This is a genomic window from Aestuariimicrobium soli (assembly GCF_051192575.1).
GTDB lineage: Bacteria > Actinomycetota > Actinomycetes > Propionibacteriales > Propionibacteriaceae > Aestuariimicrobium > Aestuariimicrobium soli.
In genome coordinates, this window is the sequence record NZ_JBPJSQ010000009.1 from 57335 (window position 1) to 115005 (window position 57671).

The 57671-nt window shown below is 68.9% G+C and carries 50 protein-coding genes and 1 tRNA gene (2 of these 51 running past the window's edge); 38 read left to right on the plus strand and 13 right to left on the minus strand.

The annotated features are described in order from the left end of the window. From ACSDQ9_RS11080 to ACSDQ9_RS11165, 18 genes are all read left to right on the plus strand, one after another. A protein-coding gene (locus ACSDQ9_RS11080; RefSeq protein ID WP_435146976.1) for a UDP-N-acetylmuramoyl-tripeptide--D-alanyl-D-alanine ligase crosses the window boundary here: on the plus strand, window positions 1-177 show its 3' end. The gene continues 1302 nt to the left of window position 1, outside the view; only the last 177 of its 1479 coding nucleotides appear in the window; its start codon lies beyond the left edge, outside the window; its stop codon occupies window positions 175-177. Next, the gene (mraY, locus tag ACSDQ9_RS11085) at window positions 174-1271 is read left to right on the plus strand and encodes a phospho-N-acetylmuramoyl-pentapeptide-transferase (RefSeq protein WP_435146978.1); all 1098 of its coding nucleotides are present in this window, start codon (window positions 174-176) and stop codon (window positions 1269-1271) included. The genes ACSDQ9_RS11080 and mraY overlap by 4 nt, the downstream gene beginning before the upstream one ends. Further along, a complete protein-coding gene (gene murD / locus ACSDQ9_RS11090) occupies window positions 1271-2737 on the plus strand; it encodes a UDP-N-acetylmuramoyl-L-alanine--D-glutamate ligase (protein ID WP_435146980.1) in 1467 nt (488 codons plus the stop codon). Before mraY ends, murD begins: the two co-directional genes overlap by 1 nt. Before the next feature lie 97 nt (window positions 2738-2834). Beyond that, window positions 2835-4088, plus strand: coding sequence for a peptidoglycan glycosyltransferase FtsW (locus tag ACSDQ9_RS11095; RefSeq protein WP_435146982.1), 1254 nt, complete (start codon window positions 2835-2837; stop codon window positions 4086-4088). Window positions 4089-4210: 122 nt separating this feature from the next. Further along, entirely contained in the window at window positions 4211-5329 is a 1119-nt protein-coding gene (gene murG / locus ACSDQ9_RS11100; RefSeq protein WP_435146983.1) for an undecaprenyldiphospho-muramoylpentapeptide beta-N-acetylglucosaminyltransferase, read from the plus strand. Continuing rightward, window positions 5316-6728 (plus strand): UDP-N-acetylmuramate--L-alanine ligase, encoded by a 1413-nt coding sequence (murC, locus tag ACSDQ9_RS11105; RefSeq protein WP_435146985.1) that lies wholly within the window; start codon window positions 5316-5318, stop codon window positions 6726-6728. Before murG ends, murC begins: the two co-directional genes overlap by 14 nt. Further along, the gene (locus tag ACSDQ9_RS11110; RefSeq protein ID WP_435146987.1) at window positions 6728-7495 is read left to right on the plus strand and encodes a cell division protein FtsQ/DivIB; all 768 of its coding nucleotides are present in this window, start codon (window positions 6728-6730) and stop codon (window positions 7493-7495) included. Before murC ends, ACSDQ9_RS11110 begins: the two co-directional genes overlap by 1 nt. A 164-nt stretch (window positions 7496-7659) precedes the next feature. Further along, window positions 7660-8943, plus strand: a complete 1284-nt coding sequence (gene ftsZ / locus ACSDQ9_RS11115; RefSeq protein ID WP_435146988.1) for a cell division protein FtsZ — start codon at window positions 7660-7662, stop codon at window positions 8941-8943. Window positions 8944-8968: 25 nt separating this feature from the next. Further along, the gene (gene pgeF / locus ACSDQ9_RS11120; RefSeq protein WP_435146990.1) at window positions 8969-9757 is read left to right on the plus strand and encodes a peptidoglycan editing factor PgeF; all 789 of its coding nucleotides are present in this window, start codon (window positions 8969-8971) and stop codon (window positions 9755-9757) included. Window positions 9758-9818: 61 nt separating this feature from the next. Beyond that, window positions 9819-10313, plus strand: coding sequence for a cell division protein SepF (locus ACSDQ9_RS11125; RefSeq protein WP_435146992.1), 495 nt, complete (start codon window positions 9819-9821; stop codon window positions 10311-10313). Between the two features lie 71 nt (window positions 10314-10384). Continuing rightward, window positions 10385-10675: a YggT family protein gene (locus ACSDQ9_RS11130; protein ID WP_435146994.1), complete on the plus strand. Its 291-nt coding sequence runs from the start codon at window positions 10385-10387 to the stop codon at window positions 10673-10675. Window positions 10676-10804: 129 nt separating this feature from the next. Beyond that, the gene (locus tag ACSDQ9_RS11135; RefSeq protein ID WP_435146996.1) at window positions 10805-11890 is read left to right on the plus strand and encodes a DivIVA domain-containing protein; all 1086 of its coding nucleotides are present in this window, start codon (window positions 10805-10807) and stop codon (window positions 11888-11890) included. A 181-nt stretch (window positions 11891-12071) separates the two neighbouring features. After that, window positions 12072-12491: a TraR/DksA family transcriptional regulator gene (locus ACSDQ9_RS11140; protein WP_435146997.1), complete on the plus strand. Its 420-nt coding sequence runs from the start codon at window positions 12072-12074 to the stop codon at window positions 12489-12491. 32 nt (window positions 12492-12523) lie between these two features. Then, window positions 12524-13036 (plus strand): signal peptidase II, encoded by a 513-nt coding sequence (gene lspA, locus ACSDQ9_RS11145; RefSeq protein WP_435146999.1) that lies wholly within the window; start codon window positions 12524-12526, stop codon window positions 13034-13036. A gap of 12 nt (window positions 13037-13048) precedes the next feature. After that, entirely contained in the window at window positions 13049-13969 is a 921-nt protein-coding gene (locus tag ACSDQ9_RS11150; RefSeq protein WP_435147001.1) for an RluA family pseudouridine synthase, read from the plus strand. Between the two features lie 84 nt (window positions 13970-14053). Then, window positions 14054-15481 carry a pyruvate kinase gene (gene pyk / locus ACSDQ9_RS11155; RefSeq protein WP_435147004.1) on the plus strand — a complete coding sequence of 476 codons (1428 nt, stop codon included), beginning with the start codon at window positions 14054-14056 and terminating at the stop codon, window positions 15479-15481. A gap of 97 nt (window positions 15482-15578) precedes the next feature. Continuing rightward, a tRNA-Leu gene (locus tag ACSDQ9_RS11160) sits at window positions 15579-15661 on the plus strand. Between the two features lie 99 nt (window positions 15662-15760). Beyond that, a complete protein-coding gene (locus tag ACSDQ9_RS11165; RefSeq protein WP_435147005.1) occupies window positions 15761-16399 on the plus strand; it encodes an ANTAR domain-containing response regulator in 639 nt (212 codons plus the stop codon). Between the two features lie 33 nt (window positions 16400-16432). Here ACSDQ9_RS11165 and ACSDQ9_RS11170 read toward each other — a convergent pair whose 3' ends face one another. Continuing rightward, complete coding sequence (locus ACSDQ9_RS11170) at window positions 16433-16843, minus strand: hotdog fold thioesterase (protein ID WP_435147007.1); 411 nt, start codon at window positions 16841-16843, stop codon at window positions 16433-16435. Window positions 16844-16907: 64 nt separating this feature from the next. Here ACSDQ9_RS11170 and polA point away from each other — a divergent pair, with 64 nt between their 5' ends. Both polA and ACSDQ9_RS11180 read left to right on the plus strand, forming a co-directional pair. Beyond that, window positions 16908-19646 carry a DNA polymerase I gene (gene polA, locus ACSDQ9_RS11175; RefSeq protein WP_435147009.1) on the plus strand — a complete coding sequence of 913 codons (2739 nt, stop codon included), beginning with the start codon at window positions 16908-16910 and terminating at the stop codon, window positions 19644-19646. A 22-nt stretch (window positions 19647-19668) separates the two neighbouring features. Further along, window positions 19669-19986 carry a hypothetical protein gene (locus tag ACSDQ9_RS11180; protein WP_435147010.1) on the plus strand — a complete coding sequence of 106 codons (318 nt, stop codon included), beginning with the start codon at window positions 19669-19671 and terminating at the stop codon, window positions 19984-19986. 384 nt (window positions 19987-20370) lie between these two features. Here the strand turns inward: ACSDQ9_RS11180 and ACSDQ9_RS11185 are convergent, their stop codons facing one another. Both ACSDQ9_RS11185 and ACSDQ9_RS11190 read right to left on the minus strand, forming a co-directional pair. Next, entirely contained in the window at window positions 20371-23139 is a 2769-nt protein-coding gene (locus tag ACSDQ9_RS11185; protein WP_435147012.1) for an FAD-binding and (Fe-S)-binding domain-containing protein, read from the minus strand. A 24-nt stretch (window positions 23140-23163) separates the two neighbouring features. Continuing rightward, on the minus strand, window positions 23164-23937 hold the full coding sequence (locus tag ACSDQ9_RS11190; RefSeq protein ID WP_435147014.1) for a class F sortase: 774 nt from the start codon (window positions 23935-23937) through the stop codon (window positions 23164-23166). A 307-nt stretch (window positions 23938-24244) separates the two neighbouring features. Here ACSDQ9_RS11190 and rpsA point away from each other — a divergent pair, with 307 nt between their 5' ends. Continuing rightward, window positions 24245-25696, plus strand: coding sequence for a 30S ribosomal protein S1 (gene rpsA / locus ACSDQ9_RS11195; RefSeq protein ID WP_435147016.1), 1452 nt, complete (start codon window positions 24245-24247; stop codon window positions 25694-25696). Window positions 25697-25799: 103 nt separating this feature from the next. Here rpsA and ACSDQ9_RS11200 read toward each other — a convergent pair whose 3' ends face one another. Then, window positions 25800-26945, minus strand: coding sequence for an ROK family transcriptional regulator (locus ACSDQ9_RS11200; protein WP_435147018.1), 1146 nt, complete (start codon window positions 26943-26945; stop codon window positions 25800-25802). A 196-nt stretch (window positions 26946-27141) separates the two neighbouring features. On the opposite strand from ACSDQ9_RS11200, the gene ACSDQ9_RS11205 reads away from it, so the two are divergent. The 6 genes from ACSDQ9_RS11205 to ACSDQ9_RS11230 all read left to right on the plus strand — a co-directional run bounded on the left by ACSDQ9_RS11205 (window position 27142) and on the right by ACSDQ9_RS11230 (window position 34810). After that, on the plus strand, window positions 27142-28257 hold the full coding sequence (locus ACSDQ9_RS11205; RefSeq protein WP_435147020.1) for an ABC transporter permease: 1116 nt from the start codon (window positions 27142-27144) through the stop codon (window positions 28255-28257). Beyond that, the gene (locus ACSDQ9_RS11210) at window positions 28257-29201 is read left to right on the plus strand and encodes an ABC transporter permease (RefSeq protein ID WP_435147022.1); all 945 of its coding nucleotides are present in this window, start codon (window positions 28257-28259) and stop codon (window positions 29199-29201) included. Before ACSDQ9_RS11205 ends, ACSDQ9_RS11210 begins: the two co-directional genes overlap by 1 nt. Continuing rightward, complete coding sequence (locus ACSDQ9_RS11215; protein WP_435147024.1) at window positions 29198-30328, plus strand: ABC transporter ATP-binding protein; 1131 nt, start codon at window positions 29198-29200, stop codon at window positions 30326-30328. Before ACSDQ9_RS11210 ends, ACSDQ9_RS11215 begins: the two co-directional genes overlap by 4 nt. Beyond that, window positions 30325-31371, plus strand: a complete 1047-nt coding sequence (locus ACSDQ9_RS11220) for an ABC transporter ATP-binding protein (protein WP_435147025.1) — start codon at window positions 30325-30327, stop codon at window positions 31369-31371. The genes ACSDQ9_RS11215 and ACSDQ9_RS11220 overlap by 4 nt, the downstream gene beginning before the upstream one ends. After that, the gene (locus tag ACSDQ9_RS11225) at window positions 31364-33043 is read left to right on the plus strand and encodes an ABC transporter substrate-binding protein (RefSeq protein WP_435147028.1); all 1680 of its coding nucleotides are present in this window, start codon (window positions 31364-31366) and stop codon (window positions 33041-33043) included. Before ACSDQ9_RS11220 ends, ACSDQ9_RS11225 begins: the two co-directional genes overlap by 8 nt. A 72-nt stretch (window positions 33044-33115) precedes the next feature. Next, window positions 33116-34810: an ABC transporter substrate-binding protein gene (locus ACSDQ9_RS11230; protein WP_435147030.1), complete on the plus strand. Its 1695-nt coding sequence runs from the start codon at window positions 33116-33118 to the stop codon at window positions 34808-34810. A gap of 127 nt (window positions 34811-34937) precedes the next feature. On the opposite strand, the gene ACSDQ9_RS11235 is transcribed toward ACSDQ9_RS11230, so the two are convergent. Beyond that, entirely contained in the window at window positions 34938-36017 is a 1080-nt protein-coding gene (locus tag ACSDQ9_RS11235) for a fatty acid desaturase family protein (RefSeq protein WP_435147032.1), read from the minus strand. Window positions 36018-36193: 176 nt separating this feature from the next. Here ACSDQ9_RS11235 and coaE point away from each other — a divergent pair, with 176 nt between their 5' ends. The 5 genes from coaE to ACSDQ9_RS11260 all read left to right on the plus strand — a co-directional run bounded on the left by coaE (window position 36194) and on the right by ACSDQ9_RS11260 (window position 42689). Continuing rightward, window positions 36194-36817 carry a dephospho-CoA kinase gene (gene coaE, locus ACSDQ9_RS11240; RefSeq protein WP_435147034.1) on the plus strand — a complete coding sequence of 208 codons (624 nt, stop codon included), beginning with the start codon at window positions 36194-36196 and terminating at the stop codon, window positions 36815-36817. 94 nt (window positions 36818-36911) lie between these two features. Then, window positions 36912-38144, plus strand: coding sequence for a PrsW family intramembrane metalloprotease (locus ACSDQ9_RS11245; RefSeq protein WP_435147036.1), 1233 nt, complete (start codon window positions 36912-36914; stop codon window positions 38142-38144). After that, a complete protein-coding gene (locus tag ACSDQ9_RS11250; RefSeq protein ID WP_435147037.1) occupies window positions 38141-39241 on the plus strand; it encodes a hypothetical protein in 1101 nt (366 codons plus the stop codon). The genes ACSDQ9_RS11245 and ACSDQ9_RS11250 overlap by 4 nt, the downstream gene beginning before the upstream one ends. A 96-nt stretch (window positions 39242-39337) precedes the next feature. Beyond that, the gene (uvrB, locus tag ACSDQ9_RS11255) at window positions 39338-41431 is read left to right on the plus strand and encodes an excinuclease ABC subunit UvrB (RefSeq protein ID WP_435147039.1); all 2094 of its coding nucleotides are present in this window, start codon (window positions 39338-39340) and stop codon (window positions 41429-41431) included. A 265-nt stretch (window positions 41432-41696) separates the two neighbouring features. Further along, window positions 41697-42689 carry a TerC family protein gene (locus tag ACSDQ9_RS11260; RefSeq protein ID WP_435147041.1) on the plus strand — a complete coding sequence of 331 codons (993 nt, stop codon included), beginning with the start codon at window positions 41697-41699 and terminating at the stop codon, window positions 42687-42689. Between the two features lie 106 nt (window positions 42690-42795). Here ACSDQ9_RS11260 and ACSDQ9_RS11265 read toward each other — a convergent pair whose 3' ends face one another. Then, window positions 42796-43773, minus strand: coding sequence for an aldo/keto reductase (locus ACSDQ9_RS11265; protein ID WP_435147043.1), 978 nt, complete (start codon window positions 43771-43773; stop codon window positions 42796-42798). Between the two features lie 461 nt (window positions 43774-44234). Between ACSDQ9_RS11265 and ACSDQ9_RS11270 the strand changes: the two genes are divergently transcribed. Next, window positions 44235-44828, plus strand: a complete 594-nt coding sequence (locus ACSDQ9_RS11270; RefSeq protein ID WP_435147045.1) for a hypothetical protein — start codon at window positions 44235-44237, stop codon at window positions 44826-44828. 12 nt (window positions 44829-44840) lie between these two features. On the opposite strand, the gene ACSDQ9_RS11275 is transcribed toward ACSDQ9_RS11270, so the two are convergent. Together ACSDQ9_RS11275 and ACSDQ9_RS11280 are read right to left on the minus strand one after the other, a co-directional pair. Beyond that, window positions 44841-45494 (minus strand): MBL fold metallo-hydrolase, encoded by a 654-nt coding sequence (locus ACSDQ9_RS11275; protein ID WP_435147047.1) that lies wholly within the window; start codon window positions 45492-45494, stop codon window positions 44841-44843. Window positions 45495-45503: 9 nt separating this feature from the next. Then, on the minus strand, window positions 45504-46250 hold the full coding sequence (locus ACSDQ9_RS11280; protein ID WP_435147049.1) for a maleylpyruvate isomerase family mycothiol-dependent enzyme: 747 nt from the start codon (window positions 46248-46250) through the stop codon (window positions 45504-45506). Between the two features lie 114 nt (window positions 46251-46364). Here ACSDQ9_RS11280 and uvrA point away from each other — a divergent pair, with 114 nt between their 5' ends. Next, entirely contained in the window at window positions 46365-49406 is a 3042-nt protein-coding gene (gene uvrA, locus ACSDQ9_RS11285; protein ID WP_435147200.1) for an excinuclease ABC subunit UvrA, read from the plus strand. 19 nt (window positions 49407-49425) lie between these two features. On the opposite strand, the gene ACSDQ9_RS11290 is transcribed toward uvrA, so the two are convergent. The 4 genes from ACSDQ9_RS11290 to ACSDQ9_RS11305 all read right to left on the minus strand — a co-directional run bounded on the left by ACSDQ9_RS11290 (window position 49426) and on the right by ACSDQ9_RS11305 (window position 52387). Further along, window positions 49426-49869 carry a Rieske (2Fe-2S) protein gene (locus tag ACSDQ9_RS11290; RefSeq protein WP_435147051.1) on the minus strand — a complete coding sequence of 148 codons (444 nt, stop codon included), beginning with the start codon at window positions 49867-49869 and terminating at the stop codon, window positions 49426-49428. 98 nt (window positions 49870-49967) lie between these two features. Further along, a complete protein-coding gene (locus ACSDQ9_RS11295; protein WP_435147053.1) occupies window positions 49968-50720 on the minus strand; it encodes a histidine phosphatase family protein in 753 nt (250 codons plus the stop codon). 87 nt (window positions 50721-50807) lie between these two features. After that, on the minus strand, window positions 50808-51884 hold the full coding sequence (locus tag ACSDQ9_RS11300) for a YeiH family protein (protein WP_435147055.1): 1077 nt from the start codon (window positions 51882-51884) through the stop codon (window positions 50808-50810). Between the two features lie 167 nt (window positions 51885-52051). Next, on the minus strand, window positions 52052-52387 hold the full coding sequence (locus tag ACSDQ9_RS11305) for a putative quinol monooxygenase (RefSeq protein WP_435147057.1): 336 nt from the start codon (window positions 52385-52387) through the stop codon (window positions 52052-52054). Window positions 52388-52466: 79 nt separating this feature from the next. Between ACSDQ9_RS11305 and uvrC the strand changes: the two genes are divergently transcribed. The 4 genes from uvrC (at window position 52467) to whiA (ending at window position 57439) form a co-directional block, all read left to right on the plus strand. After that, window positions 52467-54440 carry an excinuclease ABC subunit UvrC gene (gene uvrC / locus ACSDQ9_RS11310; RefSeq protein ID WP_435147059.1) on the plus strand — a complete coding sequence of 658 codons (1974 nt, stop codon included), beginning with the start codon at window positions 52467-52469 and terminating at the stop codon, window positions 54438-54440. A 158-nt stretch (window positions 54441-54598) separates the two neighbouring features. Then, window positions 54599-55438, plus strand: a complete 840-nt coding sequence (gene rapZ / locus ACSDQ9_RS11315; protein WP_435147202.1) for an RNase adapter RapZ — start codon at window positions 54599-54601, stop codon at window positions 55436-55438. Further along, complete coding sequence (locus ACSDQ9_RS11320) at window positions 55435-56406, plus strand: gluconeogenesis factor YvcK family protein (RefSeq protein WP_435147061.1); 972 nt, start codon at window positions 55435-55437, stop codon at window positions 56404-56406. Before rapZ ends, ACSDQ9_RS11320 begins: the two co-directional genes overlap by 4 nt. Window positions 56407-56458: 52 nt before the next feature. Beyond that, window positions 56459-57439, plus strand: coding sequence for a DNA-binding protein WhiA (whiA, locus tag ACSDQ9_RS11325; RefSeq protein WP_435147063.1), 981 nt, complete (start codon window positions 56459-56461; stop codon window positions 57437-57439). 30 nt (window positions 57440-57469) lie between these two features. Here whiA and ACSDQ9_RS11330 read toward each other — a convergent pair whose 3' ends face one another. Next, window positions 57470-57671 carry the final stretch of a hypothetical protein gene (locus tag ACSDQ9_RS11330; protein WP_435147064.1) on the minus strand. 560 nt of this gene lie beyond the right edge of the window, so the window shows 202 of its 762 coding nt (coding positions 561-762); the start codon falls outside the window, past its right edge; its stop codon occupies window positions 57470-57472.

Genomic DNA, 57671 nt, shown 5'->3' on the forward strand with positions numbered 1-57671 from the left:
ACCGTCGTCGCCGCGGCCCGGGAAGCGGGGGGCCACGGGCGGGTCGTGAGCGTCGACGAGGCCGGATCGCTAGATTTGGGCCCGCATGACGTCGTCCTGGTGAAGGCGTCCCGCGGGTTGGCCCTCGAACGGGTGGCCGCGGCCGTGCTCGCCCATGTCGCGGAGGAGAAGTCGTGAAGAACATCCTGCTCGCTGGCGGACTGTCGATGGTCGGCACTCTGTTCGGTACCCGAGCGCTGATCATGTTCCTGGTGAAGAAGGGCTACGGGCAGTTCGTCCGTGATGACGGCCCCACCACCCATCACACCAAGCGCGGCACGCCCACCATGGGCGGGTGGGCGATCATCATCTCGGTGGTCGTCTCGTACTTCCTGGCGCACCTGATCACCTGGACGCCGATCACCATCTCGGCCCTGCTGGTGCTTTACCTGTTCGTCGGGCTCGGCTTCATCGGCTTCCTGGACGACTGGACGAAGATTCGCCAGCAGCGCTCGCTGGGGCTGACGGCCCGCGCCAAGTTGTTCGGGCAGGTGTTCGTGGCCGCCTCGTTCGCGATCATGGCCCTGCTCCCCTCGGAGGCCGGGTGGGCCCCGTTCTCGTTCGCGGACGACCGCGGGGTCGAGCCCGCCAGCCAGGCGATCTCGTTCCTGCGCGACATCGGCTGGCTGTACCTGCCATTCCCGCTGGCCGTGCTCTGGTTGATGCTGCTGATCGCGGGGGCGTCCAATGCCGCGAACCTGACCGACGGGCTCGACGGTCTGTTGGCGGGCTGCTCCACGATGATCTTCGCGGCCTACGCCATCCTCAACATCTGGCAGTTCAACCAGTACTGCGGGTTCACCTCCACGGCCGGCCCGAAGTGCTACGACGTGCGCAACCCGCACGACCTCGCGGTGGTGGCGCTCGCCCTCGCCGGCGCGTGCTTCGGGTTCCTGTGGTGGAACGCGAAGCCGGCCAAGATCTTCATCGGCGACACCGGTTCGCTGGCCATCGGCGGCGCGCTGGCCGGGCTGGCCATCATGAGTCGCACCGAGTTCCTGCTGGTGATCCTCGCCGGGCTGATGGTGATGGAGACGCTGTCGGTGATGTTGCAGGTCGGCTGGTTCAAGGCCACCAAGGGCAAGCGGTTGTTCAAGATGGCACCCATCCACCACCACTTCGAGATGCTCGGTTGGCAAGAGGTGACGGTCACCATTCGCTTCTGGATCGTCTGCGGGCTGTGCGTGGCCGCCGGTCTGGGTGTCTTCTACGCCGAATGGGTGGTGGGTTGATGCCGCGCCTCGACTGGATCGAGTCGGCCGACCGCAGTTCCCCCTGGCACGAGGCGACCGTCGTCGTGGCCGGGCTGGCGCGCTCGGGCTTCGCCGCCGCCGACGCCCTGCTGGAACGACGGGCATCGGTGATCGTCCTCGACGAATCCGATTCCGAGGCCAACCAGGAGAAGGCCACGCTGCTGCGCATGCTCGACGGCGACGTGCGCATCGGTGCGGGGTCGACCGCCACCCTGCCCGACGACGTCGACCTGCTGGTCACCTCGCCGGGGTGGCGTCCGGTGGCGCCGCTGATCGCCCAGGCCCGTGAGCGCGGCATTCCCGTGTGGGGCGAGGTCGAACTGGCGTGGCGCTTCCAGCACCCCGACCACGTGGTGCCGTGGTTGGCGATCACCGGCACCAACGGCAAGACGACCACCACCCAGATGCTCGACTCGATGCTGCGCGCCGCCGGGCTGAAGGTGGCCTGCGTCGGCAACATCGGGCGCCCCGTCATGGAGGCGGTGCTCGACGACGAGACCTACGACGTCTACTGCGTGGAACTGTCGAGCTTCCAACTGCACTACGCACCAACGCTCCGCCTGCACTCGGCGGCCGTGCTGAACCTCGAGGCCGACCACCTCGAGTGGTACGCCCACGCCGACGACCCGTTCGCCGCCTACGCCGCCGACAAGGCGCGCATCTTCCATCAGGTCTCGCACGCGTGCGTCTACAACGTCGCCGACCCCGCCACGGAGCGGATGGTCGAGGAGGCCGACGTCGTCGAGGGTGCGCGTGCCATCGGTTTCACCCTGGGCATTCCCGGCCCGTCGATGCTCGGGGTGGTCGATGACCTGCTCGTCGACCGAGCCTTCGTGGCGCAGCGGCAGTCGTCCGCCCTCGAACTGTGCAAGGTCGACGACGTGCAGCCGAACGCCCCGCACAATGTCGAGAACGCCCTGGCCGCGGCCGCCCTCGCCCGCGCCTTCGGCGTGCCGGCCACGGCGATCGGCGAGGGCCTGCGGTCGCTGGAACTGGGCGGCCACCGCATTCAGCGTGTGGCCGAGATCGACGAGGTGGTCTACGTCGACGACTCCAAGGCCACCAACCCGCACGCGGCCCATTCGTCGATGCGCGCCTTCGACTCGATCGTGTGGATCGCCGGCGGCCAGGCCAAGGGCGTCAGTTTCGACGACCTGGTCGAACACCACCGCGGACGACTGCGCGGTGCCGTGCTGCTCGGGGTCGATGCCCCCGTCATCGCGCGGGCTCTTTCCCAACACGCGCCCGATGTGCCCGTGATCCTGGTCGAGAGGTCAGACACTGGAGCCATGGTCGAGGCCGTCGAGGCAGCGGCCGGGCTGGCACGACCCGGTGACGTGGTGCTGCTGGCCCCGGGGTGCGCGAGCAAGGACATCTGGTCCGGCTACGACGCCCGCGGGGACAGTTTCATCGCCGCGGTGGAGGGCCTGTCCCAGCGGGGCTGACCGGACGAAGCCCCACAACCCGAACCACTCACAACCGAGCCGACCACACCAGCCTCTTCCCCCAGGCGACCTCCCGCAGCTGCGAAAGGACCACCCGATGGCGACGACCACAGGCGAGCGCACCGGAGGTCGACCCTCCCCTCGCCGTCGGTCGGCCGGCAAGCAGGGCACCCTGGCCACGTTGCTCGCCCAGCCGCTGTCGTCGTACTACCTGGTGCTGATCCCCGTGGTGCTGCTGGTCAGCATCGGCCAGCTGATGAGCCTGAGCTCGTCGTCGGTCTATGCGCAGGCCGTGATGGGCAGCCCCTACTATTTCGCCATCCGCCAGATCGTCTTCCTGGTGGCCGGCATTCCGCTGGCCTGGTGGTTGAGCCACCGCAGCGCCGACTTCCTGCGACGGCTCGCCTGGCCGGCGCTTGCCCTGGCCATCGCGCTGCTGTTGATGCTGTTCTCGCCGCTGGGCATCGAGAACAAGGGCAACCGGGCGTGGATCAGCCTCGGTGGTCTGGGCACCCTGCAGCCCGCGGAGTTCGCCAAGCTGGGCGTCATCGTGTGGGCCGCCGCCGTGCTGCACAACAAGCGCAAGGTGCTCGACCAGCCCAAGGAGTTGCTGCCCCCGCTGCTGATCGGTTTCGGCCTGCCGATCATGCTGATCCTCGCCGGCGGTGACCTCGGTACCGCGCTGGTGCTGGTGGCCATCTTCGCCGGGGTGCTCTGGCTGGTGGGCACGCCGATGATCATCATGGGCGGCCTCGGGCTGGGGTTGGCCGGCATCGTGGGCGTGCTGGTGCTCGCCAGCGAGAACCGCATGACCCGCATCGCGAACTTCCTCGCGGGAACCTCCCACGACGACCCGACGGTCTCCCAGCAGCCCCTCAGTGCGGTCTACGCGCTCGCCACCGGCGGCTGGTTCGGCGTCGGTCTGGGTGGTTCCCGGCAGAAGTGGGGCGGCCTCGCCGACGCCGCCCAGAACGACTACGTCTTCGCGGTGCTGGGCGAGGAGTTGGGCCTGTTCGGCACCTGGGCGGTGATCGCGGCCTTCGCGGTGCTCTGTTACGGAGGCATCCGCATCGCGCAGCGGGCCGACAGTCTGTTCATCAAGGTGCTGGCCGGTGGCATCACCGTGTGGATCATGTTCCAGACCCTGATGAACATCGGCGTGGCCCTGAACGCCCTGCCGGTGGTCGGTGTGCCGCTGCCCTTCATCTCGGTGGGTGGCTCGGCCCTGCTGTCGAACCTGCTCGCCGCTGGAGTGCTGCTGGCCTGCGCCCGGCAGGAGCCTGCGGCCCGCCGCAGTCTCGAGTCGGCCAAGGTCACGCGGCGACGCGTGACTCGCGTCGTCCAGAAGTGACCCGGCGCGTCGTCTCGTGGGTTTGGAATGATGGAACCCGCAGGGACGCACCCGTCGGACCCGAACCCGGGTGAGGCAGGGGCGCCCCTTCGACGAACAACGATCTCCGAAAGGCTGTCAACGTGGTGAACGTGGTCCTCGCAGGTGGAGGCACGGCAGGTCACACCTCGCCGTTGATCGCGACGGCCGAGGTGTTGCGCGACCGCGGCGCCACCTGTTCGGCCATCGGCACGGCCCGGGGCCTCGAGACGAGGGTGATCCCGGCGGCGGGCCTCGAACTCGATCTGGTCGAGCCGGTGCCGCTGCCGCGCACCCCCAACCTTGACCTGGTCAAGGTGCCCTGGCGGCTGGCCGGATCGGTCAGGCAGGCCGGGCGCATCCTCAAGCAACGCCGCGCCGACGTGCTGGTCGGGTTCGGTGGCTACGTGTCGATGCCCGCCTACCTGGCCGCCCGGGCGCAGGGCATTCCGGTGGTGATCCACGAGCAGAACGCCGTGCCGGGTCTGGCGAACAAGGTGGCGGCCCGGTTCGCGCGCACCACCGCCGTGAGCTTCCCCGACACCCCGCTGCCCGGGGCCAGGTTCATCGGGCTGCCGGTGCGCTGCGCCATCACCGAGTTGGCGAGTGAGTCCCTGGCCGGACGAGCCACCCGCCGCCGCGAGGCCCGCACCGCCCTGGGCCTCGACCCCGAACGCCGCACGGTGCTGGTCAGCGGCGGCTCGCAGGGCGCGCGCAGCATCAACACCGCGCTGTTGGCGGCCCGTGACCAGCTGCTCGGGCAGGGCTGGCAGGTGCTGCACGTGTGGGGTCCCAAGAACTTCACCGAGCACACCGAGGTGGTGACGGGCGACTCCGGGGCCCGCTACGTGCCGGTCGCGTTCGTCGATCGCATGGAGGACGCCTACGCCGCCGCCGATCTGATGGTGGGTCGGTCGGGGGCGGGCACGGTCGTGGAGACCGCCGTCGTCGGGCTCCCGGCCATTTTCGCGCCGCTGCCGCACGGCAACGGGGAGCAGGCGCGCAACGCCGCCAGTCTGGTCGCCGCCCACGGGGCGGTGCTCGTGCCCGACTCCGAGTTGGACGGCGCCCGGCTGTCGAGCGAGGTCTCCGCCATCCTCGGCGACGACGCCCGCCTGGCCCGGATGGCCAAGGCCGGGCCCGCCCTGATGCCTGCCGACGCCGCCGGCGTGCTGGCCGAACTCGTGCTGACCGCCGCGGGAGGGCGACATGGCGCTGCGTGAACCCATCGAGGTCGAACCGCTCGACCAACTCGGCCGCGTGCACTTCATCGCCATCGGCGGTGCTGGCATGAGCGGCATCGCCCAGCTGTTCCACGCGGGCGGCGTGCAGGTGAGCGGCTCTGATCAGACCGACTCGTCGGTGCTGCGGCAGCTGACTGCCCTCGGCATCACCACCCATGTCGGCCACGACGCCGCCCAACTCGGCGACGCCGACACGGTGGTGGTCTCGTCGGCGATCCGCGAGTCGAACCCCGAACTGGCCGAGGCACGACGCCGCGGGCTGCGGGTGCTGCACCGCTCGGCGGCCCTGGCCAGCCTGATGCACGGCCGCGTCGGGGTCTCGATCGCGGGCACCCATGGCAAGACCACCACCACGGGCATGACGGCCGTGATGCTGGCCGCCGCCGGGCTCGACCCCAGCTACGTCATCGGCTCGCCGTTGGCCAGTTCGGGCACCAGCGCCCACCTGGGTTCGGGTGAGGTCTTCGTCGTCGAGGCGGACGAGTCCGACGGCACCTTCCTGCAGTACCCGACGACCATCGCGGTGGTCACCAATGTCGAGGCCGACCACCTCGACAACTGGGAGACCCCGCAGGCCTACATCGAGGGGTTCGTGCGCTTCGCCACCCAGCCCGGCGTGCGCCTGCTGGTGGCCAATTCGGACGATCCCGGTGCCGCCGACCTGGCGACACGCGTCGAGGCCAACGGCACCCGGGTCGTGCGCTACGGCTCCGGGCCCGAGGCCGACGTGGTCATCTCCGAACTCGACTTCGAGGGCACCACCGCGTCGGGCCGGTTGACGCGGGCGGGGTCGTCCGGCCGGATCGTCCTGCAGGTGCCCGGCCGCTACAACCTCGAGAACGCCGCCGCGGCCTACGCGGTGGGGCGCGAACTGGGCTGCTCGCACGACCAGCTGGTGGCCGGGGCTGCCACCTTCACCGGCACGCTGCGTCGCTTCCAACTCGTGGGCGAGGCCCGTGGCGTGCGGGTCTACGACGACTACGCCCACCACCCGACCGAGCTGAGTGCCGCGCTGACCGCGGCCCGGCGGGCCGTGGGTGAGGGACGGCTGATCGCCTGCTTCCAGCCGCACCTCTACAGCCGCACCCTCGAGTTCGCCGACGAGTTCGGCCAGGCCCTGACGCTGGCCGACGCCTGCGTCGTCACCGACATCTATGGTGCCCGCGAGGACCCTGTTCCCTCGGTGACCGGACAGTTGGTCGCCGACGCCTGCCGACGCCACGGTGGGGAGGTCACCTACGTGGCCGACAAGCTCGACCTGCCGGGTTGGTTGGCCGACCACAGCCGGCCGGGCGATCTGGTGATGACGCTGGGAGCCGGCGACGTCACCCTGGTCGGGCCGCTGCTGGTCGATGCGTTGCGCGAGGGCACGGTTTGATGGCCGACGACCGTCGCGCTCGCCCGGGCCGCGGCCGCGCCGGGCGGCCGCTCACCGGACTGGCGGATGCTCGTCCGGGGTTGCGCCGCCGACGCGCCCGCGACCGTTGGCGCCGGCTTCGGCCCGCCATGGTGGCCGGGGGAGTGCTCGCCCTGGTGATCGCCCTCGTGGTCGTGGTCTGGTTCACCCCCGCGTTCTCGCTGCGCCGGGTGAGTGTCGAGGGCACCTCGTTGTTGACGACGGCCGAGGTCGAACAGCGCGCCGCCGCCCCGCTGGGACGACCGCTGGTGCGGGTCGACCTGCAGCAGCTTTCCGATCGGGTGGCCACCCTGCCCGAGGTGGCGTCGGTGAAGGTCAGCCAGGAGTGGCCCTCGTCCGTGCGCATCGAGGTGGTCGAGCGCACCGCGCGGGTGCAGCGGGTGGAGGGTTCGACCTACCAGTGGGTCGACGCCAGTGGGACGATCTTCCACACCCAGACCACGGCCTCACCGAAGCTGGTGGTGGTGAACACCCCCAGCACCGACAAGCGGCTGCTGCGCGACCTGGCCACGGTGTCGACCGCGCTGACGCCGACGCTGCGGGCGCAGGTGCTCGGCATCAAGGCCCAGACCCCCGACGCCATCACCCTCACGTTGAAGGGGGGCCGCTCGATCGTGTGGGGCAGCGCGGACGAGTCGGCGACCAAGGCGAAGGTGGCGACCGCCCTGCTGCAGGTCAAGGCCACCGTCTACGACGTCTCGTCGCCCGCCAATCCCACCAGCCGGTGACGAGTCTTGACCCTCGCTTGAGAGTTGGGGTGCAGTGTCGCGCTGTGTTGGACACCGTTTCTGAGGCCCCCCTAGCCTGAGACGCGACAACGCTGGTGGGTCACACGTAAGGTCGGGTGAATCCACATCAGCGCGCGCAGAGCAACCAAGTGAGGCGGACTTCCGTGGCAAGTGCAGGGCAGAACTACCTGGCTGTGATCAAGGTCGTCGGTGTCGGCGGCGGCGGTGTCAACGCCGTCAACCGCATGATCGAGGCCGGCCTGAAGGGTGTTGAGTTCATCGCGATCAACACCGATGCGCAGGCCCTGCTGATGAGCGACGCCGACGTCAAGCTCGACGTCGGCCGTGAGCTGACCCGCGGGCTCGGCGCCGGCGCCAACCCCGACAAGGGTCGCCAGGCCGCCGAGGACCACGCCGACGAGATCGAGGAGACCCTCAAGGGGGCCGACATGGTCTTCGTCACCGCCGGTGAGGGCGGTGGCACCGGCACCGGTGGCGCGCCGGTCGTGGCCAAGATCGCCCGCTCGCTGGGTGCCCTGACCATCGGTGTCGTGACCCGCCCGTTCGGTTTCGAGGGCAAGCGTCGCGCCACGCAGGCCGAGACCGGCATCGCCGCGCTTCGCGAAGAGGTCGACACCCTCATCGTCATCCCCAACGACAAGCTGCTGCAGATGACCGACCACCAGGTCGCCATCCTCGACGCCTTCAAGCAGGCCGACACGGTGCTGCTGCAGGGTGTGCAGGGCATCACCGACCTGATCACCACCCCCGGCCTGATCAACCTCGACTTCGCCGACGTGAAGTCGATCATGTCCGACGCCGGGTCGGCGTTGATGGGCATCGGCTCGGCCCGCGGTGAGGATCGTGCCCGCGCGGCCGCCGAGATGGCGATCAGTTCGCCGCTGCTCGAGGCCAGCATTGACGGCGCCCACGGCGTGCTGCTGTCGATCGCCGGTGGTTCCGACCTGGGTCTGTTCGAGGTCTCGAACGCGGCCAACCTGATCGAGGCGGCGGCGCACGACGAGGCCAACATCATCTTCGGTACCGTCATCGATGACTCGCTCGGCGACGAGGTGCGCGTGACCGTGATCGCGGCCGGCTTCGACGGCGGACAGTTGCCCAAGCGTCAGCCGGCCGGGCAGCGTCGCGAGCCGCGCCAGCAGCCGCAGGGCTCGCAGTCGTCCGGCCAGGACGCGGTCCAGGGTGGCCAGGGCGCCACCCAGACCTTCAACCCGCTCACCGGGCAGCCGGTGCCGCGGGCGACCCCGCAGCAGAACTCCCAGCAGGCCGGTGCTCAGCAGGCCGGTTCGCAGCAGACACAGGGTGGCGGTCGCGAGGGCGGCTTCCAGTCGGGCGCCTCGGAGCAGACGACCATTCGTCCGGCGGCACCGAGTGCCCCTCGTCCGGCCGACGACGACGAACTCGACGTCCCGGACTTCATGAAGTGACGGCCTGACGCGGGGGACCGCTGACATGTTCAGGACGCTGATCAGCCCCGATGCCAATGCCGGCATCGGGGCTGCTTTCACGGACCGTCACGGGGGAGTGACCCCCGGCACTCTGGGTTCGCTCAACCTGGGGCGCACCGATGCCGACTCCATCGACCGGGTCGAGACGAACATCGAACGGGTGCGTCGTGCCGTTGAGGTCTCGACGGTGGTGGCGCTCTCGCAGGTGCACTCGGCCGACGTGGTCGTGGTCGACGACGCCTTCCTCGCCTCGTGGGGGCCCCGCTCGTACCTGGGCGCTCCCGGCGGGCAGCGGTCGCTGGTCGAGGCCGACGCGATGGTGACCCGGGCCGCCGACGTCGCCCTGATGATTCGGGTGGCCGACTGTGTGCCGATCCTGCTGGCCGATCACGCCGCCGGTGTGCTGGGGGCCGTGCACGCGGGTCGCGAGGGGCTGCTCGCCGGCATCGTCGGGCGCACCGTCGACGTGATGCGCGAGCAGGGTGCCCGCGACCTCGTCGCCTGGGTGGGCCCGCACATCTGCGGCCCCTGCTACGAGGTCGACGAGGCGATGGCCGAGCGGGTGCGCGCGACCCATCCGCAGCTCGTAGTGCCCTCGCGCTGGGACACACCGGCCCTCGATCTGGGCTCGGGGGTGACCGCCGAGCTCGAGGAGCGCGGCGTCACGGTGGTCGGGCTCGACCCGTGCACGCGCACCAGTGATGACCTGCACTCCCACCGACGCGACAGCGCCGGGGCCGGACGAATCGCCGGAATCATTTGGCGCGTTGCGGGTGTTGCGTCGATTGGCTGAGCGGCCCGAGCGGGTACGGTGTAGGCGATCACGGGCGCAACGACTGGTGGAGGCTTGACGCATGTCTTTTCTGAGGAACACGGCAGAGTGGCTCGGTCTGGTGCAGACCGATCGTTATGCCGCGACCCATGACGATGACGACTACGAGGAGCTCACCCAGGCCGTCGACAGCCGCGAACTCGAGGCCGAGCCGTCCACCATCACCCCCATCCATCGCAACCAGAGCACCCGGGAGGTTGCCGTGTCCGGTCGTGAACCCGAGCAGAAGATCGCGGACCTGACGCGCATCATCACCATCCACCCGCGCACCTACAACGAGGCCCGCACCATCGGCGAGCACTTCCGTGACGGTGTGCCGGTGATCATGAACCTGTCCGACATGGACGATGCCGACGCCAAGCGCCTGGTCGACTTCGCCGCCGGCCTGATCTTTGGGCTGTCTGGCACGATTGAGCGTGTCACCTCGAAGGTGTTCCTGCTCTCGCCCAAGAACGTCAACGTTCGGGCCGAGGACAAGGAGCGCATCGCCTCGGGTGGCTTCTTCAACCAGAGCTGACCGAGTGGTCGTCAGACCGGTCGCGTGCAGCCCGGCTGCGGGAACCCTGGTTCCCTCGGGAGGTGTGATTCGTGCAGATCGTCGGACTCGTGCTCGCGTGGGCACTGCAGATCTACATGTTCGTGTTCTTCGTGCGCATGATCCTGTCGTTCATTCCCGCGTTCAGCCCGTCGTTCACCCCTCGCGGGGTCGTGCTCGTGGTGTTCGAGGTGGTCTACACCCTCACCGACCCGCCGATCCGGTTCTTCGAACGGTTCCTGCCGCCGCTGCGGGTGGGGCAAGTGGCGTTCTCGCTCGGGTTCTTCGCCGCGTGGCTGTCGTTGGTGATCCTGCAACGGATCGTCTACATCGTGTTCCTGTGAGCGCCCGACCGCGTCGGCGCGGCCGTGGCCCTCAAGCTGGCCTTGAGCGTGATTTTCGGCTCGGTGGCTGCACGTGAGACCCGTGCAGTAGCCTGATCTGGTTCGCCACGTGAAAGTTTGGAGACAACCATGACGATGACCTTGGACGAGGTCAACCAGATTCGTTTCCCCATGGCCCGTCGCCCCAATGAGGGGTACCGCGCGCAGGAGGTGGACGAGTTCGTTGACCGGGTCGTCGCCACCTTCCAGTCGCTGCAGGACGAGGCCGAGCGGGCGAAGGCCCAGGCCGAGGCCGTCAGGTCGGACCAGGGCGGCGCCGGCCAGCCCGGTTCCGACAAGGATCGCGCGGAGCAGGAGCGTGCCGCGCAGGCGCTGAGCGAGGAGAACGCCCGTCTCAAGGCCGAACTCGCCGACCTGCGCTCCCGCGGAGACCAGGGTGGCGAGGCTGGCCAGCCCGACACCTCGGAGCTCGACGCCCTGCGCCAGCGCAACGCCGAACTCGAGCAGCGGGGAGCCGACCTCGAGCGTCAGCTCACCGAGGCGCGCGAGCAGGCCGCCGCGCAGCCGGTCGCGTCGTCCGACCAGGGCGGCGACGATCGACCTGCCGAGGGCATGGTCGAGCACGGCACCGGCAAGCTGGAGCGCGTGGTGGTCACCACCAGCGCCGACGCCAGCCCCGCCGTGATCCGGCTCGTGCAGCTGGCGACCGAGCAGGCCGAGGGTGTCGTGGCCGATGCGGAGCGCGACGCCGAAGGGGTGCGAGCCGCCGCCGAAGCCGACGCCAAGAAGACCCGCGCCGACGCCGACAGCTACGCCGCCGAGACCTCGAAGAACGCCGACGAGTACGCCGCCTCGACCATCAAGGCGGCGGACGAGAAGGCCGCCCAGATCAACGCCGAGGCCAAGGCCGGCGCCGACTCGCTGCTGGCGCAGGCCCGGTCGAACGCCGACCAGGTCGAGGTCGATGCGAAGAATCGTCGCAGCGAACTGTTCCAGGCCCTGGAGGCCGAGCGCGACACCTTCGCCAGCAAGGTCGACCAGCTGAAGGCGTGGGAGTCGGAGTACCGCACGTCGCTCACCCAGCACCTGCGTTCGCAGGCCGACCAGCTCGACTCGGGTGAGTTCCAGCCGGGCAGCGCCGCCGCGCTGCTGGGCGAGGAACGGCACGCCTCGGCCACCCCGCGGCTCGACGCGCTGCTCGCCAACAAGCAGTGACCACCCGCGGGTGACCGCCTGACGGTGGCTCACCCGGTACGGTCGCGATGGCCTCGTCCCCACCAGGGACGAGGCCATCTCGCATGCGGCATGATCGCGGCCGGTTGACCGGGTTGAGTGATGGTGTAGCCTGCACTCTCGCGCCCGCTCAGGGTGCTCCCAGATCAGAGAGGATTCGGCGATGGCCACCAAGGCGAAGGCCGCAACGGCGACCCTGCCCGTTCGCGAGGGGGAAGAGCCCTGGACCGAGGCTGAGATCGCCGAGGTTCGCGAGGAGCTGCTGGCCGAGATCGACCAGCTGAACAAGAAGATCCGCGCCCACGAGGAGGAGCTCGCCGGCCTGCTCAAGGAGGGCAGCGACGGCGCCGGGCGTGACCCGGCCGACGTCGGCTCGTCCAACTTCGAGCGTGACCAGGAGGTCTCGCTGGCGCAGAACTCGCGCGAGATGCTCGACCAGGCCCAGCTGGCGCTGCGGTTGTTCGACTCGGGCGACTACGGGTTGTGCGAGAACTGCGGCAACCCGATCGGCAAGGCCCGCCTGCAGGCGTTCCCGCGCGCGACCATGTGCGTGACCTGCAAGCAGCGCGCCGAACGCCGCTGAGTCGTCAGCGCGTCCGTGCCAGTGACTCGCCCGTGCCAGTGACCCCCGCGAGCCCCGCCACGCCCGGGGGACGACCCCGCCTGCTGCTGGCCGCCATCGCCGTCGTGCTGCTGGTGGCCGACCAGGTGACCAAGCACCTGGCGATCACCCGCCTCGACCCGCACGACCCGCCCACCTATCTGGGCGGGTTCTTCCGGCTGCTGCTGGTCTTCAATCCCGGCGCCGCGTTCTCGCTGGGGACGTCGTCGACGCTGTTCTTCTCGATCCTCGCGTTGATCGTGCTCACCGGTCTGGTGGTGGTCGTCGCCCCGCGCATCCGCACGCGGTCGATGGCCGTGGTCACCGGGCTCGGTATCGCGGGTGTCGGCGGGAACTTCATCGACCGGCTGGTGCGGGACCCGTCTCCGTTCAGGGGCCACGTGATCGACTTCCTGTCGTTCGGCTCGTTCCCGGTGTTCAACGTGGCCGACATGTGCCTGACGTCGGCGGCGGCCCTGATGATCCTGTTCTCCCTGCGCCCGCAGCCCCAGCCGCAGCAGGACTGAGGGAGGATCGCCATGGCCGTCATGCTGGTGCCCGACGGGCTGGCCGGTGAGCGCATCGATGCCGCCGCCGCCCGGATGACCGGGTTGTCGCGCTCGCGGGTGGCCGACCTGATTGCCGAGGGCGGCGTCCAGTTGGCCGGCACGAGGGTCGAGAAGGCCTCCACGAAGGTGGCCGGGGGAGAGTTGCTCGAGATCGACCTCGAGACGCCCGCTCCGGCGGCCACGGTCACCCCGCAGGTGGTCGAGGGTGTCGGCATCGTCCACGACGACGCCGACATCGTGGTCGTCGACAAGCCCGTGGGGGTCGCCGCCCACCCGTCGTTGGGCTGGGAGGGCCCGTCGGTGGTGGAGCATCTCGCCGGTGCGGGGTTCCGCATCTCCACCAGCGGGGCCTCGGAGCGGCAGGGGATCGTCCAACGCCTCGACGTGGGCACCTCGGGGCTGATGGTGGTCGCCAAGTCGGAACGGGCCTACACCGTGCTCAAGCAGGCCTTCCGGGATCGCAACGTCGAGAAGACCTACCACGCGCTCGTGCAGGGGCACCCCGACCCGTTCTCGGGCACGATCGATGCCCCCATCGGCCGGCACCCCCACCACGACTGGAAGATGGCCGTCATGGAGGGCGGACGACCGTCGGTCACCCACTACGAGACGCTGGAGGCGTTCCGGGCGGCCACGCTCCTGGAGATCCATCTGGAGACCGGACGCACCCACCAGATCCGCGTGCACATGAGCGCCATCCGACACCCCTGCGTGGGTGATCCGCTGTACGGCTCCGACCCGACCCTGGCGGCGCGGCTGGGGCTCGATCGGCAATGGCTGCACGCCCACCGTCTGGGTTTCGTGCACCCCACCACGGGGGAGTGGGTGGAGTTCGTCTCGCCCTATCCGGACGATCTGCAGCACGCCCTCGACCTCGTCTCGGCCTCCTGACGGCAGGCCAACGCGGCACGTCGGACGGGCAACCATTGAGTGAACCCGTTCGTGGCCCGTGGGTGACTCCGGTAGGTTGGGCGCGTGCGTAGAGCGAAGATTGTGTGCACGCTGGGCCCGGCCGTCGAGTCGCCCGAGCGTATGGAAGAACTGGTCGCCGCGGGGATGAACGTCGCCCGCCTGAACATGAGCCACGGGGATTACTCCGAGCATGAGTTGCGGCTGAATCTCACCCGTGAGGCCGCCAAGAAGAGCGGCAAGCGCGTGGCCGTGCTCGCCGATCTGCAGGGCCCCAAGATCCGCCTCGGCAAGTTCGCGGGCGGCGAGAAGCATGCCCTGGCAGTGGGCCAGCGGTTCACCATCACCATCGACGACATCGAGGGCACCGCGGAGCGCTGCTCCACCACCTTCAAGGGTCTGCCGGGTGACGTGAAGCCCGGTGACTTCCTGCTGATCGACGACGGCAAGGTCATGCTGAAGGCCGTCGAGGTGACCGCGACCGACGTGATCTGCGAGACCGTCGTCGCCGGCACAGTGTCGAACAACAAGGGCATCAACCTGCCCGGTGTGGCCGTCAGCGTGCCCGCCCTGAGCGAGAAGGACGAGGCCGACCTGCGCTGGGCGCTGGGCAAGGGTGTCGACCTGGTGGCGCTGTCGTTCGTCCGCAACGCCGACGACATCACCCGCGTGCACCAGATCATGGACGAGGAGGGCCGCCGGGTTCCCGTCGTCGCCAAGCTCGAGAAGCCGCAGGCCGTCGAGAACCTCGACGCCATCGTCGATGCCTTCGACGCCGTCATGGTCGCCCGCGGTGACCTGGGCGTGGAGCTGCCCCTCGAAGAGGTGCCGCTCGTGCAGAAGCGCATCGTCGACCAGGCCCGCCGCTGGAACAAGCCGGTGATCGTGGCCACCCAGATGCTCGAGTCGATGATCGACAACCCCCGCCCGACCCGCGCGGAGGCCTCCGACGTCGCCAATGCCGTGCTCGACGGGGCCGACGCGGTCATGCTGTCGGGGGAGACCTCGGTGGGTGCGTATCCGATCGTCACGGTGCAGACCATGGCCAAGATCGTCGAGAACACCGAGGAGCACGGTCTCGACCAGATCCACGAGATCGAGTGGGATCCGCACACCACCGGTGGCGTGATCGCGATGGCCGCCTACGACGTGGCCCAGCGCCTCGACGCCGCCCTGCTGGTGGCCCTCACCAAGTCCGGTGACACCGCCCGCCGCCTGGCCCGCCTGCGCCCGACCATTCCCATGGTCGCCTTCACCCCCGACGAGGACACCTGCCAGCGCATGATGCTGTCGTGGGGCGTGCAGACCGTGCTCACCCCGACCTTCGAGGGCAAGGACGAGGCCGTCGGCCACATCAACGACGCCTTGGTCAAGGACGGACTGGCGAAGGTGGGCGACCGCATCGTCATCGTCTCGGGTTCGCCGATGGGTGTGCCCGGCAAGACCAACGCCCTGCGCGTGCACAAGGTGACCGAGCCGCAGCAGTCCGCCTGATCGACCACACTCCGCCCCGGGTCCCGCGCGCACGTCGCCGGGCCCGGGGCGGTGTGCTGTGCAGCCACCGGTGTGGCTAGAATCGTCCGTGCTGCCCGCCCGGGTGGCGGAATGGCATACGCGGACGGCTCAAACCCGTCTGGTCGAAAGACCGTAGGGGTTCGACTCCCCTCCCGGGCACCCATTCACCCGCCGTGACTGCGGCGGGCAGTATTGTCGGGCGCAGCGCGTCCACCCGCGGATCGGGTGGGCGGCCGTCCAACCAGAGGAGCACGCATCGTGGCTGAGCAGAGCAACCCCTCCGACCGTCCCCGCCCCCGGGTGTTGGTGGCCGAGGACGAGGCGCTGATCCGCATGGATCTCGTGGAGCTGCTCACCGAGGAGGGTTACGAGGTCGTGGGGCAGGCCGGCGACGGGCAGCAGGCCCTCGATCTGGCCCGTGAGCTCGAGCCCGACCTGGTCGTGATGGACGTCAAGATGCCCGTCATGGACGGGATCACCGCCGCCGAGAAGATTGCCGAGGAGCGCATCTCGGCCGTGGTCATGCTGACCGCCTTCAGCCAGCGCGATCTGGTCGAGCGGGCCCGCGAGGCCGGTGCCATGGCCTACGTGGTCAAGCCCTTCGACGCCTCCGACGTGGTGCCGGCCATCGAGATCGCCATGGGTCGCTTCCAGGAGATCCGCTCCATCGAGGACGAGGTCGCCGACCTCGAGGACCGACTGGCCTCACGCAAGGCCGTCGACCAGGCCAAGGGCCTGCTGCAGGAGGCGCTCGGGCTCACCGAGGCCGAGGCCTTCCGCTGGATCCAGAAGACGGCCATGGACATGCGCAAGTCGATGCGCGAGGTCGCCGAGGGCGTCATCACGCAGTTCTCGAAGTCGAAGGCGAAGGCCAAGTCGACCTCGGCCGACGACTGAGATCATCCGCTCCCCGGCGACGGGGTCAGGGGATCACACCCCGACGAACTGGCAGGTGATCCTCCCGGTCGCCACGCGGCGCTCCCGCTCATCGGTGAGCACCACCTGCCAGGTGGTGGTGGTGCGGCCCACGTGCACCGGGGTGGCGGTGCCGGTGACCCATCCTTCCCGCACCGGACGATGGTGGGTCACGTTCAGGTCGACCCCGACCGCCGCCTTCCCGTGTTCCCGGGCGTGCGCGAAGGCGCCGAACGATCCCAGCGTCTCGACGACCACCGCCGATGCTCCGCCGTGCCACAACCCCATCGGTTGGGTGTTGCCGGTCACTGGGTAGCGGGCGACCACCCGCTCGGACGACAGTTCGAGCAGTTCGATGCCCATCCGGTCGTCGAGGGCGCTGTGGTAGTCGTCGGCCCAGGCGGGCACGAGCCGGGGGTCATTCATGGGCTGAGCGTAGCGGTCGGGTTCGTCCGGGTGTTTTGTCGGGGCGGCTCGCTAGAGTCACGGTGTGAACCAGACCCCGCGCCTGCTGCTCATCGACGGACACTCCATCGCCTACCGGGCGTTCTTCGCTCTGCCGGTGGAGAACTTCTCGACCTCGACCGGTCAGCACACGAACGCGGTCTACGGGTTCACGTCGATGCTGATCAACGTGTTGCGCGACGAGCAGCCCACCCACGTCGCCGTGGCCTTCGACCGCTCCCGCCACACCTTCCGCACCGAGGAGTACGTCGAGTACAAGGCGAATCGCTCGAAGTCGCCCGAGGAGTTCACGGGGCAGGTGCAGCTCATCAAGGAGGTGCTCGACGCGCTCAACATCGTGCACCTCGATCGGGAGGGTTTCGAGGCCGACGACCTGATCGCGTCGATGTCGACCCAATTCACTTCGAGCCAGTCCACGTCGGGCGGCGCCGGCGGGGGTGGCGAGGGCGTCGACATCTTCATCTGCACCGGTGACCGTGACTCCCTGCAGTTGGTGACCGACCACGTGACGGTGTTGTACCCGAAGAAGGGCGTCTCCGACCTCGCGCGGATGACCCCCGAGGCCGTCGAGGAGAAGTACTTCGTCACGCCCGCCCGTTACCCCGAGCTGGCCGCACTGGTGGGGGAGACCTCCGACAACCTGCCCGGTGTTCCGGGCGTGGGGCCCAAGACCGCCGCCAAGTGGATCGACCAGTTCGACGGGCTCGACAACATCATCGCCCGCAACGAACAGGTGCCCGGGAAGGCGGGGGAGTCGCTGCGCGCCCATCTCGACGACGTGGTGCGCAACCGACGCCTGAACGCGTTGGTGCGCGACCTCGACCTGCCGTTCGGTCTCGACGAGCTCGAACGCCGTGACTGGGATCGCGAGGCCGTGCACACGCTGTTCGACGGGCTCGAGTTCCGCGTGCTGCGCGATCGGCTGATGGAGGCCCTGCCCCAGGGTGGCGACGAGGCGACCCCCGAGGCGGGCTTCGAGGTGACCGGCGAGCTGCTCGAGCCGGGTGCCGTGCGCGCCTGGCTCGCCGAGCACGCGGGCGCCGACCAGGTCACCGGTGTCGACGTGATCGGCCACTGGGGTTCGGGCACGGGCGACGTGACCCACCTGTCGCTGGCCAGCGCCGACGGTGCCGCGTGTCACCTGACCACCGCCGACCTCACCCCGGACGACGACGCCGCCCTCGGCGACTGGCTGGCCGATGCCACCCGCGGCAAGGCCCTGCACGAGGCGAAGGGCCCGATGCTGGCCTGCTGGGCGCGCGGGTGGGACCTGCGGGGCGTGGTCAATGACACCGTGCTGGCCGCGTACCTGTTGCGCCCCGACCAGCGCACCTTCGACCTCGGCGACCTGGCGATGCGCCACCTCAAGCGCGAGTTGCGCGTCGAGGCCGGCACCGTGGCCGACGAGGACCAGCTGACCCTCGACTTCGGTGAGGACGACGGCTCCGACCTGCAGGCCGCCCACGAATCGATGGTGCGGGCCCGCGCGGTGATCGACCTCTCCGACGCGCTCACCACAGAACTCGCGGCCCAGGACGAGGCCGAGCTCCTGGCCGAGGTGGAACTGCCGCTGCAGCGCATTCTCGCCCAGATGGAACGGGTGGGCATCGCGGTCGACATCGACCTGCTCGAGCGTCTGCGAGCCGACTTCGACGCCAAGGTGGTGGCGGCCGAGCAGGAGGCGTTCGCCGTCATCGGCAAGCCGATCAACCTGGGTTCGCCCAAGCAGTTGCAGGTCGTGCTCTTCGACGAGCTCAACATGCCCAAGACCCGCAAGACCAAGTCGGGCTGGACCACCGACGCCGAGGCACTCGAGGGCCTGTTCGAGAAGACCGAACACCCGTTCCTGGCTCACCTGCTGGCGCACCGCGACGCCATCCGGCTGCGGCAGACGGTCGATGGGTTGCTCAAGTCGGTGGCCGACGACGGCCGCATCCACACCACCTACGTGCAGACCATCGCGGCCACCGGCCGGTTGTCGTCGACCGACCCGAACCTGCAGAACATCCCGATCCGCACCGAGGAGGGTCGTCGCATCCGTGAGGCCTTCGTCGTGGGCGCGGGCTTCGAGACGCTGTTGACCGCCGACTACTCCCAGATCGAGATGCGCATCATGGCGCACGTCAGCGAGGACGACGGCCTGATCGAGGCGTTCCGCACCGGTCGGGACTTCCACACCGAGACTGCCTCGCGCGTCTTCCACGTCGAGCCCGACCACGTCACCGGCGAGCAGCGCGCCAAGATCAAGGCCATGAACTACGGCCTCGCCTACGGGCTGAGCGCGTTCGGACTGTCGAACCAGCTGGGCATTCCCACCAGCGAGGCCAAGGGCCTGATGGACGAGTACTTCTCCCGGTTCGGCGAGGTGCGCGACTACCTGCAGTCGGTCGTCGCCGAGGCGCGCAAGACCGGGTTCACCGAGACGTTGTTGGGACGACGCCGCCACCTTCCCGACCTGACGTCGTCGAACCGGCAGCGGCGCGAAATGGCCGAGCGGATGGCCCTGAACGCCCCGATCCAGGGGTCGGCGGCCGATGTCATCAAGGTGGCCATGCTCAAGCTGGCCGCGGCGCTGACCGAGCAGGGGCTGGCCAGTCGGGTGCTGTTGCAGGTGCACGACGAACTGGTGCTCGAGGTGGCCACCGGCGAGCGTGACCGGGTCGAGGCGCTGGTGCGCGACACCATGGGCCATGCGATGGATCTGACGGTTCCGCTCGACGTCAGCGTCGGCGTGGGTCAGTCCTGGCACGAGGCCGCCCACTGACGTTGCCGGGAAGCCCACTGCCATGCCCGATTCGTCCTCGCCCCCAGAGGTCAGAACACAGAAGCGCCGCGAGATCAGCGGGCCGATGCTGGGGTTTCTGGTGTCCCTCCCCGGCGCCTTTTGGGCTGGCCTCTTCCTGACCATCGACCTGCTGGGTGCGCGGGAGGTCGGGGCAACATCCGAAGCCATGGCATGGGTCGGGGGATCCCTGATCGTGTGCCTCCTGCCCGTAGGTCTGATCCCGCTCTTCTCGCCCAGACGAGTGGGTGCCTACCACGTGCTTGCTCCCGTGCTGGCAGGGCTCGTCCAGTTCGTCGCCCTCGTGTTGAACGCGTACTGATTGCCGCCCAGCCAGGTGGGTGGCGGGGTCGGAGGTCCGTCGGTCGAGTAGGTCGCCTGCGACCGTGTCAAGACCACGGGCACGTGCCCGAGAGTGGTCAATCCGCAGCAGCTGAGGCCCGTCGATCCGCACCAGCGATCGATCGCCCTGAGCTGCTGCGGTTTGACCACGGCGCTGGTCGTCCAGCGGATGATGGCTCCTCGCCCGTCTCTCGTCCCTCACTCCCACAGGACCGCGTGCCAGACCCAACGTAGCTTCAGATAATCAACGTGGCTTCAGTCCAGAACGGAAGCCACGTTGATTATCTGAAGCTACGTCGGGGGTGTGGGGCGGGCCGGGGGTGAGGGGTCGGCCGGGGAGGCCGGGGTCGGGGAGTTCCGTCGGTCAGGAGAGGGCGCGATCCAGGGCGACGAGCACGTGCTCGAACTCGACGCCCAGCGCTCGTCCCATGCCCAGCTCGCAGGTGCGGTTCGCCGACAGGTACAGGTCGAAGCTCTGATCGCCGAGCTCGTTGACGGTGTCGCGGGTGGCGGCCTCGGTCAGCTCCGGGTGCAGCATGCCCCGGTCGCCGGCGAACCCGCAGCAGCGCCACGCATCGGGCACGACCACCTCCTCGGCCACCAGACCGGCGAGGGCGCGCAGGTCGTCATTGATGCCGAGCTGGGTGGTGGCGCAGGTCGGGTGCAGCAGCGCTCGTCCGGCACGACGCCCGGTGGGCAGCTCGCCGGCCCGCTCACCGATGAATGCGACGGCGTCCACGATGTCGAGCTCGGCTCCCAGGCTCTCGGCGGCCACCTTCATGCCCTCGGTGCAGCTGGCGGCGTCCGAGATCACCGTCAGTCGTCCGCCGCGGGTGGCCGCGGTCAACGAGCGGACGAGGCGCTCGTCCATCACCCGCTGACCCGCCTGGTGGCCCTTCGACTTCCACGGGGTGGAGCAGCACAGGGAGGCGACCTCGTCGGGCACGAGCACGCGCACGCCCAGTCGCTCCAACAGCCGCTGGGTGCTCCCGGCCACGTCGCCACCGCCGAACATGGTGCCGACGCAGGCGGGCACCATCACCACGTCGGGGGAGGGCTCGGGGCGTGGACGACGCCGGGCGCCGCCCGCGGGCAGGTCCGGGCCCAGCAGGGGCACCCGTTCGGAGCCGAGCACGGCCCGCGCCGCCCGCAGGGGGAGTGAGACCGCGGGCGCCGGCAGTCGGTCGGCCACGGTCATGCCGACCGAGGCCACCGTGGTGAACGAGCCCCAGGCCTGCGCCGCCATCCGCCACCCCGCCTCCTCGACCGGGTTGGTCTGCTCGCGGCGCAGGTGGCGCACCAGGTCGCCGGTGTTGATGCCCACCGGGCAGGTGGTCTGACACATGCCGTCGACCGCGCACGTCTCGGTCACCGGATAGGTCTGATCGACCCGGAGCCTTGCCGCCAGCGCGTGGTCACCGGACGCCTCGGCGTCGGCGATGGCCCGCTGCGCGACGATGCGCTGGCGGGGAGTGAGGGTGAGGAACTGGCTGGGGCAGACCGGTTCGCAGTAGCCGCACTCGACGCACCGGTCGACCTCCTCGGTCACCGTGGGGGTCTGCTTGAAGTCCTTCAGGTGGATCTCGGGATCGTCAGTGAGCACCACGCCGGGGTTGAGAATGCCCACGGGATCGAGGGCACCCTTGATCGACCGCATCATGCCGTGCAGTTCGGTGCCGTACTGGCGCTCCACGAACGGCGCCATGATCCGCCCGGTGCCGTGCTCGGCCTTGAGCGTGCCACCCGCCCCCAACACCAGGTCGACCAGCCCCTCGGTGAACTGGCGCTGCCGGCCCACCGCGTCGGGCTGCCGGAAGTCCTCGGTGACCAGGAAGTGGATGTTGCCGTCCTTGGCGTGGCCGAAGATCACCGGCGTCTGACCCAGACGGTCGCCGCACAGGGTGGTGAGGTGGGCGCACACCCTGGCGAGGTCGGGCACCGGCACGGCGATGTCTTCCAACAGGGCCGTCGTGCCACTCGGACGAGCGCCCGCCACCTTCGCGTACAGCCCCTTGCGCAGCGACCACAGCCCGGCGCGGCGGGCGGCGTCGGCCGTGTACTGACGCGGGTTGCCCGCCCCCTCGAGCAGGCCGGCCAACTCGTCGGCCTCGGCCGCCTGGTACTCCACCAGCAGGGCCGCTTCACCGGGGCTGGCGGCCGGCAGCAGGTCGGCGTGCGCGGGGTCGTGGCGGCACACCGTGAGCGAGGCCTCGTCCAACAGTTCGATGACGGCGGGGCCGGTGGCCTTGAGCTCGGGCAGGGCCTGGGTGGCCTCGTGCAGCGAGCCGAAGGTCAGCAGCCCGGTGGCCACGTGCGGCAACACCGGCACGGTGCGGAACACGGTCGACGCCACGAAGCCCAGCGTGCCCTCCGAACCGACCATCAGGTGTTCCAGCACCTTGGCGGGGGAGTCGTGGTCGAGCAGCGAGTTGAGGCCGTAGCCCATGGTGTTCTTGGTGGCGAACTGGCGTCGGATCTCGGCGGCGAGGTCGGGGCGACGCGCCTCGTCGGTGAGTCTGAGCAGCAGGTCGAACAGTGCGGGTTCCCGGTCGGCGAGCAGGTCGTTCGCGTCGACGGCCCCCGTGTCGACGACGGTGCCCGAGGCGAGCACCACGACCAGGGAGTCGATGGTCTCGTAGGAGTTCTGGGTGGTGCCGCAGGTCATTCCGGACGAGTTGTTGGCGACCACCCCGCCGATGGTGCAGGCCACCTCCGAGGCGGGGTCCGGGCCCAGCTTGCGGCCGTGGCGGGCCAGTCGGGTGTTCACCTCGCGCACGGTCATGCCGGGGCCGATCCTGACCCGCTGCGCGGCATCGTCCAGCAGTTCGAACGAGCGGAACCCACGCCGCACGTCGACCAACAACCCCGCCGACTGACCCTGACCCGACAGCGAGGTTCCCCCCGACCGGAAGGTCACCGGGGTGCGCCGGGCGGTGGCGATGCCGAGCACCGCGGCCACGTCGTCGGCGTCCCGCACCACCAGGGATGCCGACGGGGTGAGCAGGAAGTGGCTGGCGTCGACGGCAGCGGTGAGTACGTCGAGGGCCGAGGTGCGCACCCGGCGCTCTCCCAGGGCCGCCGTCAGGTGGGCCAGCAGGTCGGACGAGACGGTGGTGGTGGCTCCGCGGCGCATGTCGCCACCCTAGGCCAGGGGCGATCAGGCGGCGGGCGCGACGGGCTTCAGGTAGAACAGGATGCGCGAGTCCCAGGCCGACGTGGCCTGGTTGAAGTCCCAACAGATCACGATCACGGCCTGGGGGGATCCCTCGTAGTCGTAGAGCACCGTCGACATCGGGTCGTAGTCCTTGACCCACACCTTGGTCTGCCGCTCGAAGGTGTAGCAGACGGTCGTGCCGTGGCTGTCAGTGACCTTCACCAGGGCGCCCGGCTTGAGGCCCGTCTTCGCGTCGCGCAGCTCATTGCCCAGCGCGCCGCCGTGACGGTAGGTGTGAATGCTGAGCACGGCATTGCCCTTGGTCGCGCCGATCTTGGGCCCCTCGTCGAACCAGGCCACGCCCTGGGAGTCGTTCTTCGGCGGAGCGGCGGCGGCGCCCGACTCGTCCAGCCCGAGCGACATCACGTGCGACGACACCTTCATCGAGTCGATGGTGAGGCGGGTGGGGTCGTCCATGGGGGCGGTGGGGCTCGAACAGTCGGCGGGTGCCGACCCCGAGGCCGATGCCGAAGTCGAACCCGCGCTCACCGAGGTCGCCCTGACCGAGGTCGCGCTGGGCGAGGTCGCCGAGGTCGACCGCGCCGGCGTGGAGGCGGTGAGCGGGGGAGTCGACGCGACGCTGGCGGGGGAGGCGGCGTCCCCGGTGCCTGGCCGGGTGGAACGCCAGCCGATGACCGCGGCGACGGCGACCACGACGACCACGACGCCGACCGCGACGAGGCGGGTGCGGGGTCGTCCGGCGGGGTGCTGCGCCATCGGTACGGGTCCTTCCGGGACGGGGGAGGCATGCTTGGATCAGTGTCAGGCTAGCCGAGGTCACCAAGGCCGACGGTGCGAGTGCCGTCACCGGGTTGCCCCATCCCTTGGTGCGGGCACTGGGTGCGTTCACTGGGTCCGGAACGCAGATTGCCGTGGTCGCGCGCGCAGAGTAGTCTGGACGGGCACTGTGACCTGTCCCGTTCCGTACCGAGTGAGTGGGTGTGCGTGGGACGAAGCAACCCTTTGACCTCCGCAGGGTGATGGTGCACCACCAGCATCGTCCAATCCATCGGAGCCCTACTACATGACCTCCTCCACTGAGGCCTCGACCCAGGTCGCCATTGACGACCTCGGCTCGCCGGAAGCCTTCCTGGCTGCCGTCGACGCCACCATCAAGTACTTCAACGACGGCGACATCGTCACCGGCACCGTCGTCAAGGTCGACCGCGACGAAGTCCTGCTCGACATCGGTTACAAGACCGAAGGTGTCATCCCTTCCAAGGAACTCTCCATCAAGCACGACGTGGACCCCTTCGAGGTCGTCCAGGTCGGCGACGAGATCGAGGCTCTCGTCCAGCAGAAGGAGGACAAGGAGGGTCGCCTGATCCTGTCCAAGAAGCGCGCCCAGTACGAGCGCGCCTGGGGCACGATCGAGAAGGTCAAGGAGGAGGACGGCGTCGTCACCGGCACCGTCATCGAGGTGGTCAAGGGTGGCCTCATCGTCGACATCGGCCTGCGTGGCTTCCTGCCCGCGTCGCTGGTCGAGATGCGTCGCGTCCGTGACCTGCAGCCCTACGTCGGCATGGAGCTCGAGGCCAAGATCATCGAGCTCGACAAGCACCGCAACAACGTCGTGCTGTCGCGTCGCGCCTGGCTCGAGCAGACCCAGAGCGAGGTTCGTCAGAACTTCCTCACCCAGCTGCAGAAGGGTCAGATCCGCAAGGGTGTCGTCAGCTCGATCGTCAACTTCGGTGCGTTCGTCGATCTCGGCGGCGTCGACGGTCTGGTGCACGTCTCCGAGCTGTCCTGGAAGCACATCGACCACCCCTCCGAGGTCGTCGAGGTCGGCACCCCGGTCACTGTCGAGGTGCTCGAGGTCGACATGGATCGCGAGCGCGTCTCGCTGTCGCTGAAGGCGACCCAGGAAGATCCGTGGCAGACCTTCGCCCGCATCCACGCCATCGGCCAGATCGTGCCCGGCAAGGTCACCAAGCTGGTGCCGTTCGGTGCGTTCGTCCGCGTCGAGGAGGGCATCGAGGGTCTCGTGCACGTCTCCGAGCTGGCTGAGCGTCACGTCGAGATCCCCGAGCAGGTCGTCGCCGTCAATGACGACGTCATGGTCAAGATCATCGACATCGACCTCGAGCGTCGTCGCATCTCGCTGTCGCTGAAGCAGGCCAACGCCGGCGTCGACGTCGCGGCTGACGACTTCGACCCCTCGCTGTACGGCATGACCGCCAGCTACGACGAGCAGGGCAACTACATCTACCCCGAGGGCTTCGATCCGGAGTCCAACGAGTGGAAGGAAGGCTACGAGGAGCAGCAGCGCGCTTGGGAGGCTCAGTACGCCGAGGCCCAGGCTCGCTGGGAGGCTCACAAGCGACAGGTCGAGGAGGCCGAGCAGGCCGACCAGAACGCTGCCGCCGAGAGTGGCTCCGCTGCCAGCTTCACCTCGACCGAGGACCCGGGTGCCGGGTCGCTCGCGTCGGACGAGGCCCTGCAGGCCCTGCGCGACAAGCTCACCGGCGGCAACTGACCGTCCGGGCTTCGAGCCCATCAGGAAGGCCCCCGACCATCATGGTCGGGGGCCTTCCCGCGTTCTGGGCCCAGGTTGCCAGCGCTCCGGAGTCAGGCGCGGCTCAGGAGGTCGAGCCGAAGCCGGTCTCGGCGAGGGCACGACGGGCCTCGTCGAGGGCGCCCAGCAGCACGGCCTCGTCGCCCAGATGGCTGCGCAGCAGGGTGGGCGGCTGCCAGTGCAGCGAGGCGCGCAGGCTGGTGTCGAGGGCGGCACGCAGCGGTTCGCCGGCGATCCGGGCGGTCTCGCCGCCGAGAATGACCAGGCCGGGGTCGAGGATGGTCGACAGGTTGACCAGCCCCGGAATGATCCGTTCGGCCAGGGCGTCCCACACGGGTGAGCCGAGGGGTTCGGTGGCCACCACTTCGTGCAGCCAGGCGAACTCGCGGTCGTGGGCCCGGCCCACGACATTGGCCAGCGTCCAGGCGCCCGCGCGGTCCTGGAAGGGGGCAGCCGAATCGCCGCCGGTGCGCATGAAACCGACCTCGCCGGCGGCGCCGTGTCGTCCGCGATGCACCCGTCCGCCGAGCACCACCGCCGCGCCGACACCGCTGCCGAGGCTGAGCAGCGCGTAGTCCTCCCACTGGCCGGCGACGCCGTGCAGCCGCTCGGCGATCGCGCGGAAGTTCACCTCGTTGTCGAAGAGCACGCCCGACCGTGGACCCAACTCGTCCCGGATCCGTTGGGCGGTGCCCGCGGCCCAGCGGGGGAGCTCGGTCGAGAACAGCACGTCGCCGGTTCCCGGGTCGATGGCGCCGGGCAGGGCGATGGCCACGGTGTGGTGGCGGTAGGCGTCGGTGGGAATCGTCGCCTTCACCGACTCGACCACCAGCTCGGCCAGACGGTCGTCCGTCTCGACGGGAACATCGTGTCGTTCGGCGGCCGTCGAGCCGAGGGGGGAGTGGGCGATGCGCAGGCTGTTGCCGCGCAGTTCGACCGCGGTGGCCAGTCCCAATTTGGGGGCCAGAGCGAACACCACGGCCTTGGGGCCGGGGCGCGAACTCTCGTCGAATCCGTCGGAGACGACCAGCCCCTGGGCCTCCAACCGCTCAATCACCTTGAGCGTCGCGGGGCTGGAGAGTCCGGCCAGTTTGGCCAGTTGAGGACGACTCATCGGCCCGTGTTGGGCGAGGAGCTCGCAGAACACACGGTCGTTGACCTGCCGCATCAGGCGCTGCGGTGCGCCACCGATGGGCGTGGTGGGGGTCATGCTCCCATCCTTCCCGACTCCGGCCGCTCCCGCGGCGGTGCCCAGTTGGCCGGTGGGGCGGTCACCCCTGCCGGTGATTGATTATTTACTTAATTAATGATTGTGTGCAAGATGTTCCCAGCCCCGGTGAGACGGTGGCCGACGGCGCGAGCGAACCGCGCGGTGAGCTGAGCAGTGAACGAGGCAAGGAGGCAGCGTGCAGGTTGAGACACAGGCGACGGACACCGTCCGGGACGACGTTCCCCCCACGCCGGTCGTGCCCGACAGTGCCGAGATCGCCCGGCCTCAGCGGCGCGGGCTGCCCCAGTGGGTGCGGTTCCTCGGCAAGCGACTCGGCATCTACGCCGGCACGGCCGTGCTGGCCATCGTGATGAACTTCATGCTGCCGCGACTGATGCCCGGTGACCCGGTGCAGGACATGTTCCTGCGCATCCAGCAGGCCACCGGTGCGCCGCCGCCCAAGTACCTGATCGAGAACATCTACGCGCTGTACGGCGACCCCAATCGTCCGTTGCCGTTGCAGTTCGTCGACTACATGACCCAACTCTTCAAGGGCGACCTGGGTCGCTCGGTGATGCAGTACCCGACCCCGGTCTCGCAGCTGTTGGCGCAGACCATGCCGTGGACGATCGGCCTGGGCCTGATCACGCTGCTACTGGCCTGGGTGATCGGCACCCTGCTGGGCGCGTGGCTCGGCTGGAAGCCCTCGGGCCTGGCCGACAAGCTGTTCACCCCCGTGCTGATGTTCTTCCACTCGATCCCGGCCTTCTGGCTGGCGATCATGGCGGCCTGGTTCTTCGCCTACCGCAACTACTACTTCCCCCCGCAGGGCGGCTACGACGCCGAGGTCACCGACCGGTCGCTGTTCAACCCGGAGTTCGTCGGCTCGGTCGTGCAGCACGGCGCCCTGCCCGCCGTGGTGCTGGTCGTGGTGGGCTTCGCTGGCTGGTTGTTCAGCATGCGCAACATGACCATCGCCACCACCAGCGAGGACTACGTCACCCTGGCCCGCGCCAAGGGCCTCAGCCGGTTCACCGTGCTGATGCGCTACGCGGCCCGCAACGCGATCCTGCCCAACGTCACCGGCCTGGCCCAGGCGGTCGGCGGCCTGCTCGGCTCGATCGTGCTGGTCGAGTCGGTGTTCGTCTACCCGGGCATGGGCACGCTGCTGGGCAACGCCATCGGTCAACGCGACTACCCGGTGATGCAGGCCATCTTGTTGATGACCGTCTTCCTGACGCTGGCCGCGAACTTCGTGGCCGACTCGATCTACGTGCTGCTGGACCCCCGCACCCGGGAGGGTGACGCCTGATGACCAAGCGCTTCCTGAGACTGCCGATGGTGCAGGCCGGTATCGGCCTGCTGGTCTTCTTCACACTGATGGGCACGATCGGGCCGTGGCTGTGCAGTTCCCTGCTCGGGCTCGACCCGCTGAGTCTCGACACCGCCCGTGCCGGCCAGCCGCCGAGCGCCGACCACTGGCTGGGCACCACCTCGTCCGGCCAGGACGTGCTCGCCCGCATCGTGTGGGGCGCCCGCGGCTCGCTGCTGGTGGGCCTCGCCTCGGGCATCATCGCCACCGTGCTGAGCGTCGTGATCGGCATCTGGGCGGGGTTCATGGGCGGCTGGGCAGACCGGTTGCTGAACACCACGACCAACCTGTTCCTGACCATGCCGAGCTTCGCGGTGACGCTGATCATCGCCGGCTACGTGCAGAAGCTCGACTGGCTGTCGGTGTCGATCATCATCGGCATCTTCGAATGGCCCGGCGGCGCCCGCCGCATTCGTGCCCAGGCCATGAGCCTGCGGGGTCGCGACTTCACGGCGGCCCTGCGCACGACCGGGGAGTCGCGCTGGCGCATCATCGCCGTCGAGGTGGCACCCCACCTGAACGGTGTTGCCAGCTCGATGTTCCTGACGGCCTTCGTCTACGGGGTCTTCACCCAGGCCTCGATGGCCTTCCTGGGCATCGGTGATCCCGAGACGGTGTCGTGGGGCACCGAGATCGCCTACGCCGAGGGCCAGAACGCCCTGTTCCGAGGCATGTGGTGGTGGTTCGCGCCCCCCGGCATCGCGATCGCTCTGCTCGGCCTGAGCACGGCGCTGATCAACTTCGGCATCGACGAGATCGTCAACCCGGTGCTCAACTCCAAGCAGGAGGTGCTGGTGCGCAAGTTCCTGCGCCGCAAGCCCAAGGCCACCCGCCAGCAGGCCGTCGTCCAGGAAGCCACCATGAGCCAGGAGATGAGCCGATGACCGCCACCCCGCTGCTCGAGGTGCGCGAGCTGTGCGTGCGCTACCTCACCGAGGCCGGCGAAGTGCCCGCCTGTGACGACGTCAGTCTGTCGGTGAACCGGGGCGAGGTGCTCGGCATCGCCGGCGAATCCGCCTCGGGCAAGTCGACCCTGTTGACCGCCATCATGCGGCTGCAGCGCACGCCCGCGGTCACCTGGAGCGGTCAGGTGCTCTACCACCCCGTTGGCGGGGGAGAGCCCGTCGATCTGACCCAGTTGGACGACCGGCAGCTCTCGCCCCTGCGGTGGTCCGACCTGTCCATCGTCATGCAGTCGGCGATGGCCTGCCTCAACCCGGTGATGCGGTTGCGCGCCCAGTTCGCCGACGTGCTGAAGCTCAAGAATCCCCGGATCACCCGGCGCGAGATCGACGACAAGGTGGCCGAACTGCTGCGCATGGTGGGCATCGCCCCCGACTACGCCACCGCCTACCCGCACCAGCTGTCCGGTGGCATGCGGCAGCGCGCCCTGATCGCCCTGTCGCTGGCCTGCGATCCCGACATCGTGGTGATGGACGAGCCGACCACGGCCGTCGACGTGGTCATGCAGCGCACCATTCTCGACCAGCTGATGGCCCTGCAGGAGCGGCTCGGTTTCGCGATCATCATGGTCACCCACGACCTGTCACTGCTGCTGGAGATCTCCGACCGGATCGCCATCATGTACGGCGGTCGCGTGGTCGAGGTGGGTTCGGCTGCCGAAATCTATGCCAGCCCCCGCCACCCCTACACCCAGGGCCTGCGCAATGCGTTCCCGCCGCTCAGCGAGCCCGTGCGCCGGTTGTCGGGCATCCCCGGCACCCCGCCGAACCTGCTCAAGCTGCCACAGGGCTGTGCCTTCGCGCCCCGCTGCCCGCGGGCCGAGGACGACTGCCGCGCCACCCGACCCGAGCTCGAACCGGTGGGCCGGGGTGGTCTGGCGGCCTGCCTACACCCGCTGTCGGCCGAGGCCACCCGCAGGCAGGACGAACGCGCCAGCGGCGACGACGCGATGGCCGTCGACTCGGAGGCCCTCGTCGACTCCGAGGCCCCGACCTCGTCCCAGGTCGCCGATCCGATGACGTCAGACCCGATGGGAGCAGACCTGTGAGCGCCACCTCTCGAACCCGTACGTCGGACGACTGGCCCATCGTCCGCGCCCGCGGGCTCACCCGCCACTTCCACGGCCGTTCGCGGGAGGGCGGCCGCACCACCATTCGTGCCGTCGAGGGGGTCGACTTCGACATCGAGCCCGGCACCATCGTGGCCCTGGTAGGCGAGTCCGGATCGGGCAAGACCACCCTCGCCCGCATGCTGGCGCTGCTGTACCCGCCCACCTCGGGCGACCTCACCGTCAATGGTGCCTCGCTCCCGCACGCGCAGCGTGACAAGGTGCGTTACTACGGCAACGTGCAGATGATCTACCAGGATCCGTTTGCCTCGCTGAACACCCTCAAGCCGCTGCGGCACATCCTGGGGCGCGCGTTGCGCATCCACGGCAAGGTGAAGACCCGCAAGCAGGAGCGCGAGCAGGTCGCCGCGCTGTTGCGCAAGGTCAACCTGACGCCGCCCGAGCAGTTCGTCGACGCCTACCCGACGGCCCTGTCCGGTGGCCAGCGCCAGCGCGTCGCGATCGCCCGCGCCCTGGCCGTGGAACCGCGCCTGCTGCTGGCGGACGAGCCGACCTCGATGCTGGACGCCTCGATCCGCCTCGACATCCTCAACCTGCTGCGTGACCTGCGTGATTCCGAGGGAGTGGCGATCCTCTACATCACCCACGACATCGCCTCGGCGCGCTACCTCAGCGACCGGATCATGGTGATGTACGGCGGCCGCATCGTCGAGACCGGCCCCACCGACGAGGTGGTGGCCAACCCGAAGCACCCCTACACGCAATTACTGCTGGCCTCGGCCCCCGATCCTGCCCACCACAAGGGCAGCGGCCGCACGCGGAGCATTCGCGTGGTCGGTGACGCCGAACCCGTCGACGTCAGCCAGGAGGTGGCGGGGTGCCGGTTCGCGCCCCGTTGCCCCCATGCCATGGACCGGTGTCGCACCGAGTTGCCACCCCTGATCGAGAGCGCAGACCAGCGGGCCGCCTGCTGGTTGCTCGACCCTGCCCACACCCCCGCCGAGGAGACCACCCATGACTGACCACGTGTCCCGCCGCCTGCTGCTCGCCGGCGTTCCCGCCGCACTGGTGCTCGCCGCCTGTTCCGGTCAGGGAGGGGCCAAGCCCGGCGAGGGCAAGGGATCGTCCGGCAATGACGGGGTGCTCACCGTCGCCGACGGTGGCCCGTCGTACCCGAAGAACTTCAACTGGTACGGGGCCAACCAGAACGGCACCGCCCCCGGCCTCAACCTGATCTACGAGTCGCCCTTCATGCTCGACTACACCCAGCCGGGCAAGCTCGTGCCGTGGCTGGCCGAGAGCTACGAGATGACCGACGACGGCACGACCATGGTCTTCCACCTGCGCAAGGGCGTGAAGTGGTCCGACGGCACCGAGATGACGGCCGAGGACTTCGCCTTCACGCTGGGCTTCGTCAACGGTGAGGCGGGCGCCGACCCCGAGAAGTACTGGACGAAGAAGCTGCCGGAAGCGACCGACAAGTACACCTGCAAGGTCTTCTTCCACAGCAAGGAGTTCCAGCAGATGTCGAACTACGCGCTGTACTACCCGATCTTCCCGGCGCACATCTGGAAGAGCCGCGACCGCAAGACCGACACCAACGAGAACCCGGTCGGTACCGGCCCGTTCACCGTGGAGTCGTTCGACCCGCAGTTGGTCACCTACAAGCTGCGCGACGACTACTGGGGCGGCAAGGGCAACGGTGTGAAGACCGTCAAGTACGTGCCGACCGCCCCCGTCGGTGGCATGCAGAGCCAGCTCGATCGTGGCGAGCTCGACGTGACCGAGGCTTCCGCGGCAGGTGTGAAGAAGGACTTCGTCGACAAGAACCCCGAGCTCAACCACTACTCGGTCTACCCGAGCGGTGGCTCGATCATCATGACGCTGAACTGCACCAAGCTGCCGTTCAAGGATGCGGCGGTGCGGCGTGCCTTCCGTGGCGCTCTCGACCTGCAGGCCGCCGTCGACCTGGCCGCCACCGGGGTGGGTGTGCCCAGCGTGACCGGTCTCGACACCAAGATCTACGCCGACACCCTCAAGCCCGAGTACGCCGAGCCGCTGAAGGCCGACGTCGAGGCCGCCAAGAAGGAACTGGCCGACGCCGGCTGGACCGTGTCGGGCGGCAACCTCACCAAGGACGGGAAGTCCTACCCGCTGAGCCTGTTCCTCGACAACGCCGACCAGGTGATGATGCAGATGGGTCAGGTGCTGATCGACCAGTGGACGAAGGCCCTGGGCGTCAAGGTCACCTGGCAGCCCACCCCCACCACGGTGTTCAACGACAAGGGTCTGAGCGCGCTCTACGACATGTGGGTGCAGGGTGCGGTGCCGGGCGGGAACTACTACATCGCCTACGGCCAGTACGCCAAGAGCCTGCTTCGTCCCCCGGGCACCAAGGAGGACGTCTGGGGCAACAACGGTCGCTGGGACAACAAGCAGATCCAGGATGCCCTGGCCCTGATGAAGGACACCCGCACCGACGACGTCGACAAGCTGTTGCCCGCCTACCACGCGATCCAGGACGCCGTCGCCAAGGACGCCCCGTTCATCCCGCTCTACACCAACGGACGAAACCTGATGTGGAGCTCGCGCAAGTGGACCGGCTTCCCGGAGCCGGCCTCGTCCAACTATTCACCGGGCGTCGGTGGCGTGAACACCGCCATCGCCACCCTGCTCGCCCTCAAGCCCGCCTGACCCGTCCGCCCGCGGACGTCCAACCCCCCACAGACGGGAACCCCTCCCGTCGTCCGAGAAGGAGTTACGACGATGTGCCCACCCTTGTCTCGCCGCATGATGCTCGCCAGCATTCCCTTGGGAGTGCTGGCGGGCACCGCCGCCTGCTCCGGTCAGGGAGGTGCCAAGCCCGCAGGTCAGGGCAGCGGCGCCTCCAAGGCCACCAATGACGGGGTGATCGCCCTCGCCTCGGGCGGCCCCACCTATCCGAAGAACTTCAACTGGTACGGGGCCAACCAGAACGGCACCGCCCCGGGCCTCAACCTGGTCTACGAGTCGCCCTTCGCGCTCGACTACACCAAGCCCGGTCACTTCACGCCGATGCTGTGCGAGTCCTACGAGATGGAGGACGAGGGCGCGACCATGGTCTTCCACCTGCGCAAGGGCGTGAAGTGGTCCGACGGCACCGAGATGACCGCGGACGACTTCGTCTACACCTTCGGGTTCGTCAACGGTGAGGCCTGCCCCGACGAGGAGAAGTGCTGGGCCAAGAAGCCGCCGGAGGCGACCGACAAGTACACCTGCAAGGTGTTCTTCAACAGCCCCCAGTTCCAGCAGATGGCCAGCTACGCCATGTACTACCCGATCATTCCGGCGCACATCTGGAAGGACCGCGACCGCAAGACCGACACCAACGAGAACCCGGTCGGTACCGGCCCGTTCACCGTGGAGTCGTTCGATCCCCAGCTGGTCACCTACAAGCTGCGCGACGACTACTGGGGTGGCAAGGGCGAGGGCGTGAAGAAGGTGAAGTACATGCCGATGGGCCCCATCGGTGGTGTGCAGAGCCAGCTCGATCGTGGCGACCTCGACATCGCCGAGGGTCAGGCCCCCGGCATCAAGAAGGACTTCGTCGACAAGAACCCCGAGCTCAACCACTTCACCACCTACCCCTCGGGTGGCTCGCAGCTGATCACCTTCAACTGCCTGAAGGCTCCCTTCGACGATGTCGCGGTGCGTCGTGCCCTGCGTGACTCGCTCGACCTGGCCGCCGCCAGCGAGCTGGCCGCGACCGGCTACACGATCCCCAGCGTGGTGGGGCTCGACCCCAAGGTCTACGCCGACACCCTGCTGCCGGAGTACAAGGAGCCGCTGACCGCCGACGTCGAGGGCGCCAAGAAGTCGCTGGCCGATGCCGGCTGGACCGTCGAGGGCGGCAACCTCACCAAGGGTGGCAAGAGCCACCCCATCTCGCTGGTGCTCGACAACGGCAACCAGGTGTGGATGCAGCTGGGGCAGGTGCTGATCGACCAGTGGATGAAGAACCTGGGCGTCAAGGTGGCCTGGCAGCCCACGCCCACCCAGGTGTTCAACGACAAGGCCGTGCTCGGTGAGTACGCCATGTTCGCCGCCGGTGGTGTCAGCTCAGGCAACTACTACCAGGCCTACGCCCAGTACTCGAAGGGCAACTACCAGCCGTTGGGCACCAAGGAGAACGTCTGGGGCAACTACGGTCGTTGGCAGAACAAGGCGATGCAGGAGAACGTCTCGAACATGTCCAACTTCCGCTCCGACGACGCCGAGGGGCTGAAGCCGCTGATCGAGGCCATGCAGAAGGCCGTCGCCGAGGACGCCCCGTTCATCGCCACGATGACCAACGTCCAGGGTGTGCTGTGGAGTTCGCGCAAGTGGACCGGGTTCCCCGATCCCGGCACCACGGCCTACCTGCCCGGAATCAGTGGCGTCAACCACGCCATCCTGACGCTGCTCAAGCTGAAGCCGGCCTGATCATGATGGGTTCGCGCCCTGCGGACCACGCCCCCCACGGGGCAGACCATCACGGACGACGCCCCGCCAGCCCTCACCCGGGCTGGCGGGGCGTCCCGCGTCGGGGGCGGGCGCGCCCCGGACGGACTCAGGCTCGACGCAGGGCATTCATGGGGCAGTCGAACGGGTCGCGGGCGTGCAGGCCCACCTCATTGAGGTGACGCACCACGATGGCGTACGAGGCCAGCAGGGAGGTCTCGGTGTAGGGCACGTCGTGCGTGCGGCAGTACTGCTTCACGATCTCGCGCGCCCGCCGCAGGTGGGGACGAGGCATGTTGGGGAACAGGTGGTGCTCGATCTGGTGGTTGAGGCCGCCCATCAGCAGACTGGCCCACCAGCCACCACGAATGTTGCGGGAGGTGCGCACCTGTTTGGTGAAGAAGTCCAGCCGGGCCTCTGGTGCGATGACCGGCATGCCCTTGTGGTTGGGAGCGAACGATGCGCCCATGTAGACGCCGAACACGGCCAGTTGCACGCCCATGAAGGCGAACGCCAGGCCCAGGGGCAGCACCAGGAAGACCGGGACGACCACCGCCGCCAGCCGCAGGGTGAGGAGCACCATCTCGGTCCAGCGCTTCTCGACCCGGCCTCGTCCGAAGACGTGGCGGACGCTGTGCTGATGGAGGTTGAGTCCCTCGAGCGTCAACAGGGGAAAGAACAGCCAACCCTGCCGGCGGGTGAGCCAGCGCAGCCAGCCCGTCGCGCGGCGAGCGTCCTCGGGAAGGAACGAGATCGTGTCGCGTTCGATGTCGGGGTCCTTGCCCACCCGATTGGGGTTGCCGTGGTGCCGGGCATGCTTGTTGTCCCACCACGACAGACTCAGCCCCACGACACCGGTCGCCAGCAGGCGCGCGAGCCGGGTGTTGTTCCTCCCCGACGCGAAGATCTGGCGGTGTCCCGCTTCGTGGCCGACGAAGGCCACTTGGGTGAACACGATGCCGAGCGCCGCCGCGATCAGCAACTGCAACCAACTCGATCCCAGCAGGATGAAGCCAGTGATGCAGCCGCCCAAGGCCAGCGCCAGTACACCGAGCAGGGTCCAGTAGAACCACAGGGTTCGGTTCAGCAGCCCGCTCTGCTTGGCCTGAGTGGAGACTTCGATGAAGGCGCGCAACTGAGGGGGGAAACTGCTGGCGTCGGCGTGCTGACCGAGCGGGCCGTCGGTCATCGATGGGGCTGACAAACGAGCGAGGGACGAGGGCATCTGGCCTGCCTGGTGGTGAGGACGCTCGGAGCGTCGTGTTCGCCACGGGCGGATGCCGACAGCTGTGGTCAGTATAGGAGGGGGCGCCAACTCCGTCGCGAGGCCACCCAGACCGTCCCCGACTGCGCCAGACTCGTCCCATGATGCCTTCCCGCGACCGGACGCGACGGACCACCATCGGGCTGACCGGGGGGATCGCCTCGGGCAAATCGACCGTCGCCGAACGGCTCGTCGAACTCGGCGCCGTGGTCATCGACTCCGACGAGTTGGCGCGCGAGGCCGTCGCCCCCGGCAGCGAAGGCCTGGCCGGGGTGGTGGAGCTCTTCGGCCGCGGGGTGCTGGCTGCCGACGGCTCCCTCGACCGGGCGGCGCTGGGTCGTCGGGTCTTCGCGGACGACCATGCCAGGCGCCGGCTGGAGGGCGTCGTTCACCCTCGGGTCAGGGCGCTCTCCCGGGAACGGATCGCCGCGGCCCCGGCCGGTGCGGTGGTGGTCGAGATGATCCCCCTGCTGATCGAGACCGGGCAGGCCGCACGGTTCGACGAGCTGCTGGTCGTCGACCTGCCCCGCGAGCTGCAGCGCGACCGACTCGTCCGCCGTTCGGGGCTGTCGGAAGCTGAGGCCGAGGCGCGCATCGACGCCCAGGCGAGTCGGGCGGAGCGACTGGCGGCGGCCACCCACGTCTTCGACAATTCCGGCGACCGCGAGCACCTGCTCCGGCAGGTCGACCAGTGGTGGACGAGCGCAGGCCACCGCACCGGTTGACCCGAATCCGGCGCTGCACGCTCCAAGTCGCCCCCTGATGGGCCAAGCTGGACGCGGTGCGCGACGATGCACCGCCAGAGACGAGGAGTGAGTTGTGAACTGCCCACGCTGCGGCACCGAGGTGCCCGAAGCGGGCCACTTCTGCCACGCCTGCGGTCATGACCTGTCGGCAGGTGAGGGAGCGCGTCGCTCCTTCGCCGCGAAGCCGGACGAGCCAGTGCGCTCGTTCAGGCTCGTGTCGTCGATCATGCCCAAGGGTGCGGCCGAACGGCCCCGGACCTACCAGATCGCCTTCGGTGTGACCGTGCTGGTCGCCGTGGTGGCCGCCCTCCTGGGGGCGCTCCCGGTTGCCATCCTGGTGGCCGCGCTGGCGGTCCCGTTGATCTACATCGTCTACCTGTACGACGTGAACCTGTGGGAGGACCAGCCGGTTCCGGTCACCGGGTTGGCGTTCGTGCTGACCCTGGCGCTGGGGGTGATCTTCACGCTCGGTTGGACGGCCCTGCGCGGCCCGCTGGTCGACTCCCGTGCCTTCGAGGGCGGGGCCTCGCCGACCGCGGCCGGGGTGCTGATCGCGGCCCTGCTGGTGCCGGTGGTCGGCGAGATCATCCGACAGGCGGGGCCCGTCATTCTGGCGGCTCGTCCGGAGTTCGACGACCTGATGGACGGGTTGTCGTTCGGTGTCATCTCGGGTGTGGCGTTCGCGACGGCCGACACCCTGGTCAAGCAGTGGGACCTGCTCACCGCGGGCTTCCACGCTCCCGGGCAGAGCTTCGTGACGTGGGCGGCGCTGTTGCTGCTCGAGGGCTTCGTGAAGCCCTTGGTGATCGGCACCGCGACCGGTATCGCCTGCGCCGAGTTCTCGGGTCTGGGCAAGGGCTACGACGGCTTCTCGAAGCGTTACGTGCTGGCCGTGCTCGAGGCGATCGCCTGGAACGCGCTCTACTTCGGTGGCACCTACCTGCTGAGCTTCATCACCCCGGCCTGGTTGGGTCTGGTGCTGTCGCTGGTGCTGGGTGCGGTGCTGCTGGCTGCGCTGCTGCTGCGGGTGCGCGGCGTGCTGCAGACCGGTCTCGTCGAGGCTTCGCTCGAGTCGGCCGCACGCCACGGCGAGGGCGGCGTGGGTGAGTCGGGCGAGCTCGACCACTGCGCCAGCTGCGAGATGCCGATGCTGGCCGGCTCGACGTTCTGCTCGAACTGCGGACTGGCCCAGAAGGCCACCGCCGGGGCGAGGCTGCACCCGAAGCGGGCGGCCCTCGCCACGGCAGGGCCCGCACCGAGTGCACCGGACGATGCCCGCAATGACGATCTGGAGGCGCAGTCATGAGCAACCAGTACCCACCGCAGGGACAGGACCCCCAGGGTCAGCCGTACGGGCAGGGGCAGCAGCCCCAGCAGTACGGGAATCAGCAGTACGGGCAGCAGCCGCAGGGCCAGCAGTACGGCCAGCAGCCCCAGGGGCAGCAGCCCCAGCAGTACGGGCAGCAGCAGCCCCAAGGTCAGCAATACGGCCAGCAGCAGCCCCAAGGTCAGCAGTACGGCCAGCAGTCGCAGGGTCAGTACGGGCAGCAGCCGCCGGGTCAGCAGTACGGGCAGCAGCAGCCCCAAGGTCAGCAATACGGGCAGCAGCAGTACGGGGGACCGCCCTCGGGTGGACAGCCCCCGCAGGGTGGTCAGCCGGCCAAGCAGGGCGGACGCAAGCTGCTGGTGCCGATCATTCTCGGTGTCGTGGCCGTCGTGGTGATCGGTGTCGTCATCGGTCTGCTCGGCAACGGCCGCAAGAGTGGTCCGGAGCCGACCAACCCGGTGTCGGTGACCACCCCGACCGCGGGCGGATCGACCGATCCCTCCACCGAGCCGACCGACGAGCAGAGTTCGGCCGCGCCGAGCGACGAGCCGACGGACGAGACCTCGTCCACCGAGCCGACCGATCAGCCGACGGACGAGAACACCGACGAGCCCTCCGGCGGTGAGGTGATGAAGTTCAAGGCGAACATCACCGCCCAGGTGCCCGACGGCTGGAAGATCGCCAAGCACGACGCCAGCAAGGATCTCTACATCCTGCAGGCGCCCGACGGCAGTGCCCTGGGGGTGCAGACCTACGCTCCCGGCGGCACCGATGCGTCCGCCGAGGTGAAGGCCTACCTGACCCGGCAGGCCAAGTCGCTGCAGAACGTGCAGCAGACCGAGGTGAAGGTGCACGAGGTCGACCCGAAGTTGTCGGTCGCCGAGGGCGCCATCGCCGGCGTGGATGCCAGCTCGGGAGGGTCGGACACCATCGTGATCGACACCGTGGTGGCCGTCCGCAAGGCCGACAAGGTGGCCTTCTCGGCCACCCTGGTGACCAGCAGCGTCGAGGACATCCAGACCAACTCGAAGGCGTTCTCGGGCGTCGTCGGTCAGGCGTTGTCGTCGATGATCTGAGTGGTCGGCACTCGGACGTGAACGGACGAGCCGGTTCCGCAGACTGCGGAACCGGCTCGTCCCGTTTTTGTCAGACCCCCTGTCTAGGCTGGTTCCATGCGTTCCAAGGAGAAGTTGCAGCGACGGGTCGCGCCGTTCACCATGAAGGCCGACTTCGAGCCGTCGGGTGATCAGCCGGCGGCGATCGATGAACTCGAGCGCCGCATCCGGGCGGGCGAGAACGACGTCGTGCTGTTGGGCGCCACCGGCACGGGCAAGACGGCGACCGTGGCCTGGCTGGCCGAGCGGTTGCAGCGACCCATGCTGGTGATGCAGCCGAACAAGACCCTGGCCGCCCAGTTCGCCAACGAGTTGCGGCAGTTCTTCCCCGACAACGCCGTCGAGTACTTCGTGTCGTACTACGACTACTACCAACCCGAGGCCTACGTTCCGCAGACAGACACCTACATCGAGAAAGACTCCTCGCTCAACGAAGAGGTCGAGCGACTGCGCCACCAGGCGACGCACTCCCTGTTCACCCGGCGGGACTGCATCGTGGTGGCGACCGTGTCGGCGATCTACGGCCTAGGTACGCCCGAGGAGTACCTTGACCGCGCCATCCAGTTGCAGGTGGGTGACGAGTGGGACCGCGATGACCTGCTCCGGGCGTTGGTGGGCATCCAGTACGCGCGCAACGACCTGGCCGGCACCCGCGGCACCTTCCGGGTGAAGGGCGACACCCTCGAGGTCTTCCCGATGTGGGAGGAGCTCGCCTGGCGGGTGGAGTTCTTCGGCGACGAGATCGAGGCGCTGTCGACGCTCAACCCGCTCACGGGCGAGGTCGTCACCAACGACGACGTGTTGGCGATCTTCCCGGCCACCCACTACTCCGCGGGTGAGGAACGCATGGAGCGCGCGATCTCGGGCATCGAGGTCGAGCTCGAGCAACGCCTCGACCAGCTCGACAAGCAGAACAAGCTGCTCGAGGCCCAGCGCCTGCGCATGCGCACCGGCTACGACATCGAGATGATGCGGCAGATCGGCACCTGCTCGGGCATCGAGAACTACTCCCGTCACATCGACGGGCGTGAACCGGGATCGGCGCCGAGTTGTCTGCTCGACTACTTCCCCGAGGACTTCGTGCTCGTGGTCGACGAGTCGCACGTCACGGTTCCCCAGATCGGCGGCATGTTCGAGGGCGACATGTCCCGCAAGCGCACCCTGGTCGAGCACGGCTTCCGCCTGCCCAGCGCGATGGACAATCGTCCGTTGAAGTTCGAGGAGTTCGTCGACCGCATCGGGCAGACGGTCTACCTGTCGGCGACGCCGGGCAAGTACGAGCTGGCGCGATCCGATGGGTTCGTGGAGCAGATCATCCGCCCGACGGGTCTGGTCGATCCCGAGGTGATCATCAAGCCGACGAAGGGGCAGATCGACGACCTGATGGGCGAGATCCGTACCCGCGTCGAGAAGAACGAGCGGGTGCTGGTCACCACCCTGACCAAGAAGATGGCCGAGGACCTCACCGACTACCTGATGGAGAACGGCGTCCGCACCCGCTACCTGCACTCCGAGGTCGACACCCTGCGGCGCATCGAACTCCTGCGGGAGTTGCGCATGGGGGAGTACGACGTGCTGGTCGGCATCAACCTGCTGCGCGAGGGCCTCGACCTGCCCGAGGTGAGCCTGGTGGCGATCCTCGACGCCGACAAGGAGGGCTTCCTGCGCTCCGACCGATCGCTCATCCAGACCATCGGACGAGCCGCCCGCAACGTCGCCGGTCAGGTGCACATGTATGCAGACAAGATCACCCCGTCGATGGAAGCGGCCATCGACGAGACCAACCGTCGGCGGGCGATCCAGCAGGCCTACAACGCCGAGCACGGCATCGACCCGCAACCACTGCGCAAGAAGATCGCCGACATCACCGACATGCTGGCCCGCGAGGACGCCGACACGCAGAAGCTGGTCGACCAGGCCTCGGGCGGCCGCGGGGCGAACCGACGTTCGCCGGTGCCCGGCGGCCCGACTCCGCGCCAACTCGACACCGCCGGCATGGCGGCCAGCGAACTCGCCGACCTGGTGACCCAGCTGACCGAGCAGATGCACACGGCGGCCACGGAACTGCAGTTCGAGGTGGCGGCCCGCCTGCGCGACGAGATCGGCGACCTGAAGAAGGAGCTCCGGCAGATGATCGAGGCCAACCGCTGACGCGATTGCCAGCTGTTGCGCGCACGGCGTAGGCGTCGTCCGCCCTTGTCACAGCCATATTGCCCGGGGCTCCTCCGAGGGGGTGGGGGGCGCGGGCGGCAAGCCGTGACATGATGGACGACGGAGGGGAGTACTCCACCTGTGCAGGGTCGTCAACACGGACGAAATCCCGGTCCTGCGGTCGACGGGCCCCGGTCGAGGGCGCAACGGCGGAAGAGACCTCCAGCACTGCAGAACACTCAAATCTCCCCGTGAAGGGTGCTGGATGAACGTCCATCTCTACACCTGGGCCATCACGATCGTGGTGATGGTCGCAGTTCTCGCCGTCGACGTGCTGGTGATCGGCCGCAAGCCGCATGTGCCCTCGTTCCGCGAATGCCTGATCGCCGTGTGCCTGTTCGTCGGGCTCGCGATCCTGTTCGGCATCGGCGTCACCCACTTCAGCGGCCCGGCCTACGGCAAGCAGTTCTTCGCCGGCTGGTTGACCGAGTACAGCCTGTCGATCGACAACCTGTTCATCTTCCTGATCATCATGAGCAAGATGAAGGTGCCCAAGCACCTGCAGCAGTTCGCGCTGCTGTTCGGCATCATTCTCGCTCTGGTCTTCCGCGGCATCTTCATCGCGATGGGTGCCGCGATCATCTCGGCGGCCGCCTGGGTGTTCTTCATCTTCGGCGCGTTCCTGCTCTACACCGCCTTCGACCTGATCAAGGACTTCCTCGAGAAGGACTCCGAGGAGGAGGCGACCGAGAACGCCTTCCTGCGCTGGGTCAAGCGTCGCTTCTCGTCGACCGACGAGTTCCACGGCACCCGGCTGACGGTGGTCGACGGTGCCAAGCGCGTGATGACCCCGATGCTGATCGTGGTCATCGCCCTGGGGTCGACCGACCTGCTGTTCGCTCTTGACTCGATCCCGGCCATCTACGGCCTCACTCAGGAGCCCTACCTGGTCTTCACGGCCAACGTGTTCGCCCTGATGGGCCTGCGCCAGCTGTACTTCCTGCTGGGTGGCATGCTGCAGCGGCTGGTGTACCTGCCCATCGGGCTGTCGGTGATCCTGGCCTTCATCGGGGTGAAGCTGCTGCTGCACGCCATGCACCACTACCACCTGGACGAGAAGCTGGGCTTCTCGCTCGACATCTCCATCGAGTTCTCGCTCGGTGTGATCGTGGTGGCGCTGTTGGTGACCACCATCGCCAGCCTGATCAAGTCTCGGGGCATGAAGGCCGAGGAACAGGCTCTCGAACCCAGGCACTGACCGGGCACACCGACACTGGGCCAGGCACACACATCGCCGCCACCGACCCCGGGCAGGTTCCCGGGTCGGTTGCGGCGATGTCGTCTGTCGTGAGGCCTTGGTCAGATCACCAGGCGTAGGCCTCGGGGGCCGGTCCGCCGGGGCCGGGGAAGATCTCGTCCAGGCGGGCGAGGGCGGCCTCGTCCAGCGAGATGTCGAGGGCCTCGATGGCGCTGTCGAGCTGCTCCTGGGTGCGGGGACCGACGATCGGACCGGTGACCACGGGGTTGGCCAGCAGCCACGCGAGTGCGACGCTGCCGGGTTCCTCGCCTCGGTCGGAGCAGAACTGCTCCCACTGCTCCAGCTGGGGGCGGAGCTCCTCGATCCGCTTGCGGGCGCCCTCGTCCGCACGTCGACCCTCCTCGACGCCGGCGAGCACGCCACCGAGCAGGCCACCGGCCAGCGGCGACCACGGGATGACGCCCAGGCCGTAGTGCTCGGCGGCCGGGATCACCTCGAGCTCGACGGTGCGGGCGACCAGGTTGTAGAGGGACTGCTCACTGACCAGACCCAGCGTGTGACGCGACTTCGCGGCCTCATTGGCGGCGGCGATGTGCCAGCCGGCGAAGTTCGACGAGCCGACGTAGAGAATCTTGCCCTGGGCGACCAGCGTCTCCATCGCCTGCCACAGCTCCTCCCACGGCGTGTTCCGGTCGATGTGGTGCATCTGGTAGAGGTCGATGTGGTCGGTCTTCAGGCGGCGCAGCGAGTCGTCCACGTTCTTGCGGATGCTCGCCGCCGAGAGCTTGCCGTGGTTCGGCCACGGGGTCATGTCGCCGTAGACCTTCGTCGCGAGCACCACCTTGTCGCGCAGGCCGCTCTTGGTGAGCCAGTCGCCGATGATCTCCTCGGTCCAGCCGCGACGGTCGGCGCCGCCGTAGCCGTTCGCGGTGTCGAAGAAGTTGATGCCGGCATCGACGGCGTGCGACATGATCGCGTGGCTGTCGTCCGGGGTGGTGCGGGGGCCGAAGTTCATCGTGCCGAGCACGATGCGGGAGACCTTGAGGCCGGTGCGGCCGAGTTGGGTGTACTGCATGTCTGCCATGCCTTCACCCTAGGAACCGGTTCCGGTGCCGGGGGTCGAAGGTGGCCAAACAGGGGCGTCCGTTCACCCCCCGCGTAACCCGTGGACCCGGCCCATCGGCCGCGTCAGCCGCTCACGTCGATCCAAACCGGTGCTGTGGTGGACAATCTCGGTCTCCTTGACGAGATTCTCCGCCACAGCACCGTTGTGGATCGCCCAGGTGCCCCAGCGAAGGCTCACCGGCTGCGGGAGCGTGGGTCGCTGCCGACCGCGAGGATCACGTGCGACGAACGCTGCTGTTGATCGTGAAACGGGGTCGAAACCGGCCCACATTCGGATCGAGCGCAGCGTTCGTCGCAGAACCTCGAGGCGTCGAGTCCCGCGGACACGCACGGACGAAGCCCTGTCCGCTGCGGGCTGGGGACCCGCCGGCCAGACCAAAGCACTTGTCAAGAACCGCTCCGTGAGGAAGCGTCGTCGGCATGGTGAATGAGTTGCTGCAGCGAGTAGCCCGAGACTTGAACCGTCACGGGGTGAGTTGGGCTTTGGTCGGAGGGCACGCAGTGTGTCTTCGGGCGGAGCCCAGGCCCACGGCCGATGTGGACATCGCGGTCGAGGTCTCGGACGATGCAGGTGCCGAGGCTTTGGTCGCATCCCTGAACGCGGTCGGGTACCGCGTCAAGGAGCGAATGGTTCATGACCAAGCGCAACGTCTGGCGACCGTCCGAATGGTGTGGCCCCAGATCGAACACGTCGAGCACGTGGTCGACCTCTTCTTCGCAAGTTCCGGGGTTGAGACTGAAGTGGTCAGGGCTGCCGACGTGCTGGAGGTCTCGCGCGGACTGGCCATCCCTGTCGCTCGAACAGGGCACCTGATTGCTGTCAAGCTCCTATGGAGAGCGAGTGAGAAGCGTGATCGGGATCTTCGAGTGCTGCTTGCAGTGAGCAGTGAGCAAGATCTCATCGAAGCGCGCGAGGTCATCCAGCTGATCACCCGGCGTGGCTACCACAGAGGGAAGGACTTGGGACGAGCTTTGGCAGAGCATCTGGAGGCTGTGAAGGGCATCGACGAGTAGCCAATGACTGGCTCACCAGCCGCGAGCGCGCCATTCCTTGAGGTGCGGACGCTCGGCCCCCAGCGTGGTCGAGTCCCCATGACCGGGGTGGACGATGGTCTCGTCCGGCAGGGCCTCGAAGAGCAGCGAGGTGACGTCGTCCAGCAGCCGGGTGAAGTTCTCGGCGCCGCTGGTCTTGCCCACGCCGCCCGGGAAGAGTGAGTCGCCGGTGAAGACGCTCGGCGCCGCACCCTCGGGCCGCCACACCAGCGCGATCGAGCCGGGGGTGTGACCCACCAGGCCGATCACCTCGAGGTGCCCGTCACCCAGGGCGACCCGGTCGCCGGTCCACAGGCCGCGCTGGTCGACGCCGGTGGCTCGTCCGATGGCCTCGGCATCGGGGGACCCGCAGAAGGCACGCGTCCCGGTGACCTCGGCCACCTCGGCGAGTGCCTTGATGTGATCGTGGTGCTGATGGGTGGTCACCACCGACAACAGCGGACGATCGCCGATCTCGGCCAGAAGCCGGTGGGCATCGTTCGCGGCGTCGATGAGCACCAGCGGGCCGTCCGCGGGCGCCAGCAGGTAGGCGTTGTTGTCCATGGGCCCGACGGACAGCTTGTGGCAGGTGACGCCTCCGCCGAGGTCGAAGCTGGTTGACGTGCCGGGGTCGACGTGGTGGTTCATGGTGTCCTCTCAGCCGAGCAGGGGCAGCAGCATGCCGCCGGTTCCTTGCAGCGCCTCGCCGTGCGCTCGTCCGGTCAACCACCCCAACAGGTCCTGGTCGGTGCCGCGCACGGTGAGGGTGTCACCCATACCCGGAATGGTGGTGCGCAGCCCCGAGGTCGAGGTGAGGTGCATGCCGGGAACGTCTTCGCGACCGTGCAGCCGCAGCAGCGTCCATTCGACGAGCCAGCGAGCCACCGGTTGGGGAATCTGGTCGACCGCGAAGCCGACGTCGAGGTCGACGTGGTGCAGCACCACCTCGTTGAGGCGGGCCAGCGGCAGCAGCCGGACGGGAATGCGGAAGCCGGCTCGCAGTTCGATGAGCATCTCGGGGTCGAGGTCTTCGAGTGCGTCGAAGACCCGGTTGAGGTTGCCGGCGCTGGTGTCGAGGTCGATCTGCAGGTCGAGCCCGGAGCGCTGCGAGCCGCGTTCGATGGCGCTCTGGCGATCGGCCTCCGAGGTGTACATGCGCTGGGGGCGACCCTTGACGAGCGCGTCGAGGCTGCGGGCCATCCCGTCGGCGTTGCGGGCGATGTGCGTGGCGACGTGCGCCCGCGTCCAGCCCGGCAACAGGCTCGGTTCCTGCCACTGCTTCTCGGAGAGCCGGATGGTCTCCCCGAGCAGCCGCTGAGTCATCTCGGCCTTGCGTGGCCGCACGTCGGCGATGCTGCCCCCGATGGAGAAGGCCTCGGGGGGCGGCACGGGCGCGTGGCTCATGCTGCCCAACCTAACGAACCCGGTGCCACCACGAAAACGCCCGACCAAAACTTGTCAGAGGCGAGGTCTAGGCTTCCGGATGTGAATGATCGCCTTGTCGTCCGCGGTGCCCGCATGCACAACCTGAGGAACGTGTCGCTGGATCTGCCCCGCGACTCCCTCATCGTGTTCACCGGTCTGTCCGGGTCGGGGAAGTCGTCGCTGGCCTTCGACACCATCTTCGCCGAGGGGCAGCGGCGTTACGTCGAGAGCCTGTCTGCCTACGCCCGCCAGTTCCTGGGCCAGATGGACAAGCCCGACGTCGACTTCATCGAGGGGCTGTCGCCGGCCGTCTCGATCGACCAGAAGTCCACCAGCCGCAACCCGCGGTCGACGGTGGGCACCATCACCGAGGTCTCCGACTACCTGCGCCTGCTCTACGCACGCATCGGCATCCCGCACTGCCCGGTCTGCGGCGAAGAGATCAGCCGGCAAACTCCGCAGCAGATCGTCGACCGGTTGCTGCAGTTGGACGACGGCACCCGTCTGCAGGTGCTCGCGCCCGCCGTGCGCGGCCGCAAGGGGGAGCACGTCGAGTTGTTCCGCCAGTTCTCGACCCAGGGCTTCTCCCGCGTGCGCGTCGACGGCGAGATGTACCAGCTGACCGATCCGCCCACGCTCGACAAGCAGAAGAAGCACGACATCGACGTGGTGGTCGACCGGATCGCCGTGAAGGAGTCCGCCAAGCAGCGCCTGACCGACTCGATCGAGACGGCCCTGGGATTGGCCAACGGAGTGGTCGGTATCGACTTCGTCGACCGCGACGGCAGCGACCCCGACCGTGAGCGTCGTTACTCCGAGAAGCTCGCCTGCCCGAACCAGCACGACATCTCCATCGACGAACTCGAGCCCCGGCAGTTCTCGTTCAACGGCCCGTGGGGAGCGTGCCCGGCGTGCACCGGGCTGGGAACCTCGATGGAGGTGGATCCGGACCTGGTGGTGCCCGACACCTCGCTGAGTCTGGCCGATGGCGCCATCGCGCCGTGGGCGAATCCCCACGTCGCGGCCCACTTCGAGCACGTCTACGAGTCCCTGGGCGAGAAGGAGGGCTTCAGCGTCACCACCCCTTGGGACGACCTGCCGGCCGCCGCCCAGAAGGTGCTGCTCAACGGGGTCGGTGACCCGGTGGTGGTGCGCTACAAGAACCGCTTCGGACGGGTGCGCTCGTTCACCCAGAAGTTCGAGGGAGTGCTGCACTACGTCAAGCGGCGCCACGCCGAGTCCGAGACCGACACGGCCCGCGAACGCTGGGGCGAGTACATGCGCGAGATCCCGTGTTCCACCTGCGGTGGTGCCCGCCTGAAGCCCAGTAGCTTGGCCGTCACGGTGGCCGACCGCAACATCGCCGAGGTGAGCGCCCTGTCGATCGGTGAGGCCAGCGAGTTCCTGGGCCAGTTGCGCCTCAACGACCGCGAGAAGCACATCGCGGAACGGGTGCTCAAAGAGATCCAGGAGCGCCTGCGCTTCCTGCTCGATGTCGGCCTGGACTACCTGACCCTGTCGCGATCGTCGGGCTCGTTGTCGGGTGGTGAGGCCCAGCGCATCCGGTTGGCCACCCAGATCGGTTCGGGACTGGTCGGGGTGCTCTACGTGCTCGACGAGCCCTCCATCGGCCTGCACCAACGCGACAACCGGCGACTGATCGAGACCCTCGTCCGGTTGAAGAACCTGGGCAACACGCTGATCGTGGTCGAGCACGACGAAGACACCATTCGGGTGGCCGACTGGGCCGTCGACATCGGCCCCGGGGCGGGGGAGCACGGCGGCAAGGTCGTCCACTCCGGCACCGTGGCGGAGTTGCTGACCAACGACGAGTCCCTGACCGGTGCGTACCTGTCGGGACGACGCGAGATCCCCTTGCCGGAGCACCGTCGTCCGCGCACCGGCAAGAACCTGGTGGTGCACGGGGCCACCGAGAACAACCTCAAGAACGTCACCGTCGAGTTCCCGCTGGGGCAACTGGTGGCGGTCACGGGGGTGTCGGGTTCGGGCAAGTCGTCACTGGTCAACGGCATTCTCTACAAGGCGCTGGCCCGCAAGGTGTACGGCGCCAAGGCCGCTCCCGGTCGTCACAAGGGCATCACCGGCATGGAACTGCTCGACAAGGTGATCCACGTCGACCAGTCGCCGATCGGCCGCACCCCGCGGTCCAACCCCGCCACCTACACGGGCGTGTTCGACAAGATCCGCGGGTTGTTCGCGCAGACCCCCGAGGCCAAGGTGCGCGGCTACCAGCAGGGCCGCTTCAGCTTCAACGTCAAGGGCGGCCGCTGCGAGAACTGCATGGGCGACGGCACCATCAAGATCGAGATGAACTTCCTGCCCGACGTCTACGTGCCCTGCGAGGTCTGTCACGGCGCCCGGTACAACCGGGAGACGCTCGAGGTGCACTACAAGGGCAAGACGATCGCCGAGGTGCTCGACCTGCCCATCGAGGAGGCGGCCGACTTCTTCGAGGCCATCCCGGCCATCTCGCGGCACCTGAAGACGTTGGTCGAGGTGGGTCTGGGCTACGTTCGCCTCGGCCAGCCGGCCACGACCCTGTCCGGCGGCGAGGCGCAGCGGGTGAAGTTGGCCGCCGAGTTGCAGAAGCGGTCGACCGGCCGCACCCTCTACGTGCTCGACGAGCCGACCACGGGCCTGCACTTCGAAGACATTCGCAAGCTGTTGGGCGTGCTGGGGAAACTGGTCGACGGGGGCAACACGGTGCTGGTCATCGAGCACAACCTCGACGTCATCAAGACCGCCGACTGGCTGATCGACATGGGCCCCCAGGGTGGATCGCGAGGTGGCGAGGTCGTCATCGAGGGCACGCCCGAGCAGGTGGCCCTGCACGAGGAGTCGGCCACGGGTGAGTTCCTCAAGGAGATCCTGCACGGTCGACACGTGCCGGTGAAGGGGGACGACGGGCTGTTCGCCGACGACACCGCGGACGAGCCGGCGCCGGCATCCCAGCGCGGGACCGCTCGGAAGGCCGCCACGACGTCCGCCGCCAAGAAGTCGACGGCCGCCAAGACCACCGCAGCCAAGTCAACGACAGCCAAGACCACCGCAGCCAAGAGCACCACCAGGAAGCGGACCCCTAGCAGTCGAACCTCGTCGCGGGCCAGCGCCTAGCCGGCCCGCCGGCGGGGCGTCAGCCCAGGGTGATCTGGTCGCCGTTCTGGGTGACCGGCTTGCTGGCGAGCGGCTCACTGGCCGGCCCACGCACCACCGACCCGTCGGAGATCGAGAACTGCGAGCCGTGGCAGTTGCAGTTGATCACCCCGTCCTCGACGGAGGTGACGGGGCACTGCTGGTGCGTGCAGATCGAGGTGAACCCCTTGAAGTCGCCCTGCGTCGGCTGCGTGATCACGATCTCGCCGTCGCTGACGATCAGGCCTCCGCCCACCGGGATGCTCGACTTCGGGACGTTCTTTCCACCCGAGATGGCGCCCGACGAGGCGGTCTCGAGCGACTTGCTGGGCTCGGAGGTACCGCCGGTCGACGGTGAGCCCGTGCCCGCATCGGTGCTGCAGGCGGCCAACCCGCAGGTGGCGCACGTGGCGGCGGCGACGAGGCCGCGTCGGCTGAGATCCATCGGTGCTCCCTCGGGTGGGTGTCGGCGTGTGCCAACGCTACACAGCCCGACGAAACCCCACAGCCCGACGTAACCACACAGCCCGGCGAAGACCGCCGTCAGTCCGTCGGGGCGAAGGCGGGTGGGAAGCGGTGGTTCGTCCGAGACACCTGGTGGTCGATCTCGGTCAGGTGGTCGATGCGGTTGATCCAGTCCACCTCGACCTGTCGGTCGGGCCGCAGCTCCAGCAGGCTGACCGAGGAGTTGTCGAGCTTGAACCAGACCGGCAGGTGGTGCGTGTCGGCGGCCGGGTCGTCCGCCAACCGAGCCACGGAGGCCGGGTCGAGCAGCGCGCTCATCAGCACCGATCCGATGGCTCCGTGGATGACTAGCGCCACACACTCCTGGTCCAGCGTGTGTAGCCAGTCCGCGAGTTCGAGGGCACGTCGGGCGACCTGCTGCGCCGACTCGACCTCCGCGCGGTACCAGCCGGTCTCGTCCACCCCCTCGGGCAGCACCACACTGTGGGCGAGCGAGCGCAGCACCGACGCGGGCGAGCCAGTCCCGGGCACCCGGTCGACATAGGCGCCCTCGAACATGCCGCCGGTCTCGAACAGGCGAGGGTGGGGTTCCACGGGCAGATCGAGCCGTCGGGCCAGCGGCGCGGCGGTCTCGATGGTGCGTCGCATCAGCGAGGTGAACAGCCGCTGCGGACGAGGCCCGCGCTCCGCGATCCACGCCCCGACCGCCTCGGCCTGGGCTCGTCCGAGGTCGGTGAGCGTGGGGTCGGGAACCCGCCCGGCCTCGCCGAGCGGCCCTTCCATGGCGACGTTGTTGGCGGACTGCCCGTGGCGAATGATCAACAGCTGCATCAAAGCAGTCTCCCAGAGATGGGTCCGCCGTCAGCCGGACGAAGGCACCGCCCGCTCACGCCGATCCACCCCTCGAGCCCATGCCGATCACCCGTGCGCGCCGAGGCCCAGAGCGATCCCGACCGAGACCACGCCGACGATCACCACAGTGCTGGCGAGCCCGAGCAGCACTGCGCGTCCGCCCAGGTTGACCAACGAGCGCACCCGCACCCCCAGGCCGAGCGCGAACATGGCGGTGGCCAACAGCACCTGCTGCACCCACCGGGCGACCCGGTCGACGTCGGCGGGCACCCACCCGGTGGTGGCCACCAGCACCATCGCGAGGAATCCCAGCACGAAGCCGGGCACCAGCGGCGGCAGGGTCGCCGAGCGGTCGGCCGACCGGCGACGAGCCACCGAGACGCAGGCGACCACCGGAGCCATCATCAGCACCCGGGCCAGCTTCACCGGGACGGCCACGGCCAACACCTGGCTGCCCTTGGCGATGCCGGCCGCGGCCACCACCTGCGCGACCTCGTGGGTGGCGCCGCCGATGAGGGTGCCGGCGTCGCCCGGGGCGAGGCCGGTCAGCGCCGCCAGCACGGGCATGAGGCCGATCATGGCCGAGCCGAAGAGCACCACCAGGGCCACGGCGGCCGCCACCTTCTCCTCGGTTGCGCGCACGGCCCCCTGCACCCCGGCGACGGCGGCGGCTCCGCAGATCGAGAATCCGCCGGCGATCAGCAGGGTGAGGTCGCGGTCGACCCGCAGCAGACGGCCGAGCAGCAGGGTGGCGCCGAAGGTGATGCCGACCGCGCAGACCACGACCAGCAGCACCCCCGGGCCCAGCTGGCCGATGCGGGGCAGCGACAACTGCAGGCCGAGCAGCACGACTCCCCAGCGCAGCACCCGCTTGGCGGCGAACCCGATGCCGGGCTCGAGCACGGCTGGCACGGGGGCAAGATTCCGCCACAGCGCCCCGAGGACGACCGCGACCAGCATCGCGCTGACCGCAGGAACGGCGGCATTCAGGGTCAGGCAGAGCGCTGCGGCTCCCAGGCAGGCCACCAGGCCCGACCACCACTCGGCCCGACCGTCCCCCGCTGGGCCGACTGCCGCGGACGGCGTCGGCTGCGAGCCGTTGGCGGGTGCGAGGTGCTGCGAGATGGTCGTGTCGGGAGGCATGACTCCAGCCAAGCTCGCACGAGCCCCCAGGGCCAGCCCGAGTTGGGCATAAACCCATGCGCAACGAGCATGACCGAAGGAGCCTGTGAGGCCAGGAGACCCAGGCTCAGGAGAACCGGGCTCAGGCGCCCGGGCTCAGGAGAACCGGGGCTCAGGAGAACCGGGGCTCAGGCGATCGTCAGCTCACCCATCGGCCCCCAGCCGTCCCCGTCCACCCCGTCTCCCTCGACCTGGCGGCTGATGATGCGCGGGGTGGCGGCCAACGCCTCACGCATGTCGACCATGGCCTGGGCGAAGTGGGCCGAGTTCACGTGTGGGCCCGCACCCTCGTCCGTGAACCCCTCGACCAGCACGAAGGTGTTGGGCTCCTCGACGCTGCGGCTCCACTCGAAGAACAGGTTGCCCGGTTCCTGCCGGGTGGCCCGGGTGAACGACGCCACCCGGTCGAGCCAGCCGTCGGTGTACTCGGGCTTGGTGGTGAACTTCACGACGATCAGGTACACGGTGGTCTCCTCGTCCGGTGGCGGGTCGTGGTGAGCTGTGCGCCCCGAACCTGTCAGGGGCTGCTCCTAGACTCCCATCATGGCCGACCCGTCAACGTACCGCCCCGCACCCGGAACGATCCCCACCGATCCCGGCGTGTACAGGTTCTCCGACCCGCACGGCATCGTCATCTACGTGGGCAAGGCCAAGAACCTTCGCCAGCGCCTCAATTCCTACTTCGCCGACCCTGCCAACCTGCATTTCCGCACCCAGACGATGGTGCGCACGGCCGCCAAGGTGGAGTGGACGGTCGTGCGCAACGAACTCGAGTCGTTGCAGTTGGAATACACGTGGATCAAGCAGTTCGATCCGCGCTTCAACGTGAAGTACCGCGACGACAAGTCGTACCCGTGGCTGTGCATCACGTGGGCCGAGGAGTTCCCCCGCGTCTTCGTCGGACGAGGGGCCAAGCGCCCGGGCAACCGGTACTTCGGCCCGTTCGGGCAGGCGTGGGCGATCCGCGACACCGTCGACTCGCTGCTGCGCGTCTTCCCGATGCGCTCCTGTTCCTCGGGCACGTTCGCCTCGGCGAAGGCCAGTGGCCGGCCCTGCCTGCTCGGCTACATCGGCAAGTGTTCGGCCCCCTGCGTCGGCAAGGTCTCGGCCGACGACCACCGCGAGATCGTCAGCGACTTCGCCGCCTTCATGAACGGGCAGTCCGCCACCCTGATTCGCAAGCTCGAGCAGGAGATGCGGGGCGCCGCCGAGCGACAGGAGTACGAGCACGCCGCGGTCGTCCGTGACTCGCTGACGGCGCTGCGCCTGGCGACGGAGAAGAACGCGATCGTGCTCTCCGACGGGGCCGACTGTGATGTCATCAACTTCGCCGTCGACCCCCTCGAGGTCGCGGCCCAGATCTTCCACGTGCGGGCCGGGCGGGTGCGCGGCGAGCGCGGGTGGGTGGCCGATCGTCCCGACGACGGCGAACTCCCCGAACTGGTCGAGGCGCTGATGCTGCAGTTGTACGCGGGCGCCACCCGGGGCAGCGACGACGACGGCTCGGCCATCCCGCGGGAGATCCTGGTGCCGGCGCTGCCGACCTCGGGCCGGGCGATGGCCGACCTGCTCAGCGAGGTGCGCGGCAGCCGGGTTGCGGTGCGAGTGCCGCAGCGGGGCGACAAGGTGGCCCTGCTCGACACCGTCGCCCGCAACGCCGCCGACGCCCTCGCCCAGCACAAGATGAAGCGTGCCTCCGACCTGTCGACCCGCAATCGCGCCCTTGAACAGGTGCAGGAGGCGCTCGGACTGTCGGAGCCACCGCTGCGCATCGAGTGTTACGACATCTCACACACCCAGGGGTCGGAGGTGGTCGGCTCGATGGTGGTCTTCGAGGACGGGCTGCCCCGCAAGAGCGAGTACCGCCGGTTCGTGATCCGCAGTTTCGAGGGATCGAACGACGTCGCGGCCATGCACGAGGTGCTCACCCGCCGCTTCCGGCGACTGTTGGACGACCGCGAGGCCATGCAGGAGCAGTCCGAGGACGGCACCGGGCCCCTGCTGATCGACCCGACGACGGGTGCCCCGCGCAAGTTCGCGTACGCGCCCGCCTTGGTGGTCGTCGACGGCGGCGAGCCGCAGGTCAACGCCGCCCAGCAGGTCTTCGACGAACTGGGCATCACCGACATCGCCCTGGTGGGGTTGGCCAAGCGTCTCGAGGAGGTGTGGCTCCCCGGCGACGACCAGCCGGTCATTCTGCCGCGGACGAGCGAGGGCCTGTACCTGCTGCAGCGCCTGCGCGACGAGGCGCACCGGTTCGCCATCACCCACCACCGCGGACGACGCAGCGCCGCCATGGTCGACTCCGTGCTCGACCACGTTCCCGGTCTCGGCGAGACCCGACGGAAGGCGCTCATCAAGCATTTCGGATCGCTGAAGAAGTTGCGGGCGGCCGACGAGGAGCAGATCGCCCAGGTGCCCGGTTTCGGGCCCACCCTCGCGGCCGCCGTCAAGCAGGCCCTGGCCGACGACCAGCCGGGCGAGATCGTGAACATGACCACCGGCGAGGTGCTGTGAGGTCGCCGGGGGCCTCGGGAGCCGGGTCGCGAGCAGCAGCCGTGACCGGGGCTGACACGAGGCCCGTCACCGCTGGCAGGATGGGCCCCGTGAGTCAGCACTCGTCCGCAGTCACCGACGCTCCCGGCCACGACGGGGGTCCCACCCGCTCGCGCGTGGTGGTGATCACCGGCCTGTCGGGCGCCGGGCGCCGCACCGCGGCCCATGCCATGGAAGACCTCGGGTGGTACGTGGTCGACAACCTGCCACCCTCGATGGTGCCCGGACTGGTGGCCTTCGCCGGCCAGCAGGACCTGACGAAGGTCTGCGTCGTGCTCGACGTGCGTTCCCCGAAGCTGGTCGAGCAGCTGCCGCAGATGTTCGCCACCCTCACCCGCACCGGCGTCGACCACGAGGTGCTCTTCCTCGAGGCCACCGACGACGTCATCGTGAAGCGGCAGGAGTCGTCGCGTCGTCCCCTGCCGCTGCAGGGCGACGGCCGCCTGCTCGACGCCATCGTGCGCGAGCGGGCGATGCTGTCGTCCGTGCGTGCCAACGCCGACCTGGTGATCGACACCGGACGACTGACGGTGCACCAGTTGGCCTCGCGCGTCGCGCACGCCTACGGCGGTGACTCCTCGGCCATGGTGCGCATCGCCGTGATGTCGTTCGGCTTCAAGAACGGGTTGCCGATCGATGCCGACCTCGTCTTCGACGTCCGCTTCCTGCCCAACCCCCACTGGGTGCCGGAGCTGCGCCCCAAGACGGGGCTGTCGTCCGAGGTGTCGGGTTACGTGCTCTCCCAACCCGGGGCCGCGGACTTCCTGGAGCAGGCCGAAGGGCTGCTGGCGACCATGGCACCGGGCTACGTGCGCGAGGGCAAGCGGCAGTGCACCGTGGCGATCGGCTGCACCGGCGGCAAGCACCGCTCCACGGCGATGTCGGAGGCCCTCGGGGCCAAACTCAAGGAACGGGGCTACCGGGTGACCGTGGCCCATCGCGACCTGGGCCTCGAATGACCGGCCACTTCGGGGCGTCCCCGCTGACCAGCCGCGTGCCGGCGGTGACGGCGCTCGGTGGGGGCCACGGTCTGTCGGCCACCCTGTCGGCGCTGCGGCGGATCACCGACCGATTGACGGCCGTGGTGACGGTGGCCGACGACGGCGGTTCGTCGGGACGACTCCGGGAGGAGTTCGACTGCCTGCCCCCCGGTGACCTGCGGATGGCGCTGGCGGCCCTGTGTGGCGACTCCCACGACGGTCGCCTGTGGGCCGACGTGCTGCAGTCGCGCTTCGGCGGCAGCGGGCAGCTGGCCGGCCATGCCATCGGCAACCTGCTGATCGCCGGCATCTGGCAACGACTGGCCGACCCCGTGTCGGGGCTCGACATGGTCGGCGAACTGCTCAACATCCGCGGCCGGGTGCTGCCGATGTCGCTGGTGCCCCTCTCGATCGAGGCCGACGTCATCGGGCTCGACCCGATGCGTCCGGACGAACTGTGCACGCTGGCCGGTCAGGCGACGGTGGCGAAGACCCGCGCCGAGGTGCAGGCGGTCAGGTTGGTGCCCGACCGGCCCGAGGCCTGCCCCGAGGCGGTCGAGGCGATCCTGGCCAGCGACCACGTCGTCCTCGGCCCGGGGTCGTGGTTCACCTCGCTGATTCCGCACCTGCTGGTGCCCGATCTGGCCCTGGCCATCGAACAGACGCGGGCCCAGAAGATCCTGGTGATGAACATCACCTCGGCCGACGAGACCGACGGCTTCAGCGCTTCCCGCCACATCGAACTGCTCGCCGAGCACGCCCCTCGCCTGCGCTTCGACGTGGTGGTCGTCGACGAGGCCTTCGGCGCCGCCGATCCCAACCTGAGCAGCTACGCCGCCTCTCTGGGCGCCCGGGTCGAGATCGCGGATGTGGCCATGCGCGACGGCAGCGCCCGGCACGACCCGCTGCGTCTGGCCTCGGTGATGAGCCAGCTGATGGGCGTCTGAGTCGACGACCACCGGCCGTGTGATGGGCCCGAGGTTGTGCCAGACTCGCCCCATGGCAATGACCGCACAGGTGAAGTCCGAACTGGCGACGATTCCCGCCGCCAAGCCCTGCTGCCGGCGGGCCGAGGTGGCTGCCATGCTGCGCTTCGGCGGTGGACTGCATCTGGTGGCTGGCCAGCTGGTCATCGAGTGTGAACTCGACACGGGCGCCGCGGCCCGTCGCCTGCGCACCGCCATCACCGAGCTCTACGGGCTCACCTCCGAACTGCTCGTCATCAACGGCTCGGGGCTGCGGCGCGGCACCCGCTACATGGTGCGGTTGGTCTCCGACGGGGAGGCGATCGCCCGCCAGACCGGGCTGATCGACGCCCATCGACGCCCGGTGCGCGGCCTGCCCGCCTCGGTGGTCGGCTCGGGGGTCTGCTGCCAGATCGCCGTCTGGCGGGGGGCCTTTCTGGCGCACGGGTCACTGACCGAGCCCGGACGATCCATGAGCCTCGAAGTCACCTGCCCCGGCTCGGAGGCGGCCCTGGCTCTGGTGGGTGCGGCCCGCCGCCTGGGCATCGCCGCGAAGGCTCGCGAGGTGCGCAATGTCGACCGCGTCGTGATTCGCGACGGCGACCAGATCGCCGCCCTGCTGGCCAAGATGGGTGCCCACGACAGCCTGCTGATCTGGGAGGACCGCCGCGTGCGCCGGGAGGTGCGGGCCTCGGCCACCCGGCTGGCCAACTTCGACGACGCCAACCTGCGTCGATCGGTGCACGCCGCCGTCACGGCCAGCGCTCGGGTCGAGCGGGCGCTGGAGATTCTCGGGGACGAGGTTCCCGAGCACCTGCTCAAGGCCGGTCGGCTGCGGCTCGAGCACCGCAACGCCAGCCTGGAAGAACTCGGTCAGGCCCACGAGCCGCCGCTCACCAAGGACGCCATCGCCGGGCGCATCCGCCGGCTGCTGTCGACGGCCGACAAGCTGGCCGCCGATCGCGGTGTCCCCGGAACCGAGGCGAGCGCGCCGTCGGAACTGCTCGAGGGCTGACCCCCCGACCCCGAGGTCAGGGCGGCACGCTCAGGCGGTGGCCATCCGGCGGGTGCCGCCCTGCAGCTGCTGGTTGAAGCCGCGCACATTGCGGGTGGCCTCGTCCAGCTTGTCGTTCTCCTGCTTCAGCGCGTCGGCGACCGCCTTGGCCTGGGCGAGCAGCTTGGCGAGCATGGTGAAGAAGCGCTTGGCCAGGCTGACGGTGTTGCCGACGAACCACGCCGCGAAGGCC

Bases quoted from the DNA above. Each gene is read 5' to 3' on its own strand.
- murD (WP_435146980.1), top strand. From the start codon at position 1,271: ATGCCGCGCCTCGACTGGATCGAGTCGGCCGACCGCAGTTCCCCCTGG.
- ACSDQ9_RS11095 (WP_435146982.1), top strand. From the start codon at position 2,835: ATGGCGACGACCACAGGCGAGCGCACCGGAGGTCGACCCTCCCCTCGC.
- murC (WP_435146985.1), top strand. From the start codon at position 5,316: ATGGCGCTGCGTGAACCCATCGAGGTCGAACCGCTCGACCAACTCGGC.
- ACSDQ9_RS11110 (WP_435146987.1), top strand. From the start codon at position 6,728: ATGGCCGACGACCGTCGCGCTCGCCCGGGCCGCGGCCGCGCCGGGCGG.
- pgeF (WP_435146990.1), top strand. From the start codon at position 8,969: ATGTTCAGGACGCTGATCAGCCCCGATGCCAATGCCGGCATCGGGGCT.
- ACSDQ9_RS11125 (WP_435146992.1), top strand. From the start codon at position 9,819: ATGTCTTTTCTGAGGAACACGGCAGAGTGGCTCGGTCTGGTGCAGACC.
- ACSDQ9_RS11135 (WP_435146996.1), top strand. From the start codon at position 10,805: ATGACGATGACCTTGGACGAGGTCAACCAGATTCGTTTCCCCATGGCC.
- ACSDQ9_RS11140 (WP_435146997.1), top strand. From the start codon at position 12,072: ATGGCCACCAAGGCGAAGGCCGCAACGGCGACCCTGCCCGTTCGCGAG.
- ACSDQ9_RS11150 (WP_435147001.1), top strand. From the start codon at position 13,049: ATGGCCGTCATGCTGGTGCCCGACGGGCTGGCCGGTGAGCGCATCGAT.
- ACSDQ9_RS11170 (WP_435147007.1), bottom strand. From the start codon at position 16,843: ATGAATGACCCCCGGCTCGTGCCCGCCTGGGCCGACGACTACCACAGC.
- ACSDQ9_RS11180 (WP_435147010.1), top strand. From the start codon at position 19,669: ATGCCCGATTCGTCCTCGCCCCCAGAGGTCAGAACACAGAAGCGCCGC.
- ACSDQ9_RS11185 (WP_435147012.1), bottom strand. From the start codon at position 23,139: ATGCGCCGCGGAGCCACCACCACCGTCTCGTCCGACCTGCTGGCCCAC.
- ACSDQ9_RS11190 (WP_435147014.1), bottom strand. From the start codon at position 23,937: ATGGCGCAGCACCCCGCCGGACGACCCCGCACCCGCCTCGTCGCGGTC.
- rpsA (WP_435147016.1), top strand. From the start codon at position 24,245: ATGACCTCCTCCACTGAGGCCTCGACCCAGGTCGCCATTGACGACCTC.
- ACSDQ9_RS11200 (WP_435147018.1), bottom strand. From the start codon at position 26,945: ATGACCCCCACCACGCCCATCGGTGGCGCACCGCAGCGCCTGATGCGG.
- ACSDQ9_RS11210 (WP_435147022.1), top strand. From the start codon at position 28,257: ATGACCAAGCGCTTCCTGAGACTGCCGATGGTGCAGGCCGGTATCGGC.
- ACSDQ9_RS11215 (WP_435147024.1), top strand. From the start codon at position 29,198: ATGACCGCCACCCCGCTGCTCGAGGTGCGCGAGCTGTGCGTGCGCTAC.
- ACSDQ9_RS11225 (WP_435147028.1), top strand. From the start codon at position 31,364: ATGACTGACCACGTGTCCCGCCGCCTGCTGCTCGCCGGCGTTCCCGCC.
- ACSDQ9_RS11230 (WP_435147030.1), top strand. From the start codon at position 33,116: ATGTGCCCACCCTTGTCTCGCCGCATGATGCTCGCCAGCATTCCCTTG.
- ACSDQ9_RS11235 (WP_435147032.1), bottom strand. From the start codon at position 36,017: ATGACCGACGGCCCGCTCGGTCAGCACGCCGACGCCAGCAGTTTCCCC.
- coaE (WP_435147034.1), top strand. From the start codon at position 36,194: ATGATGCCTTCCCGCGACCGGACGCGACGGACCACCATCGGGCTGACC.
- ACSDQ9_RS11250 (WP_435147037.1), top strand. From the start codon at position 38,141: ATGAGCAACCAGTACCCACCGCAGGGACAGGACCCCCAGGGTCAGCCG.
- uvrB (WP_435147039.1), top strand. From the start codon at position 39,338: ATGCGTTCCAAGGAGAAGTTGCAGCGACGGGTCGCGCCGTTCACCATG.
- ACSDQ9_RS11260 (WP_435147041.1), top strand. From the start codon at position 41,697: ATGAACGTCCATCTCTACACCTGGGCCATCACGATCGTGGTGATGGTC.
- ACSDQ9_RS11265 (WP_435147043.1), bottom strand. From the start codon at position 43,773: ATGGCAGACATGCAGTACACCCAACTCGGCCGCACCGGCCTCAAGGTC.
- ACSDQ9_RS11270 (WP_435147045.1), top strand. From the start codon at position 44,235: ATGGTGAATGAGTTGCTGCAGCGAGTAGCCCGAGACTTGAACCGTCAC.
- ACSDQ9_RS11275 (WP_435147047.1), bottom strand. From the start codon at position 45,494: ATGAACCACCACGTCGACCCCGGCACGTCAACCAGCTTCGACCTCGGC.
- ACSDQ9_RS11280 (WP_435147049.1), bottom strand. From the start codon at position 46,250: ATGAGCCACGCGCCCGTGCCGCCCCCCGAGGCCTTCTCCATCGGGGGC.
- uvrA (WP_435147200.1), top strand. From the start codon at position 46,365: ATGCACAACCTGAGGAACGTGTCGCTGGATCTGCCCCGCGACTCCCTC.
- ACSDQ9_RS11290 (WP_435147051.1), bottom strand. From the start codon at position 49,869: ATGGATCTCAGCCGACGCGGCCTCGTCGCCGCCGCCACGTGCGCCACC.
- ACSDQ9_RS11295 (WP_435147053.1), bottom strand. From the start codon at position 50,720: ATGCAGCTGTTGATCATTCGCCACGGGCAGTCCGCCAACAACGTCGCC.
- ACSDQ9_RS11300 (WP_435147055.1), bottom strand. From the start codon at position 51,884: ATGCCTCCCGACACGACCATCTCGCAGCACCTCGCACCCGCCAACGGC.
- uvrC (WP_435147059.1), top strand. From the start codon at position 52,467: ATGGCCGACCCGTCAACGTACCGCCCCGCACCCGGAACGATCCCCACC.
- ACSDQ9_RS11320 (WP_435147061.1), top strand. From the start codon at position 55,435: ATGACCGGCCACTTCGGGGCGTCCCCGCTGACCAGCCGCGTGCCGGCG.
- whiA (WP_435147063.1), top strand. From the start codon at position 56,459: ATGGCAATGACCGCACAGGTGAAGTCCGAACTGGCGACGATTCCCGCC.